The 57,179-nt window shown below is 68.5% G+C and carries 52 protein-coding genes (1 of these 52 running past the window's edge); 25 read left to right on the top strand and 27 right to left on the bottom strand.

Annotation, left to right across the window (positions count from 1 at the left end; all coding sequences use genetic code 11):
- The 3 genes from DW298_RS14265 to DW298_RS14255 all read right to left on the bottom strand — a co-directional run.
- On the bottom strand, positions 1-1,420 hold the 5' portion of the coding sequence (locus DW298_RS14265; protein ID WP_240745141.1) for an RICIN domain-containing protein. The gene continues 734 nt to the left of window position 1, outside the view; only the first 1,420 of its 2,154 coding nucleotides appear in the window; it begins with the start codon at positions 1,418-1,420; its stop codon lies off the left edge, out of view.
- Positions 1,421-1,601: 181 nt separating this feature from the next.
- Positions 1,602-2,834 (bottom strand): family 1 glycosylhydrolase, encoded by a 1,233-nt coding sequence (locus DW298_RS14260; protein WP_240745140.1) that lies wholly within the window; start codon positions 2,832-2,834, stop codon positions 1,602-1,604.
- A 127-nt stretch (positions 2,835-2,961) separates the two neighbouring features.
- A complete protein-coding gene (locus DW298_RS14255) occupies positions 2,962-4,218 on the bottom strand; it encodes an ABC transporter substrate-binding protein (RefSeq protein WP_136043126.1) in 1,257 nt (418 codons plus the stop codon).
- Positions 4,219-4,463: 245 nt separating this feature from the next.
- Between DW298_RS14255 and DW298_RS14250 the strand changes: the two genes are divergently transcribed.
- The 3 genes from DW298_RS14250 (at position 4,464) to DW298_RS14240 (ending at position 7,895) form a co-directional block, all read left to right on the top strand.
- The gene (locus DW298_RS14250; RefSeq protein ID WP_136043125.1) at positions 4,464-5,414 is read left to right on the top strand and encodes a sugar ABC transporter permease; all 951 of its coding nucleotides are present in this window, start codon (positions 4,464-4,466) and stop codon (positions 5,412-5,414) included.
- Entirely contained in the window at positions 5,411-6,265 is an 855-nt protein-coding gene (locus DW298_RS14245) for a carbohydrate ABC transporter permease (RefSeq protein WP_136043124.1), read from the top strand. Before DW298_RS14250 ends, DW298_RS14245 begins: the two co-directional genes overlap by 4 nt.
- A 67-nt stretch (positions 6,266-6,332) precedes the next feature.
- Positions 6,333-7,895, top strand: coding sequence for an alpha-N-arabinofuranosidase (locus DW298_RS14240; protein WP_136043123.1), 1,563 nt, complete (start codon positions 6,333-6,335; stop codon positions 7,893-7,895).
- A 4-nt stretch (positions 7,896-7,899) separates the two neighbouring features.
- Here DW298_RS14240 and DW298_RS14235 read toward each other — a convergent pair whose 3' ends face one another.
- From DW298_RS14235 to DW298_RS14215, 5 genes are all read right to left on the bottom strand, one after another.
- A complete protein-coding gene (locus DW298_RS14235; protein WP_136043122.1) occupies positions 7,900-8,988 on the bottom strand; it encodes an alkene reductase in 1,089 nt (362 codons plus the stop codon).
- A 258-nt stretch (positions 8,989-9,246) separates the two neighbouring features.
- Positions 9,247-9,744: a MarR family transcriptional regulator gene (locus tag DW298_RS14230; RefSeq protein ID WP_136043121.1), complete on the bottom strand. Its 498-nt coding sequence runs from the start codon at positions 9,742-9,744 to the stop codon at positions 9,247-9,249.
- Between the two features lie 53 nt (positions 9,745-9,797).
- On the bottom strand, positions 9,798-10,253 hold the full coding sequence (locus DW298_RS14225) for a MarR family transcriptional regulator (RefSeq protein ID WP_136043120.1): 456 nt from the start codon (positions 10,251-10,253) through the stop codon (positions 9,798-9,800).
- Position 10,254: 1 nt separating this feature from the next.
- Complete coding sequence (locus DW298_RS14220) at positions 10,255-11,970, bottom strand: MDR family MFS transporter (RefSeq protein ID WP_136043119.1); 1,716 nt, start codon at positions 11,968-11,970, stop codon at positions 10,255-10,257.
- Between the two features lie 151 nt (positions 11,971-12,121).
- The gene (locus DW298_RS14215; protein ID WP_240745139.1) at positions 12,122-13,117 is read right to left on the bottom strand and encodes a DMT family transporter; all 996 of its coding nucleotides are present in this window, start codon (positions 13,115-13,117) and stop codon (positions 12,122-12,124) included.
- A 34-nt stretch (positions 13,118-13,151) separates the two neighbouring features.
- Here DW298_RS14215 and DW298_RS14210 point away from each other — a divergent pair, with 34 nt between their 5' ends.
- Positions 13,152-13,766, top strand: a complete 615-nt coding sequence (locus DW298_RS14210) for a TetR/AcrR family transcriptional regulator (RefSeq protein WP_136043118.1) — start codon at positions 13,152-13,154, stop codon at positions 13,764-13,766.
- A 68-nt stretch (positions 13,767-13,834) separates the two neighbouring features.
- On the top strand, positions 13,835-14,725 hold the full coding sequence (locus DW298_RS14205) for an alpha/beta fold hydrolase (RefSeq protein WP_136043117.1): 891 nt from the start codon (positions 13,835-13,837) through the stop codon (positions 14,723-14,725).
- A gap of 1 nt (position 14,726) precedes the next feature.
- Here DW298_RS14205 and DW298_RS14200 read toward each other — a convergent pair whose 3' ends face one another.
- Complete coding sequence (locus DW298_RS14200; RefSeq protein WP_136043116.1) at positions 14,727-15,488, bottom strand: glycosyltransferase family 2 protein; 762 nt, start codon at positions 15,486-15,488, stop codon at positions 14,727-14,729.
- 88 nt (positions 15,489-15,576) lie between these two features.
- Here DW298_RS14200 and DW298_RS14195 point away from each other — a divergent pair, with 88 nt between their 5' ends.
- The 5 genes from DW298_RS14195 (at position 15,577) to DW298_RS14175 (ending at position 20,024) form a co-directional block, all read left to right on the top strand.
- Positions 15,577-16,203, top strand: coding sequence for an HAD family phosphatase (locus DW298_RS14195; protein WP_136043115.1), 627 nt, complete (start codon positions 15,577-15,579; stop codon positions 16,201-16,203).
- Positions 16,200-16,907, top strand: coding sequence for a GDSL-type esterase/lipase family protein (locus tag DW298_RS14190; protein WP_136043114.1), 708 nt, complete (start codon positions 16,200-16,202; stop codon positions 16,905-16,907). Before DW298_RS14195 ends, DW298_RS14190 begins: the two co-directional genes overlap by 4 nt.
- A gap of 75 nt (positions 16,908-16,982) precedes the next feature.
- Complete coding sequence (locus tag DW298_RS14185) at positions 16,983-18,155, top strand: histidine kinase (protein WP_136043113.1); 1,173 nt, start codon at positions 16,983-16,985, stop codon at positions 18,153-18,155.
- Positions 18,152-18,808, top strand: a complete 657-nt coding sequence (locus DW298_RS14180; RefSeq protein ID WP_136043112.1) for a response regulator transcription factor — start codon at positions 18,152-18,154, stop codon at positions 18,806-18,808. Before DW298_RS14185 ends, DW298_RS14180 begins: the two co-directional genes overlap by 4 nt.
- A gap of 109 nt (positions 18,809-18,917) precedes the next feature.
- Entirely contained in the window at positions 18,918-20,024 is a 1,107-nt protein-coding gene (locus DW298_RS14175; RefSeq protein WP_136043111.1) for a hypothetical protein, read from the top strand.
- Between the two features lie 63 nt (positions 20,025-20,087).
- On the opposite strand, the gene DW298_RS14170 is transcribed toward DW298_RS14175, so the two are convergent.
- Positions 20,088-20,471, bottom strand: coding sequence for a hypothetical protein (locus tag DW298_RS14170; RefSeq protein ID WP_136043110.1), 384 nt, complete (start codon positions 20,469-20,471; stop codon positions 20,088-20,090).
- Positions 20,472-20,531: 60 nt separating this feature from the next.
- Positions 20,532-21,179 (bottom strand): TetR/AcrR family transcriptional regulator, encoded by a 648-nt coding sequence (locus tag DW298_RS14165; protein ID WP_136043109.1) that lies wholly within the window; start codon positions 21,177-21,179, stop codon positions 20,532-20,534.
- An 86-nt stretch (positions 21,180-21,265) separates the two neighbouring features.
- Between DW298_RS14165 and DW298_RS14160 the strand changes: the two genes are divergently transcribed.
- Together DW298_RS14160 and DW298_RS14155 are read left to right on the top strand one after the other, a co-directional pair.
- Complete coding sequence (locus DW298_RS14160; protein WP_136043108.1) at positions 21,266-21,646, top strand: DUF1761 family protein; 381 nt, start codon at positions 21,266-21,268, stop codon at positions 21,644-21,646.
- Between the two features lie 22 nt (positions 21,647-21,668).
- Positions 21,669-21,947 (top strand): DUF1905 domain-containing protein, encoded by a 279-nt coding sequence (locus DW298_RS14155; protein ID WP_136043107.1) that lies wholly within the window; start codon positions 21,669-21,671, stop codon positions 21,945-21,947.
- Between the two features lie 20 nt (positions 21,948-21,967).
- Here DW298_RS14155 and DW298_RS14150 read toward each other — a convergent pair whose 3' ends face one another.
- The 6 genes from DW298_RS14150 to DW298_RS14125 form a co-directional block, all read right to left on the bottom strand.
- Positions 21,968-22,156 carry a hypothetical protein gene (locus DW298_RS14150; protein ID WP_136043106.1) on the bottom strand — a complete coding sequence of 63 codons (189 nt, stop codon included), beginning with the start codon at positions 22,154-22,156 and terminating at the stop codon, positions 21,968-21,970.
- 136 nt (positions 22,157-22,292) lie between these two features.
- Positions 22,293-22,664, bottom strand: coding sequence for a hypothetical protein (locus tag DW298_RS14145; RefSeq protein ID WP_136043105.1), 372 nt, complete (start codon positions 22,662-22,664; stop codon positions 22,293-22,295).
- A 64-nt stretch (positions 22,665-22,728) separates the two neighbouring features.
- Positions 22,729-25,308: an alpha-L-rhamnosidase gene (locus DW298_RS14140; RefSeq protein ID WP_136043198.1), complete on the bottom strand. Its 2,580-nt coding sequence runs from the start codon at positions 25,306-25,308 to the stop codon at positions 22,729-22,731.
- 26 nt (positions 25,309-25,334) lie between these two features.
- A complete protein-coding gene (locus DW298_RS14135) occupies positions 25,335-26,195 on the bottom strand; it encodes a carbohydrate ABC transporter permease (protein ID WP_136043104.1) in 861 nt (286 codons plus the stop codon).
- Positions 26,192-27,085: a sugar ABC transporter permease gene (locus DW298_RS14130; RefSeq protein ID WP_136043103.1), complete on the bottom strand. Its 894-nt coding sequence runs from the start codon at positions 27,083-27,085 to the stop codon at positions 26,192-26,194. Before DW298_RS14130 ends, DW298_RS14135 begins: the two co-directional genes overlap by 4 nt.
- A gap of 58 nt (positions 27,086-27,143) precedes the next feature.
- Positions 27,144-28,442, bottom strand: coding sequence for an extracellular solute-binding protein (locus tag DW298_RS14125; RefSeq protein WP_136043102.1), 1,299 nt, complete (start codon positions 28,440-28,442; stop codon positions 27,144-27,146).
- A gap of 117 nt (positions 28,443-28,559) precedes the next feature.
- Between DW298_RS14125 and DW298_RS14120 the strand changes: the two genes are divergently transcribed.
- On the top strand, positions 28,560-29,591 hold the full coding sequence (locus DW298_RS14120) for a LacI family DNA-binding transcriptional regulator (protein ID WP_136043101.1): 1,032 nt from the start codon (positions 28,560-28,562) through the stop codon (positions 29,589-29,591).
- A 66-nt stretch (positions 29,592-29,657) separates the two neighbouring features.
- Here DW298_RS14120 and DW298_RS14115 read toward each other — a convergent pair whose 3' ends face one another.
- The 6 genes from DW298_RS14115 to DW298_RS14090 form a co-directional block, all read right to left on the bottom strand.
- Positions 29,658-33,848, bottom strand: coding sequence for a PQQ-dependent sugar dehydrogenase (locus DW298_RS14115; protein WP_240745138.1), 4,191 nt, complete (start codon positions 33,846-33,848; stop codon positions 29,658-29,660).
- A 185-nt stretch (positions 33,849-34,033) separates the two neighbouring features.
- Positions 34,034-34,786 carry an ABC transporter ATP-binding protein gene (locus tag DW298_RS14110; protein WP_136043100.1) on the bottom strand — a complete coding sequence of 251 codons (753 nt, stop codon included), beginning with the start codon at positions 34,784-34,786 and terminating at the stop codon, positions 34,034-34,036.
- The gene (locus DW298_RS14105; RefSeq protein ID WP_136043099.1) at positions 34,776-35,537 is read right to left on the bottom strand and encodes an ABC transporter ATP-binding protein; all 762 of its coding nucleotides are present in this window, start codon (positions 35,535-35,537) and stop codon (positions 34,776-34,778) included. Before DW298_RS14105 ends, DW298_RS14110 begins: the two co-directional genes overlap by 11 nt.
- Complete coding sequence (locus DW298_RS14100; RefSeq protein WP_240745137.1) at positions 35,534-36,649, bottom strand: branched-chain amino acid ABC transporter permease; 1,116 nt, start codon at positions 36,647-36,649, stop codon at positions 35,534-35,536. The genes DW298_RS14105 and DW298_RS14100 overlap by 4 nt, the downstream gene beginning before the upstream one ends.
- On the bottom strand, positions 36,633-37,517 hold the full coding sequence (locus tag DW298_RS14095; RefSeq protein ID WP_029262173.1) for a branched-chain amino acid ABC transporter permease: 885 nt from the start codon (positions 37,515-37,517) through the stop codon (positions 36,633-36,635). The genes DW298_RS14100 and DW298_RS14095 overlap by 17 nt, the downstream gene beginning before the upstream one ends.
- A gap of 10 nt (positions 37,518-37,527) precedes the next feature.
- Complete coding sequence (locus DW298_RS14090; protein WP_205820379.1) at positions 37,528-38,763, bottom strand: amino acid ABC transporter substrate-binding protein; 1,236 nt, start codon at positions 38,761-38,763, stop codon at positions 37,528-37,530.
- 127 nt (positions 38,764-38,890) lie between these two features.
- On the opposite strand from DW298_RS14090, the gene DW298_RS14085 reads away from it, so the two are divergent.
- Together DW298_RS14085 and DW298_RS19385 are read left to right on the top strand one after the other, a co-directional pair.
- Positions 38,891-39,904 (top strand): LacI family DNA-binding transcriptional regulator, encoded by a 1,014-nt coding sequence (locus DW298_RS14085; protein ID WP_136043098.1) that lies wholly within the window; start codon positions 38,891-38,893, stop codon positions 39,902-39,904.
- Between the two features lie 8 nt (positions 39,905-39,912).
- The gene (locus tag DW298_RS19385; protein WP_168429572.1) at positions 39,913-40,086 is read left to right on the top strand and encodes an antitoxin VbhA family protein; all 174 of its coding nucleotides are present in this window, start codon (positions 39,913-39,915) and stop codon (positions 40,084-40,086) included.
- Between the two features lie 75 nt (positions 40,087-40,161).
- Here DW298_RS19385 and DW298_RS14080 read toward each other — a convergent pair whose 3' ends face one another.
- From DW298_RS14080 to DW298_RS14070, 3 genes are all read right to left on the bottom strand, one after another.
- A complete protein-coding gene (locus DW298_RS14080) occupies positions 40,162-41,661 on the bottom strand; it encodes an arylsulfatase (RefSeq protein ID WP_136043097.1) in 1,500 nt (499 codons plus the stop codon).
- Between the two features lie 86 nt (positions 41,662-41,747).
- The gene (locus tag DW298_RS14075; RefSeq protein ID WP_136043194.1) at positions 41,748-42,641 is read right to left on the bottom strand and encodes a formylglycine-generating enzyme family protein; all 894 of its coding nucleotides are present in this window, start codon (positions 42,639-42,641) and stop codon (positions 41,748-41,750) included.
- A gap of 84 nt (positions 42,642-42,725) precedes the next feature.
- The gene (locus DW298_RS14070; protein WP_136043096.1) at positions 42,726-43,898 is read right to left on the bottom strand and encodes an ROK family transcriptional regulator; all 1,173 of its coding nucleotides are present in this window, start codon (positions 43,896-43,898) and stop codon (positions 42,726-42,728) included.
- Between the two features lie 108 nt (positions 43,899-44,006).
- On the opposite strand from DW298_RS14070, the gene xylA reads away from it, so the two are divergent.
- From xylA to DW298_RS14055, 3 genes are read left to right on the top strand one after another with little or no spacing between them, the layout of a single operon-like run.
- On the top strand, positions 44,007-45,212 hold the full coding sequence (xylA, locus tag DW298_RS14065) for a xylose isomerase (protein WP_136043095.1): 1,206 nt from the start codon (positions 44,007-44,009) through the stop codon (positions 45,210-45,212).
- A gap of 8 nt (positions 45,213-45,220) precedes the next feature.
- Entirely contained in the window at positions 45,221-46,504 is a 1,284-nt protein-coding gene (gene xylB / locus DW298_RS14060; RefSeq protein ID WP_136043094.1) for a xylulokinase, read from the top strand.
- A 12-nt stretch (positions 46,505-46,516) separates the two neighbouring features.
- On the top strand, positions 46,517-46,822 hold the full coding sequence (locus DW298_RS14055; protein ID WP_136043093.1) for an NIPSNAP family protein: 306 nt from the start codon (positions 46,517-46,519) through the stop codon (positions 46,820-46,822).
- A gap of 12 nt (positions 46,823-46,834) precedes the next feature.
- On the opposite strand, the gene DW298_RS14050 is transcribed toward DW298_RS14055, so the two are convergent.
- Positions 46,835-47,329, bottom strand: a complete 495-nt coding sequence (locus DW298_RS14050) for a MarR family winged helix-turn-helix transcriptional regulator (protein WP_136043092.1) — start codon at positions 47,327-47,329, stop codon at positions 46,835-46,837.
- Positions 47,330-47,420: 91 nt separating this feature from the next.
- On the opposite strand from DW298_RS14050, the gene DW298_RS14045 reads away from it, so the two are divergent.
- The 7 genes from DW298_RS14045 to DW298_RS14015 all read left to right on the top strand — a co-directional run bounded on the left by DW298_RS14045 (position 47,421) and on the right by DW298_RS14015 (position 57,121).
- A complete protein-coding gene (locus DW298_RS14045; RefSeq protein WP_342589081.1) occupies positions 47,421-48,527 on the top strand; it encodes an LLM class flavin-dependent oxidoreductase in 1,107 nt (368 codons plus the stop codon).
- Positions 48,528-48,538: 11 nt separating this feature from the next.
- On the top strand, positions 48,539-49,207 hold the full coding sequence (locus tag DW298_RS14040; RefSeq protein WP_342589080.1) for an NAD(P)-binding domain-containing protein: 669 nt from the start codon (positions 48,539-48,541) through the stop codon (positions 49,205-49,207).
- Positions 49,208-49,281: 74 nt separating this feature from the next.
- Positions 49,282-49,839 carry a hypothetical protein gene (locus DW298_RS14035; RefSeq protein WP_136043091.1) on the top strand — a complete coding sequence of 186 codons (558 nt, stop codon included), beginning with the start codon at positions 49,282-49,284 and terminating at the stop codon, positions 49,837-49,839.
- A 69-nt stretch (positions 49,840-49,908) separates the two neighbouring features.
- Positions 49,909-52,857, top strand: coding sequence for a YhgE/Pip domain-containing protein (locus DW298_RS14030; protein ID WP_136043090.1), 2,949 nt, complete (start codon positions 49,909-49,911; stop codon positions 52,855-52,857).
- Positions 52,854-55,034, top strand: a complete 2,181-nt coding sequence (locus DW298_RS14025) for a YhgE/Pip domain-containing protein (protein WP_136043089.1) — start codon at positions 52,854-52,856, stop codon at positions 55,032-55,034. Before DW298_RS14030 ends, DW298_RS14025 begins: the two co-directional genes overlap by 4 nt.
- 29 nt (positions 55,035-55,063) lie before the next feature.
- Positions 55,064-55,681, top strand: coding sequence for a TetR/AcrR family transcriptional regulator (locus DW298_RS14020; RefSeq protein ID WP_136043088.1), 618 nt, complete (start codon positions 55,064-55,066; stop codon positions 55,679-55,681).
- 39 nt (positions 55,682-55,720) lie between these two features.
- A complete protein-coding gene (locus tag DW298_RS14015) occupies positions 55,721-57,121 on the top strand; it encodes a threonine/serine exporter family protein (protein ID WP_136043087.1) in 1,401 nt (466 codons plus the stop codon).
- The last annotated feature ends 58 nt before the right edge of the window (positions 57,122-57,179 follow it).

The following is a 57,179-nucleotide window of genomic DNA, read 5'->3' as shown; positions in this document are numbered from 1 at the left end:
CCTTGCTCCCGTTCGAGGCGTCGCCGTGCGTCACGAGGGTGGTGTTCGTCCGTGCAGCGTTCTCCGCCTCGTACGAGGTCGCCGTGAGCGGGATCGTCCCGACCCGGATGTCGTTGTAGAGATAGGTCTGACTGGGGTTCGACAGGTTCGGCCGGTAGTTGTCGACGTTCACCGCCTGGTACAGCGTGCGTCCGTCGGGGCTGTAGTCGATCCCCTGCGCGAAGCCGGTGATGGAGCTCGGACCGTTGAACGTCACCGCGAAGGGCAGTCGCTCCCACGGGCCGGCGCCGAGGTTGTAGTTGACGAAGAAGTTCTGGCCGCCGTCGAGGTTGCCGGCGGCGTCAAGCCCCCATTTCGAGGCGACGACGATCATTCCCTTCGGTCCCCCGGTGGGCACCCACTTCACCGTCGGCGAGGATCCGATCCCACGGCCGTCGGCGAGTTCGACCGGCGTGCCCAGACTCGTCGTCGAACCCCAGTTGAGGCCATCGGGCGACTTCTTGAAGAACACCGGCGAGGCGTTCGAGAACGCGTATCCCTGAGCGTTGACCACTTCGTAGGTCGCGATGTACGAGCCGTCGGGCAACTTGTCCACCGTGATCATGCCGGGACGATGCGTGGAGTCGGTGGGCGCCGACACGTTCGAGAGGGCGCCCCATGTCAGACCGCCGTCGAGCGAGCGCCGGTAGGAGACGGCCTGAAGGACGCCGTTCGCCTTCTGCCGCTCATCCGAGAAGTAGGCGACGAGCCCTCCCCCTCCGTCGATCGCCAGAGTCGGCTCCCAGACGGTCGTGGTCGTGGAAGTCGGCGAGGGGTCGTAGATCGCCGGTCCGCCCGTGTCGATCGTGCTCACGTAGCTCCAGGATGACCCTCGGTCGGTGCTCTTGTAGACGACGAGCTTGGTCACCGACGACGCGGCGTTGCGGTCGGCCGGCCTGATCTGACCGGTGAGCAGGATGGTGCCCGCCGCGAGGTTCCCGGTCGTCTGCGGCACCTCGAAGAGGAAAGGCTGCGCCAGGCGGTCGAGCTGTGTCGTGCTCTCCTGACCGGCGGTCCCGGGGAACTGCAGTCCCGGGTTGACCGCCGAGATCTTCTGCCAGCTCGCGCCGTCGTTCGTGCTCCGGAAGATCGGCCATTCCTGGTGGCACGCCAGGGCGGGGTTCGCGAGGCACGCCTGTGTATCCGTCGTGGGGTTGGAGCTAGGGTTCACGTCCTTGATCAGGCGTCCGTCGTCGAACGTGTTCAGCAGCGTCCCGTTGGAGGTGCCGTTGTGCTTGAGGGCGATGATCTTCGCGTAGGCCGTGCCCGTCGCGTCTCCGCCCTCGTCGTTGAACGACGAACCGTTCGGTGGCGCGTACACCAGGGATCCGTTGCCCGTCGTCACCGCCTGCGCACTCGTGGCGACGAACCCCGTCGCCACGAGTGCCAGCGTCGCAGCGAGGGCGGACAGTCCTGCCAGCCTCCCGCGAGATCTCTGTACCGATAACCGCTTCATTGCGTCCTCCAGGTCTGAGGTCCTGACGCGGGGATCCCCATCAGGATTTACATCGTTGTAAATGGAGAATTGCACAACGTTGTAAATCCGTCAAGAGTCGCGACGATCAGGCCCGCGAATGCCGCAGGAAGGCGTCGGCCACCGGCGTGCGATGCCGCTGGAGCACGCCGTCCTCGTCTTCCTCGAGCGCCCACAGGCCCATGCGGAGGCGGTAGTCCATGGGCTTCCCGTCGCCCGGGCGATACGACCACTCGACCATGTCCGTGATGCACCACCACGTGTACCCGATGACGTCGACGCCGGCCGCGCGGAGTTCCTCGATCGCTGCGATCGACGCATCCATCCAGGCGATCCGCTCATCGACGGTGCCGGTGTAGCTCGTCTCCGTCAGGAAGACGGGCCGGCCGTACCGCGCGGCGAACGACTCGATAACGTCGGCCAGCCCTGCGGTGCCGGCATCCAGGCGCGGCCGAAGATCGCGGGGGCCACCCGTATGCACGACGCCCGCTTCGAACACCTCCGTGGAGTGCTGCGGGTAGTAGTTGACCCCGACGACGTCCGGCATCGCCGTGTTCTCGAGAGCCCAGGCGAAGTCCTCGTCGGTGAACCCGTTCTCCCGCAGGTACGGGGCGAGCGGGTGGTCGTCGCCGACGCGGCCCATCACGAGGTCCTGCACGATGTACGCGCGCTGCCGCAGGTTCTCATGGGTCTCGCTGTGCGCGGCGGTGTCCCCGGCGAACCGGAACGATGCCTCCACGTGCACGAAGTCGGCATCCGGATCGACGGCGGCGATGGCCCGCTGCGTCGTGACGATCCCGCGCGAGATCCCGCGCAAGACCTCGACGAACCCGCGGTCACCGGAACGGTACGGCGGCCACTGCGCGAACTCGCCGCAGTACATGATGTTGAGCAGCGGCTCGTTGAGCGGGGTGTAGTGGCGGATCCGACCCCGATACCGCTCGGCGACGGCGGCCGCGTACTCGGCGACGCGCTCCGGATACTCCGGGTTGACGAACTGATCCTCCAGCCAGAGCGGCGTCCCGTAGTGGACGAGGTCGGCGATGAGTTCGATCCCCAGCTCGTCGAAGCGATCGATCACCGCATCGAGCCACTCCCAGTCCCACACGCCGGGCTCCGGATTGACGCGGTACCAGGGGATCCCCCACCGCACCATCTCGCTGCCGACTTCGGCGCAGTAGCCGAGATCCTCCGACCAGAAGCGGTAGTGCTGCATGAGTTCGTACTCATCCAGCGCGCGCTCCCCCGGTCGCGTCTGCGGGATGAAGGTGTCTTCCACTCCCATGGCGAATCGCAGGCGTCCGTCCTCGAACCAGTTCACGTCGTCATTCTCCTTCTCGGATCGCGGGGATCCGTTCGATGTCTCTGCCGCGCGTCGGGCTCGGGCGCCGGACACACGGCGGCCCGCACCGATCACGAGCGTCGGTGCGGGCAGTCGTGCAGCAGGGTCAGCCGGCCAGGGCCGCCTCCATCTCCTCTTGCGCCGCGCGGAGCAGATCAGCAGGATCGCCTCCGGCGAGCGCCTTCTGCGTGGCGGTGTCGAGTGCGGTGAGCACATCCGTCGACGGGATGACACCGGGCAGGAGTGCGGCGCCATACTCGGACTGCTCGGTGAGGGCCGACACGACGGGGTTCTCCGCGACATCCTCCGCCGACACCTCCGACGTGAGCGGGGGCCAGCCGGAAGCGAGCGACCACGTGACCATGTTCTCCTTCTGGTAGAACCAGGTGAAGAACTTCTCGGCCGCGGCCTTCTCCTCCGCCGACGCCTGCGCGGTGATGCTCATGTCGACAGCGAGGGCCGAGGCGACGATGCCGTCGGGGCCGGCCGGGAGCGGTGCGATGCCGTAGTCGATGCCCGACTCCTCGGAGACGGTGGCGAGCCACGGGCCGCCGAGCGTCATCGCGACCTTCCCCGCACTGAAGAGTCCGTCGGCATCCGCCCCGGTGAGGCCGGTCGGTGAGAACTTTCCGGCGGCGACCGCATCGGACCAGTACGTGAGCGTCTCCACATTCTCGGGCGAATCGACCACGACGTCGCCGTCGGCAGTCACCACATCGCCACCACCGCTCTTGAACAGAGACGGCCAGACGCCGTTGCCAACGGTCGCGTTGTCCTGGAGTGCGAGCCCGTACTGCTCGGGCTCACCGTCCCCGTTCGCGTCGATGGTGAGCGCAGTGGCTGCCGCGACCCACTCGTCCCAGGTCGTCGGCACAGAGACACCGGCTGCCTCGAACATCGCGACGTTGTAGAACATCGTCAGCGGAGTGAAGCTCAGCGGAGCCCCGAAGCGCTCGCCGTCGACGATACCGGTATCGACGGCGCCGGGGTTGAGGACATCCGCGGCGCTGTCGCTCTCGTACCAGTCGTCGAGCGGCTGGAGAGCGCCCTTCGACGCGAAGACCGGGATGTTCTCCGGCGGGATCGCCATGAGCTGCGGCCCCTTCTTCGCGGTCAGTGCCGGGAGCGCCGAGTCGAGGAGCGTCGCCCAGGGCTTGACCGCCGGGGTGATCTTCACCTCGTCCTGAGACTCGTTGAACTCGGCGACGAGATCGTTCAGCACCTCGCCATCCGCCTCGGTGTAGCCGTGCCAGAAATCGAGCTCGATGACCCCGCCCTCTTCGGACGGGGTGCCGGCCGACGAGCAGCCGGCCAGGGCGAGCAGAAGGACGCTCGCGAACGCTGCGGGTAGTGCTTTCTTCATCAGGGGAACCTCCACTGTTCGACCACTCTGTCGGCGCGGAGGACGGGTGTCCTCATCATCGCTTTACAACGTTGTAAGTAAACGTTATAGAGGTTATGGTTCTCGATGTTCCGAGAAATGTCAAGCCGCTCGGTCCGCCATCCGCACAGCGCTCGCCCGCGGCGGCCCGAGAACCGGAATCGCGAGTTGACGAGCCGCCCCGAGGTCCTTACTGTGTGGGTTACAACGTTGTAGAGAGAGTGACGATGACTGCCACGACTTCCCCACCCGCCCGACGCCGGCGCCCTCCGGCGCAGCTCGGCGGACGCGGCCCGATCGGCGGCGCCGCGAAGCGCCGCCTCACGATCCTCGCCTTCCTCGTGCCCGCGCTGACGATCCTCGCCCTGTTCGTCTTCTGGCCGATGGTGTCCGCACTCCGGCTCTCCTTCACCGATGCGAGCGGGTTCGGCCTCGAGGAGTACGTGGGGTTCGCCAACTACATCGAGGTCTTCACCGACTCCGAGATGCTCCAGTCGATGGGCAACACGGTGCTCTACACCGTGCTCTTCACTCCCCTGGCCGTCGTGCTCGCCCTCCTGCTCGCCCTCGCGCTCAACAGCCCGAACCTGCCCCTCCGAGGCATGTTTCGCACGTGGCTGTTCCTGCCGTTCATCGTCTCCCTCGCCGTCGCCGCGTTCGCCTGGCAGTACCTCCTCGACCCGCAGGTCGGTCTGCTGAACTACTGGCTGCAGGCCTTCGGCATCCGCATCGGCAACGTGCTCCAGGATCCGGTGCTCGCGATGCCGACGGTGGTCCTGGTCGCGGTGTGGAAGAACTTCGCCTTCTACATGATCGTCTTCCTCGCCGGGCTCCAGGAGATCCCGAAGAGCCTGTACGAGGCGGCGAACATGGACGGCGCCGGCCCCCTCGCGCGCTTCCGCAACGTCACCCTCCCGCTGCTGGGCAACACCACGGGATTCGTGCTCATCATCGCGACGATCGCCGCACTCCAGGCCTTCGACCAGATCTACGTCCTCACCGGCGGCGGGCCGTACCGCAGCACGCAGACGATCGTCATGCAGATCTACCAGTCCGGATTCCGTGATCTCGAGCTCGGCTTCGCCTCTGCGGTGTCGTACGTGCTGCTTATCGCGACGCTCCTGCTGAGCCTCGTCCAGTTCGCCCTCTCGGGCCGTCGAGCGAAGGACGCCGCATGACCGACATCGCCCTCTCCCGGCGCCGACCCACGCGACTCCGGGTCGGACGCGGACTCTACTTCCTGGCGATGCTGTTCGTCACGCTCCTGATCCTGCTGCCGATCCTCATCATCGTCTTCACCGCCTTCAAGCCGGTGGCCGAGGTCAACGCCTTCCCGCCCTCGCTCGTGCCGGGGGCATGGACCCTCGACAACTTCGAGCGGATCTTCACGGACCTGCCCTTCGCCCGCCTGATCGTCAACAGCTTCATCTTCGCGGGCGGCGTCACCATCTGTGCACTCGTCTTCGATTCCCTGGCCGCCTACGTGCTCGCCCGCATCGACTTCCGCGGGAGCCGCGTGCTCCTCGTCGTGATCGTGGCGAGCCTGATGATCCCGTTCCAGGCGACGCTCATCCCGATCTACCAGCTGGTGTCTGACTTCGGCTGGGTGAACACCTTCTGGGGCCTCATCATCCCCCGCGCGGCAGATGCCTTCGGGATCTTCTTCCTCCGCCAGTTCTTCCTGTCCCTGCCGCGCGACCTCGACAACGCCGCCCGCATCGACGGGGCTTCGGAGTTCCGGATCTTCCGCAGCGTCGTGCTCCCCAATGCGGTCCCCGCGCTTCTCACGCTGGGCATCTACACGTTCGTCAACAACTGGAACGATCTGCTGTGGCCGCTCGTCTTCACCACGGAGCAGGAGATGGGCACAATCACCTCCGGGCTCACGCTGCTCACGGGGCCCAGCGGCATCATCCCCTACGGCGTGATGATGGCCGGCTCCCTGATCGCTGTGGTGCCGCTCGCGATCATGTTCCTCTTCGTCCAACGACGCTTCATCGAGAGCGTCGCGAGCACCGGGCTCAAGTAGACCGACCATCCGCACGCCGGCCGCGACCCGCTCGCCAGGACCGTGAAGATCCGACCGAAAGGCAGAAATGACCGCCGCACGATTGACCTTCGACACCCAGCATCCGGTCGGGGCTGTGAACCGCCGCGTCTTCGGCTCCTTCGTGGAGCACCTCGGTCGATCCGTCTACGACGGCATCTACGAACCCGGACACCCGACCGCCGATGCGGAGGGTTTTCGCTCCGACGTGAAGGCGCTGGTGGCCGAACTCGGTGTGAGCGCGATCCGCTACCCCGGTGGCAACTTCGTCTCCGGATTCCGGTGGGAGGACAGCGTGGGCCCGCGGTCGCAGCGCCCCGCCCGGCTCGACCTCGCCTGGCATTCGGCGGAATCGAACGAAGTGGGCCTGCACGAGTTCGCGTCGTGGCTGGAGTCCGTCGGCAGTGAGCTCATGCTCGCGGTCAACCTGGGCACGCGCGGAACTCTGGAGGCACTCGACCTCTTGGAATACACCAACCTGAGCTCGGGATCGGCGCGGGCGGACGAACGGGCGGCGAACGGCCGGGCCGAGCCGTTCGACGTGCGGATGTGGTGCCTCGGGAACGAGATGGACGGGCCATGGCAGCTCGGTCACCGTTCGGCGGACGACTACGGCAAGCTCGCGGCACAGACGGCACGCGCCATGCGGATGTTCGATCCCTCGCTCGAGCTGGTCGTCTGCGGCTCCTCGAGCCGATCGATGCCGACCTTCGGGGACTGGGAGCGCGTCGTCCTCTCGCACACGTACGACGACATCGACTACATCTCCTGCCATGCCTACTACGAGGAGAAGGACGGCGACCTCGGGAGTTTCCTCGCATCGTCGGTCGATATGGACGAGTTCATCTCTTCGGTGATCGCGACCGTCGATCACGTCAAGGCAGCGAAGCGCAGCGACCACGTCGTGAACCTCTCGTTCGACGAGTGGAACGTCTGGTACAACACCCGGTTCGAGACCGTGGACAAGATCACCGGTGCGCAGAACTGGCCGACGGCGCCGCGACTCCTCGAAGACGCGTACTCGGTGGCGGACGCCGTGGTGGTGGGCAGCCTCCTCATCTCACTGCTGCGCCGGGCGGACAGGGTGACCAGCGCCTCACTCGCTCAACTGGTCAACGTGATCGCTCCGATCATGACGGAGCCGGGCGGCATCGCCTGGAAGCAGACGACGTTCTTCCCCTTCGCCGTCACCTCGGAGCTCGCATCCGGGCATTCCGTCCCGACCCATGTCGAGTGCGACCGCTATGAGACCGACACGTACGGGAATGTTCCGGTCATCGACGCCGTGACGACTTTCGACTCCGCCACGGCCAGCGTCAGCGTGTTCATGGTGAACCGATCGCAGACCGACCCGGTGACGCTCTCCTTCGACGTCTCGGAGTTCGGCGCTGTGCTGAAGGCGCAGGCCCGCACGCTCAGCGACGACGACGTCTACGCGGTGAACACCCTCGAGGATCCCGAGCGCGTGACCCTTCGACCGAACGAGACGCTGGTCATCTCCGACGGCGCCGCGGTCATCGAGCTGCCGCCCGTCTCGTGGACGGCCATCAGTCTCCGGGTCGCACCGGCGGCGCCTGCGGAGCCGCGCACGTCGGAGGGCGAGGCCCCGTGAGCCCTCAGACCCCGGCGCGCACGCCCTCCAGCGACGGGTAGTCGGTGTACCCCTCTGCCGTGCGACCGTAGAACAGCTGCGGGCGCGGGTCGTTGAGCTCGGCCCCCTCCCGCCACCGCTCGACCAGGTCGGGGTTGGCGATCACGGGGCGTCCTGCCGCAACGGCATCCGCCCACCCGTCGGCGACCAGCGCTTCGGCATCCTCCCGCGTGGTGACGACACCGAAGCCCGTGTTGATGATCAGCGGTGCGCCCGCCGTGCGCCGGATGTGCTGCACGAGCTCGCTCGTCGGTGCGGCGCTGAGCACATCGATGAAGGCGAGGCCGAGCGGGGCGAGACCCCGGGCGATGGCGGCGTAGGTCGCGTGGACGTCTGCGTCGTCCTCTTCGAGCACACCCTGGATGTTGTGCTGCGGCGACAGCCTGATGCCGGTGCGGTCGGCTCCCACCGCGGCGGCGACGGCGGCCGTGACCTCGATCGCGAAGCGGGCGCGGTTGTCGGGCGACCCGCCGTACCGGTCGTCGCGGATGTTCGACACCGGCGAGAGGAACTCGTGCACCAGGTAGCCGTTGGCTCCGTGCACCTCGACACCGTCGAAGCCGGCGGCGATCGCGTTGCGTGCGGCCTGCGCGAACTGCTCGACGACCTCGGGGATCTCGTCGAGGGTGAGGGCGTGAGCAACCGGCAGGTCGGCCTTGCCCACGGGCGTGTGGGTCTGACCGGGTGCGGCGAGCGCGCTCGGGGCGACCACACGAGGCTGCCCCGAGATCTCCGGGTGCCCTACTCGCCCACCGTGCATCAGCTGCATGACGATCGTGCCGCCCGCCTCGTGGACCGCGTCGGCGACGGGCCGCCACCCGTCGATCTGCGCGGGCGTGACGATGCCCGGCTGCCCCGCGTACGACTTGCCTTCGGCCGCCGGCCACGTGCCCTCGGAGATGATGAGGCCCTGACCCGCACGCTGCCGGTAGTACTCCACCATCACCTCGGTAGGCACCCCGTCGTCGTCCGCGCGGGTGCGGGTGAGCGGCGCCATGACGACGCGATTGGACAGCTGCAGGGCGCCGAAGACGGCCGGTTCGAAAAGAGTCACAGTGGGAGGTAAGGCGCGGACCGGTCGGGGTATTCCCCCGCCCCGCCGCCCGACCGCGATGCTCGGCCGCGCCCTTGCTGAGCACAACTTCGGATTCCGCGGCCGCCGCGCCGCTCAATCCGCCGGGCCGACGGCGTGTCCGCCCCGATCTCCGAAGTTGTGCTCAGGGAAGAAGTTGTGCTCAGGGAAGAAGTTGTGCTCAGGGAAGAAGTTGTGCTCAGGGAAGATGTGCGGCGGGAGGGTTGAGACTCCCGGGACTCAGTTGCCGCCGAGTGCGGACAGAAGTTCGGCGAAGTGGTCGAGGTCGGCGGCCGTCCACTTGCGCAACCGCTCGCCGATGCGCCCCTCGTAGCGGGAGCGGGCGACGGCGATCCGCTCCTGCGCCAGGTCGGTCGCGACGAGCACACGCGCGCGGCGGTCCTCCGGATCGTGCACACTCTCGACGAGTCCGAGCTGCTCGAGCTGGCGCACCTGACGACTCACCGCCGACTTGTCGGTCTGCAGGTGCTCGATGATCGCGCCGGCCGATGTCGCCTTGCCCGTCGCGATGGACGTGAGCACCTGGTATCCGAGCGGCTGGAGATCGGGATGCACGGTCGCTGCGGCCTCACGCCAGCTGATGCGGATGCGGGCGAAGAGTCGACCGAGTTCCTGCTCGACTCTGGTGACGGCCTGATCGAGGTCCGCTCCGCCCAGAAGATCCTCGTCAGAGGGTGATGCGGGGGTGTCGGCGGGGGCGTCGGGAGAGGCGCTCATGCTCGCCAGTGTACGGCGAAGCCCCGCTGTCGTTGGCGACAACGGGGCTTCACTCAGACCTCTGCGAGCAGCCGGAACGCCTTGGACGCCGCCTGGATCTCCTCGGGGGTCAGCTCGTCGACCACTGCCTGCAAGCGGGTGCCGTACTCACGGCGGACCTCGGCGAGCGCGGCACAAGCCGACGGCGTCGCGCTCAGCACCCGCAGCCGCCCGTCCCGCTCGTCCGGCCGGGACTCGAGAAGCTCCGCCTCTTCCAGCATCCGCACCTGGCGACTGATGACCGACTTGTCCATCTCGAACCGCTCGGCCAGCTCGTGCGCGTTCGCGGTGCCCGCCCGGGCGATGAACGTCAGCAGCTTGTACCCGGCCACCTGCAGCTCGGGGTGCACCCGAGCTGCAGACTCCTTCCAGAGCGACCTGGTCCTCGCGAAGATGAGGTTCAGGTGCGCCTGGAGGTCGCCGAGCGCGCTGTCGACATCCGTTGACGCGACCGCTTCGGGGGCGAGCATCTCAGCGCTCCTGGTCCCGATCTTCGCGTTCGAGAACGCGCACCGAACCGGTCGCGGGAGAGGCGGACTCCGCACCCCCGAGCCGGATGGCCCCGGTGGAGAGCGACGCGCCGACCTCGGCCTCGGAGACCTCGATCATCGACTCCTCCGCCTGCTCGAGCATCTGCTCGGCGGCATTCTTCGTCGACAGCGGCTTGTTCTTGATGAACGCGATCGCGATGATGGCGATCACCGCGAGCGGGATGGCGATGATGAACGAATCGGCGATGCCGTGCCCGTACGCGCCCTCGACGATCGTGCGGATCGTGTCGGGCAGCTGACCGACCTTCGGCACATCACCCGAGGCGAGGTGCTTGAGCGCCTCGACCTCGGCGGGCGTCGTCGGTGTGAAGCCGTCGAGCGAGTCGGTGATGTACGACGCGACGCTGGTCGACAGCATCGCGCCCATCACGGTGACGCCGATGGTGCCGGCGATCGTGCGGAAGAAGTTCACGTTCGACGACGCGGCGCCCAGCTGCTGCGGAGCGGTGTCGTTCTGCACGATGAGCGTGAGGTTCTGCATGACCATGCCGAGACCCGCACCGAGGATGAACATGTAGACGGCGACCAGCGGGAACGGGGTGTCGTAGCGCAGGGTGGCCATCAGGCTGACGCCGATGGTGGCGAGGATCGAGCCGGTCAGCATCCAGCCCTTCCACTTGCCGAAGCGGCTCACGAGCTGGCCGATGATGATCGACGCGCCCATCTGGCCGATGATCATCGGGATGGTCATGAGGCCGGACTCGGTGGGCGTGGCGCCACGGGCTAGCTGGAAGTACTGCGCGAGGAACACCGAGGTGGCGAACATCGAGACGCCGATGGCGATCGAGGCGATGACCGACAGCGTGAAGGTGCGGTTGCGGAACAGCGACATCGGCACGATCGGTTCCTTGACGAAGAACTCGACCGTGATGAAGGCGGCGATCGCGACTCCGGCGATCACGGCGAGCATGATGCTCGTCGAGGAGTCCCAGTCGAACTGGCTGCCGCCCATCGAGACCCAGATGAGCAGGGTCGAGACGCCGACCGCGAGCAGCACGATGCCGAAGTAGTCGATCGAGACCTTGCTGTCACGCTGGGGCTTGGGAAGGTGCAGGGTGAACTGCAGCAGCACGAGGGCGAGGATCGCGAACGGCACGCCGACGAAGAAGTTGGAGCGCCAGCCCCACACATCGGTGAGGAGGCCGCCGAGCAGCGGGCCGCCGATGGTGCCGAGGGCCATGATGCCGCCGACGACGCCCATGTACTTGCCGCGCTCACGCGGGGAGATGATGAGGGCCACGGCGATCATGACGAGCGACATCAGGCCGCCGACGCCGATGCCCTGGATGACGCGGACCGCGATGAGCATGTTCGTGTCGGTCGAGAAGCCGGCGATCACGGTGCCGACCGTGAAGAGGATGAGGGAGATCTGGACGAGCACCTTGCGGTCGACCAGGTCGGCGAGCTTGCCCCAGATCGGGGTGGAGACGGCGGTGGCCAGAAGGCTCGCGGTGATGACCCAGGTGTACTGGGACTGGGTGCCGCCGAGGTCGGCGATGATGACCGGCATCGAGGTCGACACGACGGTGCCCGAGAGCACGGCGACGAACATGCCGACGACGAGACCGGAGATCGCGGTGAAGACCTCGCGGGCCGAGCGGGTGGCTTCGGGTGCTGAGGATGGGGTGTTTGTCACTTGGTTTGACGCTCCTGCGTAGAAAGTTGATCGAGGTCAACCATACTCCGATAGTTGCGAAAGCGCAACTATCGGACGGGGGTGGCCCGGCGCCCCGTGCACAACTCCTCAAGAATCACGCGATTTCGCGCCGCAGGCCCCCGGATCGGGTCTACCCCCGACGATTCTGAGGAGTTGCGCACGCGGGCTCCGCGGCGGGCATGGCAGATCCGGATCGAAGCCCCGATCGAACACGGCTCGCCGTCGAGCGTGAGGCGCGCGTCTCACTCACGAGCACCGCAGCCACACCGCCCGCGCACAGCGCGAAGCCGAGCAGAGTCAGGACCGTGAGCGGCTCCCCCAGCAGGAGCGCGCCGGCCAGCGCTGTCGTCGGGGCGATCAGGAAGAGCAAGGCATTCAGCGCGGTGATGCCCACCCGGCGCAGCAGCCACCAATAGAGCCCGTAGGCCGCGAGCGTCGGAAACACCGCCGCGAACCCGACAGCCACCCAGAATGACGCGGATGCCGGCGGCACGAGCGCCCCGAAGACTGCGGCGACCGGCACGAGGGCCAGAGCTGTCACGGTCACGTGGATGGTGAGCGTCACGAGCGTGCCGGTCCGCGGTTCCGAACGGCGCTGGAGGAACGTTCCGACGATCAGGCTGGCCATCGCCAGGGCGGGCCAGACGTAGGCGACGGGGTGCGCGGTCGAGTCGTCGAGCTGCGAGCGCACCACCAGCAGCACTCCCCCGGCACCGATCAGGAGCCCGGCCCATTGCGCCCCGCGCACGCGCAGTCCGAGCAACGGGCCGACGAGGACGGCGATGACGAGCGGCTGCACGGCGTCGATCAGCGCCGTGGTGCCGGTGGCGACACCCGAGGCGATGGCCGCGTACACGGCCGTGCAGTATCCGAACTGGGCGAAGAGTCCGATGACGGCCTGACGCCCCACGTCGCCGCGCGTGACGCCACGCCCAGCCCCGGTGAATCCGACCACTGCGAGCAGGATCACGGCCAGCGGGACGAATCGCCACACCAGCAGAGCGAGGGGCGAGACATCGATCGGCACCATCGCCGGGACGAGGAAGCCGGAGCTCCAGGTGACGACGAAGGCCACGGATGCCGCGACCGTCACCCCGACACGAACTATACCGACCTGTATACCCATTTCTGTGACTATACAGGTTGGTATACTCGTTGTCATGGCCACCCCCGTTCCCGAGCTCGCTCCCCTCACGCCCGGCGCCGCCCGCGTGCTCGACGCCGCGTCACTGCTCTTCTACGAGCGCGGCATCCACGCGGTGGGCGTCGACACGATCGCCGAGGCGGCAGGCGTCACCAAGAAGACGCTGTATGACCGGTTCGGGTCGAAGGAGGCGCTGGTCGTCTCCTACCTGCAGCACCGCGACGCACGGTGGCGGGAACACGTAGCCGGACACCTCTCCCGCGTGCCGGAGCCCGGCATCGCGCGCGTGCTCGCCGTGTTCGACGCGGCCATCGCCTGGTCGGACGAGAACAGCCCCAAGGGCTGCAGCGCGATCAACGCGCGCGCCGAGATCGGCGACGGCCACGACGGCCACCCGGTCTTCCCCGAGGTGGCACGGCAGAAGTCCTGGCTGCTCGACCTCTTCGCCGAGCTCTGCCGGGAGGCCGGCGCTTCGGACGCCGATCTGATGTCGAAAGCCCTGATGCTGCTCTACGAGGGTGCCATCGTCACGGTCGGCATGGAGACCTTCGCCGCGCCGTTCGAGGTGGCACGCCAGCTGGCCCGCACGACGCTGGAGCAGGATCCGGGGCTGAACGCACCGTCCCGCTGACCCCCTAAGCCGGACGGTGCCCGCGCGTGATGCTCCCGCGGATGCGGCTCGGGGAGTAGCTTTTCAGCGTGTCGACGGATTCGCGGAGTGAGCGGGCGCATATCGCCCCGGCCGAGCTCGACGCGGCGATCGGCGACGTCGACTGGACGGTGCCGCCGCCCGGGTCGAGGGCTTCAAGATTCTCCGCACCGAGCGGCGAGCTGGCCGTGGTGTCGCTGGGCGATCCCACACATCCGCGTGTGGTCCTGGTCCCCGGCGCGACGGGTTCGAAAGAGGACTTCGCCCTGATGCTGCCGCTCCTGGCGGATGCCGGGTTCTTCGTGCAGTCGTTCGACCTCGCCGGGCAGTACGAATCGCATGCCGCCGGTGCGCACACGACGTACACGTACGAGCTGTTCATCGGCGACCTCATCGCCTTCCTCGAAGCCGGCACCCCCGCTCATCTGCTGGGCTATTCCTTCGCCGGCACGATCGCACAGCTGGTCGCCGTCCGACGCCCCGAGCTCGTGCTCTCCCTGACACTCCTGACCACTCCGCCCGGCGTCGGCAACGTCTTCGCGACCATGAAGTGGCTGGGCCCGATCGCCCCGATAGCAAGCCCTCGTCGCGGTGCCGGACTCATGATCTGGGGGATCGTGACGAACAAGAACCGGGTTCTGCCCCGGAGGCTCGAGTTCGTCCGTTCCCGGTTCGCGCTCACGAGCAGACGCAGCGTCGATGAGATCGTCGGGCTCATGATGACCGCCCCGGACGTGCGGGGCCGCGTGCGGGCGCTGCCGATCCCCAAGCTGGTCGTCGCCGGCTCGCACGACCTGTGGCCGCTGGCCGCCCACGAACGGTACGCCCACGACATCGATGCCGACTTCCGCGCCTACCCCACTGGCCACAGCCCCAGCGAGACCACTCCGCATCAGCTCACCGCGGACCTGCTCGAGCTCTACGCGCGCGCCGTCGGGTGACTCAGCCGCGGAGGGCTCCGGTCTCGGCCTCACGCCGCGCCCGTCGCCGCACGTGCAGCGGCTCGTGCGGCAGGTGCAGCCGGACCGTGGGGAGCACGTAGCTCAGCCGACGCCGGAGGGATGCCCAGTCCCGGAACGGACGCGCCGACACCTCGACGACGAGACTCCGGTCCCGCAGCACGGTCATCTCGGGGCGCACATGGAACGACAGGTCGAAGTCGTCGTGAATGTTCTGCTCCTCGCGGTGCACCTCGCCGCTCAGCATCCGCCAGGTCTCGGCACGCATCGCCATGTTCGAGCCGAAGAGCGGCGCATGCCCGAGCAGAGGGGTGAGCACGGTGTACATGCCTCCGATGTAGAGGTGCTCCCCCATCCAGTGCACGAGCGGCGTCGAGCCGTAGAAGCTCGGGTCGCCGGTGAGGAAGTCGAGGCCGTCGTGGCTGCGGAACGTCCGCTCGATCCGCTCGATCCAGTCGGGCCTCGGTCGCGAGTCGGCGTCCAACCGCGCGATGATGTCGCCGGTCGCCGCGTCATAGCCGGCCGCCGAGGCGCGAGGGATGCCCTGGACCGACTCGGTCACCACTCGTGCGCCGTACCGCTCGGCGACCTCAACGGTGTCATCGGTGCTGCCGTTGTCGACGACGACGACCTCGTCGGCTCTGCGTGTCTGCCGATCGAGGGCGCGAAGGCACTGTTCGAGAAGGACGGCGTCGTTCCGCACCGGGATCACCACCGAGACGGAACGGGGGAAGACGGTCGTCATCGTTCTCCTGTCCTGTCCAGTGCGAGGGCGTCGGTGACAGTCTCCACCCGGCGGTCGATTCAGGCGGCGATTGAGAGAGGATGGACGGATGATCCGAGTAGTGGTGTTCGACCTCGACGGAGTGATCCGTCACTTCGATCCTGCCTACGTGGCCGAGATCGAGCGCCGCCACGATCTCGAGTCGGGAACGATCGCGGGCACCGCGTTCTCCGCTCCTCTGATCGACGAGGTCACCACAGGGAGGATCACCCGCACGGAGTGGGTGCACCGGATCGGCGAGCGGATCGGCAACACGACGGCGGCCACGGAGTGGGGCGTTCACCCTGCCGTGGTCGACGGGGACGTGCTGGCCCTGTCCGATGAGGTCCGTGCCGCGGGGCTCCGCACGGCGGTGCTCACCAACGGCACCGACACCATCCCGAACGAGCTCGCCGCCCACGGCATCACCGACCGCTTCGACGCCGTCTTCAACTCCGCCGAGATCGGCTTCGCGAAACCCGATGCACGCGCGTTCCAGCATGTGCTCGATGCGCTCGAGGTGGAAGCGTCCGAGGTGCTCTTCACCGACGATTCCCCGTCGAAGCTCGCCGGAGCGGAGAGCCTGTCGATCCACACTCACCTCTTCGCGGGAGCGGACGACCTGCGCGCGCGGCTGATCGCGGTGGGGGTCGGGATCGAAAGCCCCGCGCGTGAGGCTCTCGAGGAAGCGAAGTGACCCGGGCGCGCGGACCTCGGGCGCGCGTCGCACGCGGTTTCGCCGCATCGCTCGCCGTGCTGGCGGGCGTGGGCGCGATCGCATACCGCCGCATCATGTTCCCGCCGGTCCCCCGCCGGCGGGAACAGCAGGTGACCATCGCCGCCGTGGGCGACAGCAACACCTACGGGGCAGGCGCGCTGCTGCGGGGCCGCCATCGCCACTCGTATCCTGCGCAGCTCGAGCGGATCCTCGGCGACAGATACCAGGTGCTCAACTACGGCGTGAATCGGTGCACGCTGCAGCGGGAAGGCGACTGGCCGTACGACGCGACTCCCCAGGGCACGGGGTCGCTGGAGGCCGGAGCGGACATCGTGCTCATCATGCTCGGCTCGAACGATGCCCGCGGCGACAACTGGAATGCGGAGCGCTACCGGTCCCAGCTCGCCGCGTTCGTCGAGCGCTATCGCACGCGCGGCGCGACCGTCTTCCTGCTGACTCCACCCGTCGCGTTCCCCAATCGCCGCGGGGTCCACGAGCGGATCATCGCCGACGAGGTGGCCCCGATCGTGCGCGCCGTCGCGAGCACTCTGGGGGTCGATCTGATCGACGTGTTCGACGTCACCAGTCAGTCCGTCACGCGGCATCCGGACGGCATCCACCTCGATGTCCGCGCCAGCGCCCTCGTCGCTGAAGCGGTCGCCGGCGCGATACGGATGCCGTAGCGACCGGGCCACCACCCCCACACTCACCCGGACGGGTGATCCGCCGCCCCGAACCCGCATGAGAGCATGAGGGCGATGCGGTCCGAGGCCTCTGTCGCGAGTCCCCGTCGGCACGCCTGGCTGCGTGTCGACGTCATCGTGGCGCTCATCGCCCTCGTGATCCTGCTGCCGTCGAGCATCGCGATCCTCACAGAGCCGGCCACCCGCCCCGAGCCGTGGATCCTCGCGCTCATGATCGCCCTGTACGTGGTGCTGCACCTCGCGACGCTGCTCGCCGTCCGGCACCCGACCGCCGCCATCGTGATCGCGAACGCCGTCATGTGCGCTCTCGTGCTGGTCCCCGGCATCCGCGCGGCTTCCGGGGCGTTCCTCCCCTCGGCCGCGGCCTACCTCCTGGTCATCGGCCAGGTCGCCGCGCAGACCCGCTCGACCGTGCGGATCGCGGCGCTGGCGGGCGGTATCTTCGGGGCGGCCCTCATCGCCTTCACGGAACTACGGCTCGACGATCCGGAGCTTCGCCTCGGCGCATTCCTCGGACTCAGCGGCGCGATCGCCGCGGCCTGGGCGCTGGGGCTGGTCCTGAGGGTGCGGCGCGACCAGGCCGAGGAGCGGATGGCGGCGCGCGTCTCGCAGGCGATCGCGGACGAACGCGGACGGATCAACCGGGACCTGCACGATCTCGTCGCCCACTCGATGACGGTGATGATCGCCCAGGCGGAGGTCGCCCGCACGTTGCGCGCCGATGACCCCGACCGGAGCGACGCCGCTCTCGGCATCGTCGTGGACACCGGCCGCGAGGCTCTGCGCGGAATGCGCGCGGTCGTCTCCGACGATGCCCCGCGCGAGCCGTTGCCCACGATCGACTCCCTGGAGGAGCTGGTCGAGGGAGTACGCACCCCCTCGACCATTGTGCGGCTGACAGAGTCGGGCACCAGGACTCCGCTTCGCGCCGATGCCACGCTGGCGCTGCATCACGCCGTGCGCGAGGCGCTCACCAACGCCATCCGTCACAATGCGCCTCCGGTCGCGATCGGGGTGCGGATCGACTGGCGGACGGATGCGGTGCAGGCAACGATCGAAGACGACGGAGGGTCCGGCCCCGTCGTGACCGATCTCGGCAGCGGCGTGGGCCTGGTCGGGATCACCGAGCGGGTGCGGCTCGCCGGCGGCACGCTCACCGCACACGGACGGGATCCGCGCGGATGGATCGTCACGGTGGATCTCCCGACCGAGAGGACCATCGGATGACCCTGCGCATCCTGATCGTCGACGACCAGGAGCTGTTCCGCACCGCCATCGCGCTGATGCTGTCGCGCGACTCGCGCCTGTCGGACGTTGCCACCGCATCCTCGGGCGAAGCGGCGATCGCGCACGTGCGGGCGCATGCCGTCGACGTGGTCCTGATGGACATCCGGATGCCGGGGATGGACGGCATCGCCGCCACCCGCGAGGTGCTGCGGCTCCGCCCCGCCACCCGGGTGCTGATCCTGACCACGTTCGACCTGGACGAATACGTGTACGCCGCGATCCGCGAGGGGGCGAGCGGCTTCCTGACGAAGGACGCCAGCCCTGCGGAACTCGCGGATGCCGCGGTCGCGGTGGCCGCCGGCGAGTCGGTGATGTCGTCGCGGGCCACCGAGGCGCTGATCGGATTCGTCCGCGATGGCGCTCCCGGAGCGGACCCGGCATCGGCGCTCGCCGCCCTCAGCCCTCGGGAGCAGGAGGTGGCCCGCGCTCTCGCCACCGGCGCCTCGAACGACGACATCGCTCGGAAGCTGTTCCTCTCGGCGAACACGGTGAAGACGCACGTGAAGGCCGTCCTCGCGAAGCTCGGCGTTCCCGATCGGGTGCACGTCGTCATCTGGGCGTACGAGAACGGCCTGCTGCGACCGGGGCGCTGACCGCTCTCCCGCGCGGGAGATCGCTCATCCGGCAGGTTCACTCCTGCGGGTGAGGGGGATGACCCCTGCGGTCGAAGTCGGCGGCGAAACACGTTCCTAGCGTGGAGATATGTCCACTCACACCCGTTTCCTCGTCCTCCTCGCCGCCGCTGTCGGTGCCTTGGCCGTGACCGTCACCAGCCTGGTGAGGATGCTCACCCCCGGCACCGACGCACTGCCCTCGAGCCTGATCGGCAATCTCGGTCACGGCGTCGAACTCGCGCTCTCCCTCACGGGGGCGCTCGCCGCGCTCCTCGTATCCGTCTCCGCACTGTCGACCCGTGACCTCGCGAACCGCTCGGTGCCGCGGTGGCTCCTGCACACGCTCGGTCTCGTGGCCGGGGTGCTCCTCGCCATCACGATGCCCGGAGGGGTGATCGCCGCGGCGGGCTACACCTTCGCGATGATGGTCGTCGTCGGAGTCCTGGCCCTCATCGTGCTCACGGTGCTGCGCCGTCCGCTGCTCGGGCTCCTGCTCGGCACGTTGGTCGTCGGCGCCCTCGCCTACGCCGCCATCGGGCTCGGGGCCGGCCCGCTCGTCCCCCGGATCCTGGGCAGCTACGGCACCATCCTCCCGCAGGCCGGTCTCGCGCTCGCGCATGTCGGCGCGGCAGCCGGGCTGCTGATCTGGATGATCGCCGACCCGTCGTCCCGTCGGAACCGATTCGCGCGCGATGTGCTCCGGCACCGCCGCGCGATCACGATCGTGGCGGCCGCGTGCGCTCTTCCCTACGCGGTCGCCCGCGCGAGCTGGCTGACCCCGTGGCCGCTGTTCGGCGGAAGCGCCGAGATGTTCGCCGCAGACCCCTCCGTCCGCGTGCTCGGTCTGGCGCTCGGCGCGGCCATGCTCACCGGAGGCGTGCTCACGCTGGGCCTGATCCTGCCCTGGGGCGAGCGGTTCCCCCGCTTCCTCGCGGGACTCGGCGGGCGGTCGGTCCCGCCCGGGCTGGCCATCGTCCCGGCGAGCCTCGTCAGCGTCCTGTTCACGGCGGCCGGCATCCAGTTCGCGCTGGAGGGAGTGGGCAACGTGGAGAACCCGCTGTATGTGCTTCTGATGTTCCCGTTCTGGCTCTGGGGTCCGCTTCTGGGTCTCGCCACCTGGGCCTATGCGATGCGTCGGGCGACGCCGACCGCGGCGAAGCGATCGGACTCCTCCGCCGCGCAGGTCACGGCCTAGCCGGTCGGCGCCTCGGATCCGTCGCGACGGTCCGAGGCGCCGTAGCCGGCGAGGAAGAGGCGGTTACTGGTTGAGCAGATTCGTCTCGGCGATCAAGTCGAGTCGGGACAGCAGCAGGTCACCGGCCGATCCGGCGACGGCGAAGGCGTTGACGGTGATCACGACGGCCACGACAACGAGGAGCACGATCTTCGGGATGTCGTACCGCCGCTTCACGGCGAGTCCGATGACCGCGAACCCGCTCAGGACGGCGATCACCTGCCCCACGACCGTGGCGAAGGCCATCCGGATCGCGCTCTCCTCGGTGAGCGGGCCGTAGCTATTGAAGGCGGCCGAGACCGCGAACGGGACGATGACGACTCCGAACACGAGGATGATGATCAGCCGGAATCGTGGACGTCGGGGCGAAGCGACGACCGACTGCTGCTCTGCGATCGGGACGGTCATGGGGTTGACCGTAGCAGAGCGGCGCATTTCGCCGGGGCTTCAGCTGGCCCCTCGTCCTCATCACGGCTGTACGGCACGCTCATCCCCGCCGCCGTCCGAACCATAGCCGGCGAGGAAGAGGTCGACGGCGCCGTCCACGCGACCGGTCTTCGTTTCATCCCCGAGCATGCGGGCGTTGAGCGGCGCACCGACCACCAGCCAGGTGAACTGCTCAGCGGCGGTTCGCGGATCGTCGAGGCGGAGCCGCCCCTCGGCCGCGAGCGCGCTCAGCGTATCGGCGAGGTTCTGGATGTTCGTGTTCCAGCTCTCCTCCAGGTAGGTGGCCGCCACCTCCACCTGCTCGGGCGCCTCGGCCGTGACGAGCCGGCGCATCGCCACCACCGGGGGACTCAGGATGCCCGCCCGCATGGTCTCGGCCAGTTCGACGAGACCCGCGCGGGTGTCTTCGCTCGCGCGCAGCCGATCGAGGGCGGGGCGCATCGCATCGCGACCGGCCAGCGTCCAGTGGTGCACGACGGCGGCGTACAGCGCGCTCTTCGAGGCGTGCTCTCGGTACAGCGATGCCTTCGAGATGCGGGCACGCTTGGCGACCTCGTCCATCGACGCACCGCGGTAGCCGTGCTGCAGGAAGACATCACGCGCGACGGCGATGAGATCGGCGCCGGTGAGGCCGGATGGACGCCCGCGGGTCGGGAGGTCGGTGCTCATGATCCGAGTTTAGTACTTGACAGTCCTAAAACCGCGATCTACGCTGAACACCAGAAGTACTACCCAGTACTAAAGAAGGGGTCGCCATGATCGTCTGGGGCATCGCCATCGCCACCGTCGTCTCGTTCATCGCCAGCGCGCTGCTCTACGCACTGCCGCCGGTCTCGGCCCTGGTCACTCGCACGAGCACCCCGCGGCCCGGCCTATCGGTCGCCGCGCAGATGGGTTCAGTCGTGATGCGCAGCCTTCTCGCGTCCGGCCTCGTCGCCGGGCTGATGGCCGCGGCCGGCTGGCACGGCGCCGCCGCCGGCGCACTGCTCGGCCTCGCGCTCTCGGTGCTGCCGCTGATCCTGCTCCTGGGCGGCGTCGTGCACGAGAACACCGCACCTTCCGTGGCAGCCGTGCACCTGCTCGACTGGGTGATCAAGCTCACCATCATCGGGGCCATCGTCGGCCTCTTCGTCTGAATTCGCGGAACAGGAGAAAGCCATGAGCACGCCACTCGACATCACCTTCACCGCGGTCCTCGGAAAGGTGCGCGAAGGCGACACCTGGACGTGCGTCCAACTCCCCGACTCGGCGACCATCTTCGGGACCCGCGGACTCGTCAAGGTCGCGGGGACCGTCGACGGCGAACCGTTCCGCGGGGCATTCATGGCCCTCGGCGACGGCACGCACAAGCTGCCCGTCACTGCTGCGATCCGCAAGAGGATCAGTCGGACGGACGGCGACGAGGTCACCGTCCACCTGACCGAGCGCCTCAGCTGAGGCGTCGGCCAGGAACGCGGCTAGGCGTCTTCCGGGTCCTCCGCGAGGACGTCGCCCTCGTCCGTGTCGCCGCCGTCGCTCGGCACCACCGTCGGCGGGTTCCCCTTGCCGTCTTCGGTGCCGAGGTTGTCGTTCCCCTCGGTCCCGGGCCCGGGTTCGGTGCTGATGTCGTTCCGGTCGGTGCTGATGTCGTCGTTGCCGCCGCTCATGTGCGTTCCTTCCCGTCGGCGGACGCCGCAGGCTCCGCGTGTGCAGGAGGGCGTCCGTGTCGTTCCGACTGTACGTCGGTGCGTGTGCGGTCGCACGCCCCTTGACACCGCCGCGAACGGCGAGCAGCCTCGCGGATCAGCCGCAGAACGCGGAGGCGGAGTCCTTGAGCTGCTCGATCGCCTCGACGGTCTCGGGCGCCTGCAGGTCGGTCATCCCGCCGATCTTCTCCGCACCCGAGCGGATGAGGTCGCCCAGCTGACCGTCGGTGTTCTCCGCCAGTCCGTTGAGGGAGGCGACCAGGTCGTCGCGCGCGGCATCCGCCTGCTCGGCCGAGAGCTCTCCCTGGTCGAGCAGCGTCTGGTACTGCCCGTAGGCGTCGTCGATCGTGGTGCAGGCCGCCTGCACGTCGACGCCGAGCGCATCGCCCGCCATCTGGGTCACCTGCGAGCAGCCCGCGAGGATGAGGCCGGCGGCGAGCACGAGCGGGAGGACGAGGATTCGGCGCATGCCCCGAGGGTATCCGGGCATGCTGAAGTGGGGCTGGTGATCGCACCGGCCCCGCTTCAGCGGATCATGCGGCGACGGCCTCCGACGACGAGACGAACGCCTCGAACCGCCCACCCGACTCGATGCGCTGCTCGTCGAGGCCGGCGATGCGGATCGTGCCCTCGACGCCGGTCGGAACGGAGAGCTCGTACCGGATCCCCTCGGCCGATCGCCGCCAGGATCCCTCGATCAGACCGTACGGCGACTCGAACGCAACGCGTGCGTGGTCCAGTCCGCCGCCGGGCTCGGGCGCCCACTCGATCCTCCGATACCCGGGGGCCGCCGGCGAGAGTCCGCCGATGACCCGGTGCATCCAGTCCGCCACGCTCCCGAGAGCGAAGTGGTTGAAGCTGGTCATCTCGCCGGGGTTGATCGATCCGTCGGGCAGCATGGAATCCCAGCGCTCCCAGATGGTCGTCCCGCCCATGCGCACCGTGTAGAGCCACGACGGGCATTCGGTCTCGAGGATCAGGTCGTAGGCCGTGTCGACGTGTCCGGTCTGAGACAGCGCGTCGCTGATGACCGGAGTCCCCGCGAACCCCGTGGCGATGCGGTTCCCGGCCTCGCGGACGAGCGCGGCGAGACGCCGGCCCGCGGCCGCCTCCTCGGTCGCACTCAGGAGTCCGAAGCGGATGGCGAGCGCGTACGCGGTCTGCGCGTCGGAGGTGAGTGTGCCGTCCGGTCGCACGTATTCCGCGCGGAAGGCATCGCGCGCCTCCTCGGCGATCCGGGCGTACCGGTCGGCATCGGCCGCGAGGCCGAGGAGCCTGGCAGTGTCGGCCAGCCGTCGCGTCGAGAAGGCGAAGTACGCAGAGGCGACCAGATACCTGTCGGTACGCGCATCGGCCGGATCGTGCGGCGGTGCCGCCGGGTCGAGCCAGTCACCCAGCTGGTGACCGTCACGCCAGAGACGCGCGGATCCGGACTGCGTGATCATGCGCTCGACCCACTTGCGGCCGCTGTCGTACTGGCGGCGCAGCACCTCGCGGTCACCGAACCGCTCGTGGAGCGTCCAGGGCGTCAGCACCGAGACGTCTCCCCACACGGCCCCGGTCCGGATCGGGTTCCAGGTGGGACCGCCGGGGATGACCGGCACGAACCACGGGATGGTGCCGTCGGGGAGCTGTTCGAGAGCCACGTCGGTGAGCCAGTTCTCGAGGAAGCCGGCCGAGTCGTAGAGGAAGGATGCCGTGGGCGCGAAGACCTGCACATCGCCGGTCCAGCCGAGGCGCTCGTCGCGCTGCGGGCAGTCGGTGGGGATGCTGAGGAAGTTGCCGCGCATGCCCCAGCGGACGTTCTCGTGCAGGCGGTTCAGGTCGGGGTTCGACGTCTCCAGCCATCCGGTGCGGCGCATGTCGCTGTGGATGACGCGCGCGACCACGTCCCCCTCCCCGATCTCCTCGAGGCCGGTGACCGTCGCGTAGCGGAAGCCGTGGAAGGTGAATTTGGGCTCCCAGAACCGCGGCTCCCCGCCGTCGAGCGTGATGAGGTCGTGGGCGTCGGCCAGGCGCAGCGGTCGGATGCCGAGCTCTCCGTGCTCCAGCACCTCGGCGTGGCGCAGGGCGATCACATGCCCCGCCGGCCCGTGCACCCGCACGCGAAGCCGCCCGACGAGGTTCTGACCGAAGTCGAGGAGGTGGGTCGTCTCGTCGACCCGGGTGACGGTGACGGGGGCGAGTTCCTCGGTGCAGCGCACCGGCGGCAGCGTCGGGGCGACCAGCGTCGCCGGATCGCGATGGCCGACGCGCACGGGGCTCCACCCGTCGCCGGCGCCTCCGGGGCGCGACCATCCGAGCTGCTCCTCGCGGGCATCGTGCTTCTCGCCGTCGTACAGGCCGGACACCAGGATCGGGCTCGGGGCGGTCGACCAGCTCTCATCCGTCGCGATGACCGTCTTCGTCCCGTCGTCGTGCGTGACCTCGAGCTGAGCGATGAGGGCCTGGTCGGTGCCGTACAGGTCGCGGTAGCCGCCGTTGAAGCCGAGCCGTCCGCGATACCAGCCGTCGCCCAGCCAGGCGCCGACGGTGTTCTCACCCTCGACGAGCTGGTCGGTGACATCGAAGGTCCAGTACACGAGACGCTCGTCGTACTTCGTCCACCCCGGCGAGAACTCGTGGTCGCCGATGCGCGCACCGTTGATCTCCGCCTCGTAGAGCCCGTGCGCCGTGACGTACAGGCGTGCGCTCGCGACCGGACGATCGAGACGGAAGGTCCGCCGCACGAGTGCGGGACGGCGTTCGGTGTCGGGAGTCTCGGGCCACGACGCGCCGACCGGTGCGGCGACCCAGTCCGCGGCATCCAGCAGTCCCGCCTCGGCGGTCGTCTGCTCGCTCCAGGACGACCAGCGCTCATCCTCGCCGCGGACGCGCACGCGCACCCGCACCTGCTCGCGGGAGGAGAGCGGTTCGAACGGCCAGTCGACGAGCACCTGATCGGCGTTCGTGCCGGATGCGACGACCGTGCCACCCGCGCGCTCGCACTCGAGCTGCCACCCGTGCTGGGTCCAGCCCTCCGGGGCCTCGGTCTTCCAGGAGAGCCGCGGCGTGCGGGCCCCCAGCCCGAGCGTGTCGTCGATGTGCTCGAACCGGGGAGCGGAGACCTTCACGAACGTCCTTTCAGTGGTGGGCGCGCTCATCCCTTGACCGCTCCGGCCGTGAGGCCCTTCTGGATGCGCTGGTTGAGCACCAGGTAGATGATCAGGAGCGCGAACACGTTGATGCTGATGGCGGCGAACAGCGGACCGTATTGGGTCGTGCCGAACTGGCCGTTGAAGTTGAGCAGTCCGACCTGCAGGGTGCGCAGGTTGCCGGAGTTGGCGAAGGTCAGCGCGATGAGCAGGTCGTTCCAGAAGAAGAAGAACTGCACGAGGCCGACCGTGAACAGTCCGTTCTTCATCATCGGCAGCGCGATGGAGAAGAACTGCCGGTAGATGCTGGCGCCGTCGAGCGTCGCCGCCTCGAACACCTCACGCGGGATCGCACGGAAGTATGTCGCCATCAGGAAGACGGTCAGCGGCAGACCCGTGGCCGTGTAGGTGATGATCAGCGGCCAGAGCGAGCCGGTGAGCCCGAGCTGGAAGTAGGTGCTGAACAGCGGGAGCAGGATCATCTGCGTCGGCACCATGATGCCGGCGAGGAAGATGATGAGCACCCCGCTGCGTCCCTTCCAGACGAGCACCTCGAGTGCGAACGCCGCCGCGGTGCCCAGGAGCAGCATGAGGAAGAGCGACGGCAGCACCGTGATGGCGCTGTTGAAGAGGGACTGGCCGAGACCGGCCGTGTCCCAGGCGACGATGTAGTTGTCGAAGTTCCACTGCTCCGGAAGCGCCCAGGTGGGTGCCTCCAGGAACTCCCGCTGGCTCTTGAACGAGCCCAGCAGCAGCCAGATCAGCGGGTAGCCGACGATGACCAGGAGCACGGCGACGAGCAGCCAGATGGGTGCGCGACGGAGCATCCTGGTCGCGCGGCGGGATACGGGTGTCGACGCGCTCATGCCACGCCTCCCTTCTTCGCCGAGCCGGCATTGGCACGGAAGATGAACACGGTCACGACGAGGCAGATGATGGTGAGCAGCATCGCGATGGTCGAGCCGTAGCCGTAGTTGCCGTAGGTGAACGCGTTGTCGAACATCGAGATCGTGAGGGGACTGGTCGAGGTGCCAGGGCCGCCGTTGGTCAGCGCGAGCACACTGTCGAAGACCTTCAGGGTTCCGTTGATCGAGAAGATCAACGACGAGATCAGCACCGGGGCGGAGAGCGGCAGCACCACGTGGCGGACGAGCTTCCATCCGCTGGCGCCGTCAAGGCGGGCTGATTCCAGCACATCCTCGGGGATGTCGATCAGCCCGGCGTAGAGCAGCACACCGTAGAAGCCCATGGAGCGCCAGATGTCCATGATCGCGATGACGATGAACGCACTCGCGCCGTCACCGAACCAGTCCACCGGCACACCGCCCAGGCCCGACAGGATCGAGTTGACCACGCCCTCGGTCGGCGCGATCGAGAACAGCTGCTGGAAGAGCAGCGCGACGGCGACCGTCGGCATCACGACGGGGAAGAAGACCAGGGTCCGGACGAGGCCGGATGCGCGCTTGAGCGCGAAGACGTAGAGCAGCGAGAGCAGGTACCCGAGCAGGACCTGTCCGATGGTCACGACGGCGGCGTACTTCAGGGTGAACAGCAGCGCGGCGTGCACCTCGGAGTCGCCGATCAGCCGGACGAAGTTGTCGAGGCCGACGAACTCGAAGCCGACGATGGCGTTGCCCTCGAACAGCGTGTAGCCCAGCGACCAGAACACGGGGATGAGCATCACCACCGAGTAGATGAGCAAGGCGGGGCCGAGAAGGATGGCGATCGCCTTGCGGTCGCCCAACACGTTCTGCATACGTTCTCCTGAAGGATGAGGGGCGGCGTACGAGGACGCCGCCCCTCTCGTTTTCTCGCTAGTCGAGGTCCGCCTGGATCATCGACATGAACTCCTCGGCGGAGACACTGCCGGTGATCAGCGGTGCGGCGTTGCGCTGGCTCGTGGTCGTGGCCTCGGCAGAGAACAGCGCCTCGAACCAGAGGACGGTGGTCTCGGTGCCGGCGACCTGCTCCTGGATGAGCTGCGTGAGCGGCGGCACGTCGGTGACCTCGGTGTTGAGCGCGAAGCCGGATACCCGGTTCTCCTGCTCGAGAGCCACGGAGCCGTAGTTCTCGGTGATGCAGGACAGCCATGCCTCGGTGTCGTCGTTCACGGCCTTGGCGTTCATCGTGATGGGCAGACCCACGTTGGCGGCGAGCTGCGAACGGTCGCCCGCACCGCCTTCGACGCCGGGGAACGGCATGAAGCCGATGTTCTCCGCGCCGATCTGGTTGACCTCGGGGTCGTTCGCCTGGCTCAGGAACCACGAGCCCATGTAGAACATCGCGGCCGAGCCGTTGAGGAACTGGTTCTCGCTGGTCGCCATGTCGATGGAGCCCACGCCCTGGCCGAAGTAGCCCTCGGCGCCGAGGTCGGCGATCGCCTGCGCGGCGGCCACGTACTCGGGATCGGTGAGCTTCGCCTCGCCGTCGGCGACCTTCTGAAGCGCGTCCGGTCCGAGGTCGCGGAAGAGGTAGCCGGAGATCAGGCGGGTGATCGGCCAGCCCTGCTCGCCGCTCGCGGAGAACGGCTGGATGCCGGCCGCCTCGAGCTTCGCGGCGGCGGCGACCAGCTCGTCGAACGTCTGCGGCTCGTCGATGCCCTGATCGGCGAAGATCGCTTTGTTGTACCAGATGCCCTCGACGTTGTATTCGAAGGGCAGCACGCGGAAGCCGCCGTAGAGGTTCTCGATGGTCGAGATCGCCGCCGGCTCGATGTTGTCGATCACGTCGAGGTCGGTGAGGATCTCCTCGAAGTCGGCGACGTTGCCCGAATCGGCGAGGGTCTTGGTCAGTGCAGGGGCGTTGCCGGCACTGAAGAGCACCGGCAGGTCGCCCTGGCCGGCCTTGAGCTGCAGCTGCTGGTCGAGGTTCGACTGCGGGACCGTCTCGACGTCGAGCGGAAGGGTGTCGGCCTCGGCGGAGCAGGCATCACCGGCGAGCGTCTCCAGGATGGCGGGGACTTCGGTGTTCTCGACGTTCACGAACAGGGACAGCGAGTCCGTGCCCGCCGTCGATCCCCCGCCGCCACCGCAGGCGGTGAGTGCGAGGGCAGATGCTCCGGCGATGGCGGTGATCGCACCGCGTCTCCAGAGCCGTGCTGTGGTCAGCTTCATGATTCCTCCTTGAAACGGGCGAGCCGCGTTGATCACACACTTGAAGCGCTTCAGATAGTACGCTTGAAGCGCTCCAAGAAGCAAATGGCTTTTTCGCGACGAACGGACGACGACCACATGACCACCTCCTCCGATGCGGGCCGGCCCCGCCCGGTGATGGCCGACGTCGCCCGGCATGCGGGCGTGGCGCTCGGCACCGTGTCGAACGTCCTGAACAATCCGCAGATCGTCGCGAAGGAGACACGCGAGCGGGTGCTGAGCGCCATCGACGAACTCGGCTTCGTGCGCAACAACGCCGCCCGCTCCCTCGTCACCGGGCGCGCGGACACCGTCGGATTCGTGGTCGTGGATGTCGGCAACTCGTTCTTCGTCGACATGGCTCGCGGCGTCGAGGAGGAACTCGATACGCACAACATCCGCCTCCTCCTCGCCAACAGCGACGTGAACCTCGCGAAGCAGGACTCCTACATCAGCGTGTTCGAGGAGGCGAAGGTGGCGGGCATCCTCCTCGCCCCGCTCGACGCACCTCTCGATGCCGCTCGTGCCGCGCGCCACCGGGGCATGCCCGTCGTGCACGTGAACTGGCCGGGAGACGACGACGCCTGCGGTGTGGTCGTCGACGAGGAGCTCGGCGGCTACCTCGCCACCCGTCACCTGCTCGACCAGGGTCTACGCCGTCTGGCGTTCGCCGGCGGCCCGTTCTCACTCTCCGCGATCGCACAGCGCCACATCGGGGCGCAGCGGGCGGTCGCCGAGGTCGCCGATGCCCGGCTCGAGACGATCGAGACCCGCAGCATCACGGTCCGCGGCGGCTACGCGCTCGGCGAGATGCTCAGCTCCCGCCCCATCGGCGAGCGTCCCGAAGGGCTCTTCGCCGCCGCCGACGCCCTGGCCGCGGGGGCGATCCAGACCATGCAGCTGGCCGGCATGCACGTGCCGTCCGACATCGCCGTGGTCGGCTACGACAACAACCACTTCGCGCAGGACAGCTCGATCCCGATCACCAGCGTGGGTCAGCCGGGACTCGAGATGGGGCGCACCGCCGCCCAGGTGCTCTATGAGGAGATCGCGGATCCCGTGGGTCACACGCACCGTACGATCACGATGACACCCACACTCTTCGCGCGCGCGAGCTCGGCCGTCGTCTGACGCGGAAGCACAGAGCGGCCCCCGGAACGGATTCCGTCCCGGGGGCCGCTCTGACTTCGCCCGCTGCTACCCGCCGGCGCCGACCAGCGTGAACGGCACGGTCGTGGCGTTGCCCGCCACGTCGTACACGACCAGCGTGTTCGCGCCGGCCTTGGCACCGAAGGCCCCCGGCTTCACGAAGTTGAGGTCGGACCAGACGTTGTCCGTCAGATCCTTCGCCACTCCGTTGACCGTCAGCCGGTCCACCTTGCCGCCGTCGTTGAGCTTGTACGACACCAGGCTGTAGGAGCCGTTCGCGCCCACGGTGTACTGGCCGCCCTCCTTGACCGTCACGGCGGGGGCCGTGACATCGAGGGTGAACTTCACGGTGGTGGCGTTGCCCGCCACGTCGTACACGACCAGCGTGTTCGCCCCGGCGACGGCACCGAACACTCCCGGCTTCACGTGATTCAGGTCGGACCAGACGTTGTCGGTCAGATCCTTCTCGACGCCGTTGAGGGTCAGCCGATCGATCTTCCCCTCGTCGTGGAGCTTGAACGACACCTTGCTGTAGACGCCGTCACGACCCACCGTGAACTCCGCGCCGCTCTTGACGGTCGCCACGGGAGCCGTGGTGTCCGTCGCTGCCGCCGTGACCGAGAGGTCGCGGAGACGCCCGAAGTTGTCGAACGAGCCGAAGCCCACCCGACCCTCGGGGAACGTCTTGTCGTTCGCGGTCATCAGCGGGGTGTCGAGCCCGTCGACGTAGACGGCGATGTCGCCGCTGTCGACGCAGCGGACCACGCGCACGTCGTGCCACTCCTCGTCGGTGACCGCCGGAGGAGCACCGACCGCGCCGTCCCACTGGTCGTCGATCCGCTCGCGGTCGGCCTTGTTCACTTTGAAGATGCCGTTGTGCGGGTAGATCGAGTTGTCCTGCGAGAGGTGTGCGTAGTAGTACTCCGTGTCCGACTTCCAGCCGAAGACGATGATGACGTCGCGGTTGTTCACGGAGGCCTTCTCGTCGAGACGCACCTCGCCGGTGAGGTCGAACGATCCCAGCTCCGGCCCCTCGGTCAGCACGGCGTACTCGAACGGCCGGCGGATCCCGTCGTTCGGGTTGGTGCCGGCCTCGGTGAGCACGACCTCGTCACCGGGGAAGTCCCACTTGGCGGGGGTCCGCGGGGCCCAGTCGCCCTCCGCCATCACATCCGTGATGACCTCGCCGTCCGGCGTGCAGGTGGGCGGCGTCGGCGGTTCGACCGGCGGCACAGCGTACAGCGCGTACTGCGCGGCGACCTGCTCGGCGGTCGGAACCGTGTCGAGCAGCATGATGTCGTCCATCCGTCCGTTGAACGGGTTGGCCTCACGCGTGTTCTGCGGGAAGCTGCCGCCGATCTTGATGCCGGCCGGTGCGGTGTCGGACGTGGATCCGCCACCCCACGGGTTGGAAGCGGTGTACTTCCCCGCGAGCTCTTCACCGTTCATGAACAGCTTCATCTCGCCCGCCGCGAAGTCGAAGGTCGCGGCGAGGTGAACCCACTGCCCCTTCTTGAGGATCTCGTCCCACGGCAGGTCGGCCGCGAACGTCCAGGAGCCTGCACCGTCGACGCGACGCCCGAGAGCGACGAGCTTGAGCTCGCCGTCGACCGTGATGACCTCGAGCAGCGCCCGCACCGCGTGACCGTCGGAAGTACCGGTGAGCACGCCCGCGAGTCCGATCGCGTTGTACACGTCGTCAGGATTCGCGGTGCCCGAGTTCAGGGCCGGGTGATCGCCGGTCGGCTTGAACCATCCCATGACGGAGGCCTTGTCCGTGCCGGCGAACGCGTCGAGCGAATCGACGCCGTTCGCGTCGTAGATGCCCGCCTTCCAGTCGTCGTTCGACGCGGTCCGCGGACTCATCTGCTGCGTCTGCAGCGCCTCGCCCGCACCCGGGTACGCCCGGTCGGCGACCCGCATCTCGACCCCGCCGTTGATGAGCGAGATGTCGGTGCCGGAGCGTCCCTGATCGACCTCGACCGTCGGCTTCGCCGCATCCGGGTGGTCGAAGTCGTGGTGCGTGACCAGGTTCGGGGCGAGTGCGGGAAGGACGAACGGGTTGGTCGGCTCATCGACCGAACGCGCCCCCGTGACCTTCCAGATCTTGCCGTTCGCCTTGGAGACGAGGTAGAGCTCGCCGTCGGCGTCTGAGCCGAACCGCAGGTCGACGCGCTTGTCGCCGACCAGCTCCTGGAACGTGGTCTCCTCGCCGTCGGCGAAGACCCGCAGCTCCTCGATCGTCGCGAGGTCGTCGATGTCGCCGTCGTTGCGCACCATCTCCTCGGCATCCGTGGACAGCACCCAACCGCGCACCAGGTCCGTGAAGAGGTAGCGTCCCTGGAGCTCGGGGATGTCGCCGCGGTAGACGAATCCACCGTTCACGGCCACTCCCGCATCACCGGTCTGGCCGGGGTCGCGGTTGTGGTCGTAGGCGGCCACCGGGTAGGTGAATCCGTTCTCGGCATCGTCCTTCGGCAGCGGGAAGATCTGCCGGTTCTCGGCCAGGAACGAGCCCTCGCGCACCGACCAGCCGAAGTTGTCTCCCGGCTCGACGGCGTAGACCGACTCGACCTGCCACTCGCCGATGTGCGCGAGATACATGGTGTGGTCGCCCTCGGTGTCCCAACTGATGCGGTGCGGGTCGCGCATGCCGACGGCGTAGATCTCCGGCAGCGCATCGGCGTCATCGACGAACGGGTTGTCGGACGGAACGCCGTACTCGCCGTTCTCGCTGTCGTCGCCCGTGGGGTTCACGCGCAGGATCTTGCCCTGCGGAGTGGACAGGTCCTGCGGGTTGCCGTTGCCGACGCCGTTGCCGCCGTCTCCGACCAGGATGTAGAGGTTGCCGTAGTCGGCGTCGCCCTCCTGGACCGTCGGGTTGAACGCGATCTGCTGCACGGTGTGCACGCGGCCCGCGAACGGGATGCGCATGACCTCACGGTGGCTGCCGGCGAAGGTCGCCGCCGACGGGTCATCGGCCTTCCACTCGGTGATCACGCTGTGGAACGCAGTGGTGCCGAAGGCCGGGAAGTCCGGGGCGTCTTCGGTCAGCGCCGTGCCGCCCTCGGTGTGCACGGTGTAGAACAGCCCGTTCTCGGCGAAGTCGGGATGGAACTCCGCGGACCCGAGACCCGTCCCGAGCCCTGCGCTGTTGTGGAAGTTGTCGATGAACTCGTTCCGCACGTTGAGGTACGGGACGTACTCGCCCGACTCCTTGTCGACCAGATAGAGGATGTCGTTGTTGTCGGGCACCATCAGCCGGCCGGAGTCATCGGGCACCTCGTCGAGGTGCGTGATCCGGTTGTGGCGCACGAGGCGCTGGTCCTGCGTGGCCGGGGTGGTCTGCGACTTCGGCAGCTGCGCGAGCTCGGTCACCTCGATGCCGAGGTCGGCCAGCGCGGGGTCGGGCAGCGGGTTCAGCAGCGGCTCGTTCGCCGTGCCGCCCGGTGCGCAGTCGCCGGGGTTGCCCGTCGCGATCGCGAGGTTCTCGCCCGTGTTGTCGACGGCGACGTCGTCGAGCAGCAGGCGTCCCGTGCTGGTGGCGCCGTTCTTCCAGAAGAACCGGTCGAGCGCGCCGTTCACCGCCTGGCGGAAGCCGAACTGCTGCTCGGTGCCCTCGGGGAGGCGGGTCTGCTCCTCGTAGGCGCCGCCCTGGCTGTACACGGTGACCTTGTCGGCCGCGTTGTCGGCGACGATCCACACGCACTGCCAGGCATCCTTCGACCACACGCCCGCCGGCTTGAACGCGCCGCCGTCGCGCACGCGGAGCACGTCGTCGTTCTGGTTGTTCACGTAGGCGCGGCTGTTCACGTAGTCGTTCGGCGCATCCACATCGGTGATCCCGAAGGAGGTGTCGACGCTGCCGGTGCGCAGGAAGCGGAAGAACAGCGTGCCGGTGGCGCCCTCGGCGATGGCCGGGATCGCGCGATACGACTGCTGTGTGCCGCCGACGGACTCGACGACCTGGTTGTTGCCGTTGAGCGGATCGGCGATCACACGGGGAGCCGCCGATGACGTCCATCCGTCCTGACCGTTCAACGCGACGCGCTCGTAGGCCTCGAAGTCGACCAGCTCGGTGAACGGCTCCGCCGCGGCAGCGGGGCTCGCGGTCAGCAGTGCTCCGACGACGGCCGCCGCGGCGACCACCGCACCCGTTCGTCGTATGCCGAAGGATCGAGGAGGCGGTGCGGCCGATCGGGTGCTCGAGCTCGCGGGTCGCATGATTCGTTCGTGCATCAGAAACCTCTCAACGTCGTCGTCGTGTGGTGTCGTGCCAATGGTCGTGCCCCTCTCCGGGGCGGCACTGCAGCGGAGAAGGCTCAGCGGTACTGCGGCTCAGGGCGTAAACGCTTTCGCAAGCGCTTTCGCCGGATGGACGAGAAAGGCGGGAGGAGGCATCGATCGCCTCCTCCCGCCGGGTTTCATCCCGCGTCGGGGACGGCGGGCTTACCGCCGAGATACAGCGCGGCGAGGGTCGGATCCGCAAGGAGCTCGGATGCCGGGCCCGAGATGTGCACCCGACCGAGGTCTAGCACGCATCCGATGTCGGCGGTCTCGAGCGCTCGCCGGGCGTTCTGCTCGACCAGCAGCACCGCGGTGCCGGCGTCTCGCATGCGCACGATCTGCTCGAAGACCTTCTCGGTCGTCTTGGGGTCGAGGCCCATCGACGGTTCGTCGAGGAGCACGACCTTCGGGCTCACCATCAGCGACCGAGCGAACTCGACCTGCTTCTGCTGACCGCCCGAGAGCAGGCCGGCGAGCTGCTTCCACCGCTCCCCCACGATCGGGAAGAGGTTCTGCACGAACTCGACCCGCTCCTGGATGACCTTCTGATCCTTGAGGGTGAAGGCGCCGAGCATCACGTTCTCGCCGACCGTCATCTCGCGGAACACGCTGTGCCCCTGCAGCACGTGCGCGAGCCCGTGCCGCAGCATCGACTGCGGTCCCTCGCCGGTGATGTCTCGGCCGTCGACGCTGATGCTGCCGGAGCGGGGCTTGAGCATGCCGCTGGCCACCTTGAGCACGGTCGACTTGCCGGCGCCGTTGGGCCCGACGAGGCAGACCACCGAACTGGGCGGCACCTCGACCGTGAGGCCGCGGAGCACGAGCGCCGCCCGGCCGTAGCCGGCTTCGATGTCGCGCAGCTCGAGCAGGTTCTTCGCTTCAGACTCCAAGGTAGGCCTCCAGGACTCGCGGGTCTTGCTGGATGATCTCAGGCGTTCCCTCGGCGATCTGGCGTCCGCGGTCGAACACCACGACGTGGTCGCACAGGCTCATGACCATTTCCATGTTGTGCTCGACGATGATGAACGTCTTACCCTCTTCGTTGAGCTCGCGCACCAGGGTGGCGATGCGTCCGATGAGGGCGGGGTTCACCCCACCGGCGGGCTCGTCGAGCATGATCGTGTCGGGCTCGCCCATGAGCACGCCCGCCAGCTCCAGCAGCTTCTGCTGCCCGTAGCTGAGGTTGCGGGCCTCGGCGTGCTCGAGGTGGTCGATGCCGACGCGCCGCAGCCAGCCGCGCGCCCGCTCCAACTCGTCCGGATCGTGCGCGGAGCGCAACTGCTGGCGGATACTCGTGCTGCGCACCGCCACGAGCAGGTTCTCCATCACGGTCATGCGCGGGAAGACCCGGCACAGCTGGAAGCTGCGGCCGATGCCGGCGCGGGCGATGCGGTCGGGCGACTTGCGGGTGATCGCCTGCCCCCGGTACCGCACCTCACCCGAGTCGGGCTTGATCATTCCGGTGACGCAGTTGAAGAAGGTGGTCTTGCCCGAGCCGTTGGGCCCGATCAGGCCGTTGACCTTGCCCTCCTGGAACGTGACCGTCGCACCGTCGACGGCGGTGACGCCACCGAAGGACTTGGTCATCTCGACCGTGCTCAGGCTCTCGAGCGTCGTGGGCTGTGCCGTGGGGGCGTTCATGACGACGTCTCCTTCTTCGAGGCATCCGCTGTTCGGGCCTTGTTCTGCTCCAGGAGCTCGCCGGCGGTGACCTCGCGGATCGACGCGGCGTTCGAGGAGCGCGTGAACAGTCCCTTCACGGCGGGGATGATGCCGTCGGGCATGAAGAGCACGACGATGCCGAGCAGGATGCCGGTGGCGATGAGGTGGAACTGCGTGTCGCCGAACTCGAGCTTGAAGTACTCGAGCGCGATGCCGACGACAACGGCTCCGAGCAGCGGGCCGAAAAGGTTCCGCACTCCCCCGAGCAGGGCCATCAGCACCATGTAGGAGCCGATGAGGATCGAGAACTGGAAGATGGGATCCAGGTCGCCGAACCACAGCGCGTAGAGTCCGCCGCCCAACGACACGAACAGCGCCGACAGCACGTAGGCGATCAGCTTGTACCGCGTGGTGGGCACGCCGAGGGCCTGCGCCTTGTCTTCGTCTTCGCGGACCGACTTGAGCGCGGTGCCGAACTTGGACCGGTCGATGATCCACCAGACCACCAGAGCTACGGCCAGGAGGCCCGCGAACAGGTAGTAGAAGATGCGGTGGTGCTCGGGCCGCAGCACGTCGAACGGACGAGGGACGTTGAGCCCCTCGGAGCCGCCGGTGACCTCGCGCCAGCTCTGGAACACCAGCAGCATGATCAGCACGAAGGCGATCGACACGATCACGAACGAGGCGCCGCGCACCCGGAGGGCGGCGATGCCGATCGGGATCGCGATGATCGAGACGAGCACGGCCGCGAGGATCCAGGCGACGAAGCCGGGCAGCGCCAGGTACTTGATGAGGAGGCCGGTGCCGTAGGCGCCGAGTCCGAAGTAGGCGGCGTGCCCGAGCGAGATGTATCCCGTGAACCCGCCCATGAAGTTCCACCCCGTCGACAGCACGGCGTAGTTGAGGATGACGACGCCCGCCGACAGGATGTACGGGTTCGGGGCGATGGTCGGGAACGAGAGGACGAGGGCTGCGCCCACCACGAGGAGGACGATCCGCACCCACTTCGACGACGAGCGCCGCACGGGGGCGGGGGGAGCGATCACGACCGTCTCGGTGGCGATCGGCTCTCTGCTAGAAACGCTGGGCAAGACGACCTCCGAAGAATCCTTGCGGACGGAACATGAGCGTGGCGAACAGGGCGACGTAGAACACCGTCTGCGCCCAGGTCGGCCCCAGCGGGAGCTGGAGCAGGCTCTGTGCGACGCCGAGGACGAGAGCCGCGATGGCGGCGCCCGGGATGCTGCCGAGCCCGCCGACGACGATGATCGCCATGAGCGGTCCGATCCAGTGCCAGTGCAGCGACGGGTAGATCGTGGCGTCGAGCGAGAGCGCGGTGCCGCCGATCGCCGCCGTGGCGAGTCCGAGACCGAACCCGTAGCCGGCGACGCGGTCGGTGTTGATGCCGACCAGTCGCGCGGCCTCGGGGTGCTGGATCGTCGCCCGCAGCGCCTGCCCGAACTTCGTGTACTTCAGCAGCACGAACAGGAGCGCGAGGGCCACGGCCGCCAGCCCGAAGGCGATGAGCTTGACCACCGGCACCTGGGCGCCGAAGAAGTCGAGGCTCGCACTCGCATACGGAAGGGGGATGCGGCGCTGGGTGCCGGTGAAGAAGAACCCGAGCGCCCCCTCGATGATCAGCGCCACGGCGAACGTGAGCAGCACCGACATCATGGTCAGGGTCAGCGGCTTGAGCCTCGAGACGAGCAGTCGCTGCATCACGACACCCGTCAGGAAGAACAGGGGCACCGTGACGACGAGCGACACGAGGGGGTCGATGCCGGTCTCCCGGTTGAACCACCACGCGAGGTACGCGGCCAGGATCAGGAAGGCGGAGTGCGCGATCATGACGACGCGCATGATTCCGAAGTACAGCGTGAGCCCGGCCGCCAGGAGGGCGTAGAGCCCTCCCAGCAGGATGCCGAGGATCAGGCTTTGCAGCAGCAGTGCTCCACTCACGATGTGCGGATCACCACGTCGGCTTCGGGAAGAGGAAGTCGGCTTCCTTGACGTCGTCCGGGAGGACGATCAGGATCTCGCCGTCGATCCACTGCTGGATGAGGTGCGCGCCGGTGGGCTTGCCCGTCTCGTCCCAGCTGAGCGGCCCGACGACGGTCTCGACCTCGTTCTCGCGCAGCCAGTCGATGAGCTCCTGCTGGCACTCGCCCTGCTCGGCGCAGCCCGCGGCCTCGACCGCCGCGGCGACGACCTGGCCGGTCGTGTACGCGTTGGCCTCGTCTTCCGAGGGCGGGTTGCCGTGCATCTCGGTGTACTTCTCGACGAACTCGATGTTGCTGGGGAACTGCGACTTCGGCGAGTAACCGGTGGGGGCGAGGATGCCCTCGGTCGCACCGCCGATCGCAGCGGCGAACTCCGGGTTGGTCGGTGCGGTCGAGAACGCCGCGAGCTCGGGCTGATAGTTCAGCTGCTGCAGCGCGATGATCAGGTTGACGGCGTCCTGATACTGCGTGCCGCCGATCACCATGTCGGCATCCGACTGCGCGATCTTGGCCGCGATGGTGGAGAAGTCGGTGGTGTTCGGCGGGTAGACCTCGTCCACCACGACCTCGACGCCGCCCTCTTCGAGCTTGTCGCGGAGGCCGTAGGCGGTGCCCTGCGCGAAGGGGTCGTCCATCGCGGCGACGGCGACCGTCTCGGGGCGCTCTTCTTCGGGAAGCGCGAGCAGGTATTCCGCGAGGTTGTTGTAGTGGTCGTTCGCGATCGCGGGGGCCGCGTAGAAGAGGTTGTCGAAGCCCTGCTCGAAGACCTCTTCCGCCGCACCGGCCGGCTCGACGAAGAGCATGCCGTACTCCTGCGCGACGCGAGCCGAGGGCACGACGAGGCGGGTCGAGAACGGGCCGAACACGAGGTCGACGCCGTCCTGCGCGATCAGCGACTCGTAGTCGGAGACGACGCGGTCGGCGTTCGACTGGTCGTCGAGGATCTTCAACTCGACCTGGCGTCCGAGGAGGCCGCCGTTCTCGTTGACGATGTCGCGCCAGGCCTCATAGCCCCGCTCGACGCCCTTGCCGGGTTCGGAGAAGTCGCCGGTGAGCGGCAGCGAGATGCCGATCACGATCGGATCGTCGGATCCACCCCCTTCCGCCTCATCGCCGGGGGCCGAGCAGGCCGAAACCGTGAGCGCGGCGATCGACAGCGTTCCGATCGCTGCCGCGATCCGTCGACCGTGTCTGGGTGCAGTCATCCGAGTCTCCTACGTCATCGTAGCGAAAGCGCTTTCGTAAGCGCTTCCGCCACTATAGTGGGACCGAAGAACGAAGAGCAACCTACCTCGCAATCAGCGTTGATCTTGCTCCACAGGGGGAGGTTTCGTGAAGCGTGAAGGCGCGCCACGACTCATCGATGTGGCCGAAACCGCAGGGGTCTCCCTGGCGAGCGCGTCGCGGGCCATGAGCGGCGGCTCCGGCATCTCTCCGGAAGTGGCAGCGCACGTGCGCGTCATCGCCAAGCAGCTCGGCTACGAACCCAACATGCACGCGCGCGGGCTCGCCGGCGGGCTCGTCCCGACGATCGGACTCGTGGTCCACGAGATCGGCGACCCCTACTTCTCCGACATCGCGAGCGGCGTGATCCGCAGCGCGACCCTCGAGCACCGATCCGTGCAGATCGCCCAGGCCGACCGCACTCCCGACAGCGAGCTCGCGCAGGTCAAGTCGCTGCTGCGCCAGCGCGTCGGCTCGATCATCATCGCCGGCTCCGGATACGCCGACCCCGGGCGCGAGCAGGGCATGACCGAAGCGCTGCTCGACTTCACGCTCTCCGGAGGCCGCGCGGCGGTCATCGGCCGCCACCACCTTCCCGTCGATGCCGTCCTCCCCGACAACCATCGGGCGGGCATCTCGGTCGGACGTCACCTGGCCGAGCTGGGGCACCGCCGGATCGGCGTCGTCGCCGGCCCGCTCGAACTCAACACCGTCGCCGACCGCATCGCGGGTCTCCGAGAGGGAACGAGCGACCCGGACCTGGAGCTCGTCGTCGTCTCGCACGAATTCACCCGCGAGGGCGGCATCGCGGGGGCGCGCGAGCTGCTCGACCGCGACGTCACCGCCATCGTCGGCCTCAACGACGCCATGGCCATCGGCATCCTCAGCGAACTGCGACAGCACGGCATCCGTGTGCCGGAGGAGATGTCGGTCGTCGGCTTCGACGACATCTCCGTCGCCCCGGACGTGGCGCCCGCTCTCACCACCGCGCGCATCCCGATGTTCGAGATGGGCCAGCACGCCGTCTCGCTCATCCTCCGCCCCGCGAGCGATGAGGCGCGGACGATCGAGACCGCACACGAGCTCATCATCCGGCAGTCGTCCGGGCCGCCGCGCGGCTGAGCAGGGCCATGACGACCGCTCGAACCCGATCGCGACGGGTTGAAGACACGATCCGAAGCGCCGAGATCGAGGGCCTGGGGGTCACGCCCGAAACGCGCGCTGACGCCGACTCGTACGTGGCAGGCATCATCGACTCGGATGAGCTCGTGGATCGGGTGCGGGCCCGGTACGGACTCTCCTGAGTTTCATCGAGCCGCCAATAGCGGCGGGACAAATACCCCGTTTCGACGGATCTTCTGTCTAAAACGGTGCGGTGCTCAGGAGCTGCCGACGGTCGAGACCAGCTTCTTCATCACCTGATTGATCGTGAAGGACGCCGACTCCTGCCGAGCCGGGAACTCGGCGAGCGTGCCGAGCATCTTGGCGACGTAAGCCTGAGCGGGCACGAACAGGAACACGTGGTCGAGCACCCAGTCCCAATAGGTGTTCGACGTGATGTCGGCGCGCTCGTACGGATCGGTGCGCAGGTTGAACAGCTTCGGGAAGCGCAGCTCGATGTACGGCTCCTGCCACACCAGCAGGGTTCCCACCGCGCGCTGCTCGAGGAACACGAGCTTCCAGTTCTCGAAGCGCAGCGCCGTGAGGTCGCCGTCGTCCGAGACGTAGAAGAAGTGTCGACGCGGACTGTGCTCGACGGCGCCCGTGATGTAGTCGAGCTGGTTGTGCCCGTCGAGGTGCACTCTGTACTCGGTGCCGTGCAGCTCGGTGCCCGACTTGAGGCGATCGGAAATGTCACCGTCTCCGACCGCCGCGAGCAGTGTGACGAACCAGTCGTTGTGGCTCACCATGCCGTTCAGCGTCGTCCCCGCGGGAATGTGTCCGGGCCAGCGGACCATCGCGGGCACCCGATACGCCCCCTCCCAGTTCGAGTTCTTCTCGTTCCGGAACGGGGTCATACCGGCATCCGGCCAGCTGTTCATGTGCGGGCCGTTGTCGGTGGAGTACATGACGATCGTGTTCTCGGCCAGCCCGAGCTCGTCGAGCAGGTCGAGGAGGCTCCCCACCACATCATCGTGGTCGAGCATCGTGTCGTGGTAGTTCGACTGCCAGCGCCCCGCGCGCCCCTTGCTCTCTTCCTTGGTGTGGGTGCGGAAGTGCATGTGGGTGGAGTTGAACCAGACGAAGAACGGGGTGTCGTCGGCGGCCTGCGTGCGGATGAAGTCGGCGGCGGCGTCGCGGAACTCCTCGTCGACCGTCTCCATGCGCTTCTTCGTCAGCGGACCGGTGTCTTCGATGCGCTGAGTGCCGTCGCCGTTCGCCCACGTGTGGAGCACGCCGCGCGGACGGAACTTCTCGCTGAACCCGGGGTACTCCTCGTCGGTCGGGTAGTCCGGGTGCTCCGGCTCCTCCTCCGCGTTGAGGTGGTAGAGGTTGCCGAAGAACTCGTCGAAGCCGTGGGCGGTCGGCAGGTGCTCGTCGCGGTCGCCGAGGTGGTTCTTTCCGAACTGGCCGGTCGCGTAGCCGTGGTGCTTGAGTGCATCCGCGATCGTGGGGTCCTCCGGCTGTAGCCCCAGCGGGGCCCCCGGCATCCCCACCTTCGTCAAGCCCGTGCGATACGGGTTCTGCCCGGTGATGAACGCCGCACGTCCCGCGGTGCAGCTCTGCTCGCCGTAGTAGTCGGTGAACTTCACGCCCTCGTCGGCGATCCGGTCGATGTTCGGCGTCCGGTAGCCCATGAGACCGTCGGAATACGTGCTGAGGTTGCTGATGCCGATGTCATCGCCCCAGATGATGAGGATGTTGGGCTTCTCAGCCATGGGTGACTCCTTGCTTCAACCGGTGAGACGGGCGGGTGCCCTCGGTCGTAGCCAAGCACTCCCCCGGGCCTGGGCCCAGGGGCGGGTCACTCGGAGCGGGTGAGGCGGAATCCGATGTGCGACATCCCGGTGTCCTCGGCCTGCGGCGAGCGCGCGGCGGGCCGGAATCGCAGGCAGTAGTCCGGGGAGCAGAGGTGCGACCCGCCCTTGAGGACGCGCCGGGGAATGTCGGGGAAGCCGTCCTGCGCGCTGGCCGCGGCGAGCAGGTTCGTCCGCTTGCCCGCATCGACCGGGGTGTCCGAGAGCCGCAGGTGACGCGGGGTGTAGAAGTCGGTCGTCCACTCCCAGACGTTGGCGATCATGTCGTAGAGGCCGTAGCCGTTGGGCGGGTAGGAGCCGACGGGGGCCGTGCCGCCCACCCCCTGGTTGTCGTAGGGGAAGCGACCGAGCCAGGAGTTCGCCTGCGCGACCCCGTCGGGGTAGGCCTCATCACCCCAGGCGAATGCCGCACCCTCGAGTCCCCCGCGCGCCGCGTACTCGTGTTCGGCCTCGGTGGGCAGCCGCATCCCCACCCAGTCGGCGTAGGCGACGGCATCCTCGAACGCGATGTGGACGACCGGATGCTGCAGCCGATCGTCGATCGACGAGTCGGGGCCGAACGGACGGCGCCAGAACGCCCCCGGCTGCCAGCGCCACCAGTTGCGCCAGTCACCCAGGTTCGTGGGACCTGCGGTCGGGGTGAACACCATCGCTCCCGGGACGAGATCGGCGGGATCGGCACCCGCGAAGGCCGCAGGATCGAGCGGGCGCTCGGCCACCGTGACGTACCCGGTCGCGTCGACGAACTCGGCGTACTGCTCGTTGGTGACCTGGTAGCGATCGATAAAGAACGCCGCGACCTCGCGCTGGTGCGCCGGCCGCTCATCGGGATAGAAGTCGTCGGACCCCATCAGGAACGTGCCGCCGGGGATGTGGACCATGTCGCGCGAGTTCGTCACGAGACTCAGCGTAGTGTCCGGCCGCATCGGGGGGACCGGGAGTATTCCGGCCGGTGGACCCTGCGCTCAGCGGGACGCGTCGAACGTCCGGGTGCTCCCCCACAGCGGACGGAACGCCAGCTCGGCCGCACCGACGAGCAGCCGATCGGAGCCGAGTTCGGCGGCGCGGATCGCGACAGCGGCGGCGCTCTCGGGCATCGCAAGTCGCGAGACCTCGTCGACCAGCCGGTCGTGTGCCCCCTCGTCGACCAGCGCCAGGAAGCCCCCGAGGATCACGAGAGCCGGATTGAGCACGTTGACCGCGTTCGCCAGCGCGCTTCCGAGGATCTTCGCCTGCCGGACGAGTTCCGCCTGCACCTCGGGCGCCTCGGCAGCGGCGAGGGCTGCGGCGAGCTCGTCGTCGTCGGCGTCGTCGAGCCCGAGGAGGTCGAGCAGATGCCGGCGATTCACCTCGTCTTCCAGCACCCCGTCGTCGGTGCGACGGTCGGCGCCGTCGATGCCGGGCCGGTTGTGCCCGAACTCTCCCGCGTAGCCGCTCGCGCCGGTGGCGGCCAGACCGTGGATCACAAGTCCGCCGCCGATGCCGGAGGCGCCGCCGTTGAGGTACACGAGCTCGTCGATGCCGCGGCCGGCGCCGAAGAGGTGCTCGGCGAGCGCGCCGAGGGTCGCGTCGTTGTCGACGGCGGTGCGGATGCTCGTCGCCTCCTGGATCATCGCGGCCAGCGGCTCGTCGATCCAGCCGAGGTGCGGGGCGTTGCGCACCACGCCGTCGGCCGAGCGCACGAGCCCCGGCACCGCGACGCCGATGCCGATCACGGCGCAGTCGGCGAGGGCATCCGTCCGCCAGTTGTCGACACGCTCGGCGACGAGGGCGGCGACATCGGCCGTGGTCGGTGTGGCGGTGTTGACGATGCGCTCGCGCACGCGGATGCTGCGGTCGAGGGCGACGGCGGCGATCTCGACCGCGTCGACCTCGGGGTGCACGCTGATCGCGACGACGTCGGCGGAGGGTGCGACCACGGGAGACGGCCGACCCGCCCGCGCCGAGGATTCCGGCGGCCGCTCATCGACGAGGCCGGCGCCCACGAGCTCGGCAACCAGCGCGGCGATGGTCGAGCGGTTGAGACCCGTCGCCTCGGTCAGGGCCGAGCGAGAACGGGGGCCCTCGTGATGGACGATCGAGAGGATCCACGCCAGGTTCGCTTCGCGGGAGCGCGGGGCAGCGGATTCAGGGGGCACGTTCCCACTTTAGGGGTGCGGATGCCTGCTGTCATCGGTTATGTTGTGAAGCACAACTTATTGCGTCCGTGCATCCCGTGCGCCCGCAGCATTCGCAGAGGAGCGATCATGCCCAACCCCACCCGCGACGACAAGTTCTCCTTCGGGCTCTGGACCGTCGGCTACAACGGCACCGACCCGTTCGGCGGCCCGACCCGTCCGGCGCTCGACGTCGTGCACGCGGTCGAGAAGCTCGCCGAGCTCGGCGCCTACGGCCTCACCTTCCACGACGACGACCTCTTCGCGTTCGGATCGACGGATGCCGAGCGCCAGACCCAGATCGACCGCCTCAAGGGCGCACTCGCCGACACGGGCCTGATCGTGCCGATGGTCACCACCAACCTCTTCAGCGCGCCCGTCTTCAAGGACGGCGGCTTCACCTCGAACGACCGCCAGGTGCGCCGCTTCGCCCTGCGCAAGGTGTTCCGCCAGCTCGACCTCGGAGCCGAGCTCGGCGCCAAGACCTTCGTGATGTGGGGCGGGCGCGAGGGCGCGGAATACGACTCCGCCAAGGACGTGCGCGCGGCCCTCGAGCGCTACCGCGAGGCCGTGAACCTGCTCGGCGACTACGTGACCGACAAGGGCTACGACATCCGCTTCGCGATCGAGCCGAAGCCCAACGAGCCCCGCGGCGACATCCTGCTGCCCACGCTCGGCCACGCGATCGCGTTCATCGACTCGCTCGAACGCCCGGAGCTCGTGGGCGTGAACCCCGAGGTCGGGCACGAGCAGATGGCCGGCCTCAACTTCACGGCCGGCATCGCCCAGGCGCTGTTCCACGGCAAGCTCTTCCACATCGACCTGAACGGTCAGCGCGGCATCAAGTACGACCAGGACCTGGTGTTCGGCCACGGCGACCTGCACAACGCGTTCTCGCTCGTCGACCTGCTGGAGAACGGCGGCCCTTCGACAGGCTCAGGGACCACCCCGATTCCCGCCTACGACGGCCCCCGCCACTTCGACTACAAGCCCTCGCGCACCGAGGACGAGGCCGGCGTCTGGGCTTCCGCCGCGGCCAACATGCGCACGTACCTGCTGCTGAAGGAGCGCGCCGCGGCCTTCCGCGCCGACCCCGAGGTGCAGGAGGCCCTGGCCGCCGCGAAGGTCGCCGAGCTCTCCACCCCGACGCTGAACGAGGGCGAGTCGTACGACGACTTCCTCGCCGACCGCTCCGCCTACGAGGACTTCGACGCGGACGCGTACCTCGGCGGCAAGGGCTTCGGCTTCGTGCGCCTGCAGCAGCTCGCCACCGAGCACCTGCTCGGCGCGCGCTGAGTCCGGCGATGGCACTCGTCCTCGGGGTCGACTCCTCGACCCAGTCCTGCAAGGCCGTCGTCGTCGACTCCGAGACGGGTGCCGTCGTGCGCTCCGGACGCGCTCCGCATCCGGATGGCACCTCAGTCGATCCCGCGGCGTGGTGGGTCGCGCTTCAGGCAGCGATCGCGGAAGCCGGAGGCCTCGACGACGTCGCAGCCTGGGCGATCGGCGGGCAGCAGCACGGTCTGGTCGCCCTCGACGTGCAGGGCCGCGTCATCCGCGACGCCCTGCTGTGGAACGACACCCGTTCCGCGCAGGCGGCGGAAGACCTGATCGGCGGGTTCGGGGCCGCAGCCCTCGCCGACCGCACCGGACTCGTGCCGGTCGCCTCGTTCACCATCACGAAGCTGCGCTGGCTGCGCGATCACGAACCCGAGAATGCGGCTCGTGTCGCGGCCGTCGCCCTGCCGCACGACTGGCTGACCTGGCGGCTGCGCGGGTTCGGCCCCGAGCGTCCCGACTTCGACGAGCTGGTGACCGACCGGTCGGATGCCTCGGGCACCGGCTACTGGAATCCGACCACCGGCGAGTACGACCGCGAGCTGCTCATCGCCGCCCTCGGCCATGACGCGGCGCTGCCCCGAGTGCTCGGGCCCCGCGAATCCGTGACGGATGCTGCGGGACGACGCGTCGCCCCTGGTGCGGGCGACAACGCCGCCGTCGCACTGGGCCTCGGTGCGCGGACGGGCGACGTGGTCGTCTCGATCGGCACCTCGGGCACGATCTTCGCCGTGACCGACCGCCCGGTCGCCGAGCCGACCGGCATCGTCGCGGGATTCGCGGATGCCGACGGCGGCTACCTGCCGCTGGTCTGCACGCTCAACGCCGCCCGCGTGCTCGATGTGATCGCCCGTCTGCTCGGGGTGGACCACGATGGACTGAGCGCGCTGGCGCTGACCGCGGAGCCCGGCGCGGGCGGACTCGAGCTCATCCCGTACTTCGAGGGCGAACGCTCCCCCAACCTGCCCGACGCCAGCGCGAGCCTGAACGCCATGACGCTCGCCTCGACCACCCGCGAGAACCTCGCCAGGGCCGCGGTCGAGGGCATGCTCGGTGGGCTCCGCTTCGGGCTCGACGCGCTGCGAGAGCTCGGCATCCCGCTCGAACGTGTGCTGCTCGTGGGCGGGGGCGCACAGTCGCAGGCCGTGCGCGAGATCGCCCCGCTGGTCTTCGGGCTCCCGGTCGAGGTTCCGGAGCCCGCCGAGTATGTCGCCGTCGGCATGGCGCGTCAGGCGGCCTCGGTGCTCTGACAGGATCGGGGCATGATCACCGTTCACCTGCGCTATGAGATCGACCCCGACAAGCTCGACGACTTCACCGAGTACGGTCGCACCTGGATCCGTCTCGTGGCCAAACACGGCGGCACGCACCACGGCTACTTCCTGCCGAGCGAGGGCGACAGCGACGAGGCGTTCGCGCTGTTCACCTTCCCCTCCCTCGCCGAGTACGAGGTCTACCGGACCGCGTCGAAGACCGATCCGGAGTGCGTCGAGGCGTTCGACTTCGCCCGCCGGACGCAGTGCATCCGCCGCTACGAGCGTCGGTTCCTGAGCCCCGTCTTCGAGTAGATCCCGACTCGGCTACTCCAGAGAAGCGTCGTCGCCGATGGGGTCGAGCCCGAGGTGCCGCTGCAGCGCGGCGGTGATGTCGTCGACCTGGGCGAGCTGTTCGGGCGTGAGCGCGTCGACGAACAGGGAGCGGACGGCGTGCAGGTGCGGCACGTTCGCCGCCCGGAAGGCATCCGCTCCGGTCTCGGTGAGAAGAACGTCGACGCCGTGCGCGCCGTCGGCGCACGGGACGCGTCGGACCAGCCCGCGCTTCTCCATCCGCCCGAGGTGGTGTGACAGCCGACTGCGCTCCCAGTCGATGAGGGCCGCGAGCTCGGACGAGCGCGCCCTGCGTCCGTCGGCCTCGCTCAGCGCGAGCAGCACCTGGTAGTCGCCGGAGGAGAGCGACGACTCGCTCTGCAATTGCGCGGCCAAACGGGAGCGGAGGATCTCGCTCGTCTCGACGAAGCCCCGCCAGATGCGCAGCTGCTCGGGCGTCGGCGTGCGGCGACGTCGTTCTTCGGTCATGGCGCCTTCCGGGAATTGATACGTCAATCTTACGGTTGCATGCAGTTGACACGTCAATCCGGAGGGACCGGTGCCGTGGAGAAGGGTCGTGATGGACATGACGGAACTCGAGTTCGGGCTGAACTCCTTCGGCGAGGTGGCGACGGACGGCGGTCGCATCCTGTCGGACGGCGAGACGCTGCGGCTGCTCGTCGAAGAGGCGCAGCTCGCCGAGTCGGTGGGCCTCGACGTGTTCAGCGTCGGCGAGCACTACCGCGAGGGGCACATGGACTCCGCGACCCCCGTTCTGCTGGCTGCCGCGGCACAGGCCACGTCGACGATCGGGCTCGGCTCGTCGGTCACGGTGCTCTCGACGCAGGACCCGGTGCGGCTGTACCAGGAGTTCGCGACCGTCGACGGACTCTCGAACGGTCGTGCTCAGCTCATCCTCGGACGGGCGTCGGCGATCGAGTCGTTCCCGCTCTTCGGATACGACATCGCCGAGTACGAGCGGATCTTCGAGGAGAAGCTCGACCTGTTCCTCCGCCTGATGCGCGAGGAGCGCGTCACCTGGAGCGGCTCCTACCGCAGCCCTCTCGAGAACGTGCGACTGCAGCCGCGTATGCCGGAGGGCGGCATCCCGGCGTGGATCGGGATCGGCGGCAGCCCCGACTCCGTCATCCGCGCCGCCGAGAACGGACTGCCGTTGATGATGGCGATCATCGGCGGACGCCCCGAACGTTTCGCCGGCCACGCGCGCCTGTACCTGCGTGCACTGGAGCAGTTCGGGCGGGCGGAGCTGCCGATCGGGCAGCACTCGCTCGGCCTCATCGCCGACACCGACGACGAGGCGAAGAACGTGCACTGGAAGCACTGGGAGCCGGTCGTGACGCAGATGAGCAAGGAGCGCGGCTTCTACGCACCCACCCTCGAGCGCTACGAGGAGGAGGTCGACACCGGCGCGCTGTACGTCGGCTCCCCCGAGACCGTCGCGCACAAGCTCGCGGCCGCCGTGCGGAGCAACCACCTGTCCCGGTTCGACCTGAAGTACGACATCATGCACCTGCCGAAGGACGTGCGCGAGCGCAGCATCCGCCTCTTCGGAGAGAAGGTCGCCCCGCGCGTGCGCGAGCTGCTCGCCGACGACCCGGGCGAAGGCGCATTCGGCGACCCCGGTGTGGCCCGGATCACGAAAGACGGCAAGGCCGTCCACGCGTGAGGGAAAACGACATGAACGACATGAACGACACCATCACGACCATCGGCATCCTCGGCGCGGGCAAGGTGGGCACCACGATCGCCCGCCTCGCCCTCGCCGCGGGATACCGCGTGCTCATCGCCGGTTCGGGCGCTCCGGAGCGGATCGCGCTCACCATCGATGTCTTCGCGCCGGGCGCGACCGCGGTGACGGCCGAAGGAGCGGCAGCCGAGGCGGATGCCGTCATCCTGGCTCTTCCGCTCGGCAAGTACCGGACGCTCCCCGTCGAACAGCTGCGCGGGACGTTGGTGCTCGACGCCATGAACTACTGGTGGGAGACCGACGGGATCCGCGACGATCTGAGCGATCCGCGCACCTCGACCAGCGAGCTCGTGCAGGAGTTCCTGCCGGAGTCGCGGGTGGTGAAGGCCCTGAACCACATGGGCTATCACGACCTCGAAGACGAGTCCCGACCGGCCGGAGCAGCCGGGCGCAAGGCGATCGCCGTCGCGGGTGACGAACCTGGCGACCTCGCCCGCGTCGCGGAGGTGATCGACCGGCTCGGCTTCGACGCCGTGATCATCGACACCCTGGCGGCCGGAGCGGTGCTCCAACCCGGGAACCCGGCGTTCGGAGCCGACGTCACCGCCGAAGAGCTGCGCGGACTGATCGGAATCGCCTCGCGGAGCGCGACGCGCTGACGGCCCGGTCGGGAGGGACGGAGGCGACGGCCCGGCTAGGCTCCCAGAAGTCGGCGACCCCCACGGAGGCACCGATGCCCACTCCCCTCAGGCTGCGCGCGAGCGCACTCGTCCTCGCCGGGGTCCTGGCCTGCGCCGGCTGCTCCGCGGCGAGCGTCCCCAGCCCACCGGCGGCCGTCGGCGACGACTTCCCCGGCACCTGCCTGCCCGCAGAGGTCTCCTGGCCCTCCGACTTCCTCGAATCCCTGCCCGGGGAGTCCGAGGCGATCGGCGGCACCATCGTGGGCCTGCGCCTCGAGTGGGTCGACGACGACTTCGCGTGGCGACTGCGCAGCGCCGACACCCGTGAAGACGGATTCGGCGAGCGCGTCGACGACCCGAGCTTCGGCCGGGAGTCGCTGGTGGACGTCCGCACCCTGGAGGTTCTCTCGACCGGCGAGACGGAGCTCACCGAGGCGGAGCAGCAGCTGAACGGCAGCAGCGCCTACAGCGTGGCCCAGCTCTCGGGCGAGGAGTACCCGAGTCCGCTCATCGTCGAGATGGCGCGGGTGATGGACGACGGCTCGCCCGTGTGGCAGCTCACGATGTGCGACACCGCCACCAACGAGCTGACGGTCACGACCCTGAACTGACGCGCACACCCGTCCGGCGCATTCAGCTAACTTGCACGCTCGTGTGCACGTATTGTGTAAACTCGTCCTGTGAAACAGAGCTGGCGGGTCTACAAGCGCGACGTCAAGAGACTCTCCCGCGTACCCAAAGCCTGGATCATCATCATCGGGGTGCTCATCACCCCGGCCCTGTACGCGTGGTTCAACATCAACGCCTTCTGGGACCCCTACGCCAACACCGCGAACATCCGCGTCGCGGTGGTCGATCTCGACGAGGGCGCCACCTCCGACCTCACCGGTCACGTCGACATCGGCGAGCAGGTGACCGCGCAACTCGAGGACAACGACCAGCTCGGCTGGACGTTCATGGGCGAGGACGAAGCTCAGGAGGCCGTGAAGAAGGGCGACGTCTACGCCGCCATCGTCATCCCGGCACAGTTCAGCGAAGACCTGCTCAGCATCACCAGTGGCGACTTCACCCAGCCGGCGCTGGAGTACTACGTCAATGAGAAGGCCGGGGCGATCGCGCCCAAGATCACCGACGTCGGCGCATCCGAACTCGACAAGCAGGTCACCACCGCTTTCAAGGAGCAGGTTGCTCTCGCCGCGACGAACGCCCTCAAAGACGTCGGCGACTCCACCGAGCTGCGACTGCTGAACGCCAGGGACAACACCCTCAACGCGTTCGACCAGGCGGCGCAGACCATCTCATCGGCGCGGGAGAACCTCGCCGAGACGCAGGACGGCCTCACCTCGTCTCGCGGCACGCTCGCCTCCGCCCGGAGCACACTCGGCGACGTCGACAAGACGCTCGGCGACGTGCAGAAGTCGCTCGGCCAGACGCAGTCGATCATCGCCGAGACGCAGAAGGAGGTGATCGCCTTCACCGACAGCGCCACCACCGCGTTCCTCCAGGGCACCACGCTGCTCGCCGATGCGTCGTCGAAGGCGAACGTCTCGATCACCCGTCTCACCCAGAGCCTCGAGCAGGCGGGCGTGCGCATCGACGCCGGGATCGACGACGTCTCGAACGTGCTCGAGGCGAACGAAGCGGCCGCCGCGCGTCTGCAGACGCTCGTGGACGGCACCGACCTCAGCGACGAGACGAAGCAGCAGCTCACCGAGGTCATCGCCTCGCTGCAGCAGCGCAACGCCACCGACCAGCAGCTGCTCGCAGACCTGAAGGACCTCAAGGCCAGCGCGTCCGACACCGTGGGCTCCGTTCAAGCGACGGCCGACGCGGTCGACAAGGCGATGCAGGACACCAGGGATGCGTCGTCGGCGATGCGCGACATCCTCACCCGCACCGTCCCCTCGCTGAACAGCGCCATGTCGCAGCTGTCGTCGAGCGTCGGATCGCTCTCGGCGGCACTGGATGCGCAGAAGGGCGTGCTCGCCGAGGCCGATCAGCTGCTGGCCGGGTTGGACTCTCAGCTCGTGGCCACCTCGTCGGCACTAGAGAGCTTCGACGGCGACCTCGCCGGCATCGAGCAGGGCCTGCAGACCTCGCGCACCGACGTCGTCGCCCTCAACGCCGCATCCGAATGGGGTCTGCTGGGCACGCTGACCGACCTGGAGCCCGAGCAGATCGCCCAGTTCATCTCCTCCCCCGTCGAGGTCGACGAGCACCTGGTGTTCCCCGTCGACACCTACGGGTCGGCGATGGCCGCGCTCTTCACGAACCTGTCGCTGTGGATCGGCGCCTTCGTGCTCATGGTGATCTTCCGCGTCGAGGTCGACACCGAGGGCGTCGAGGGGGTCACCGTGCGCGAGGCCTACTTCGGCCGCTTCTTCCTCTTCGCGACGCTCGCCGTCGGCCAGGCGCTGATCGTGTGCACCGGAAGCCTCATCATCGGCGTGCAGACCGTCAGCGCCGCCGCCTTCGTCGGCACCGGAGTGCTCATCGCCCTCGCGTACGTGAGCATCATCTACGCCCTCTGCGTCGCGTTCGGCCACGTCGGCCGCGGCCTGTGCATCCTGCTCGTGATCATGCAGATCCCCGGAGCATCCGGGCTGTACCCGATCGAGCTGATGCCCGGATTCTTCCGGGCGATCTATCCGCTCCTCCCGTTCTCGTACGGCATCGACGCGATGCGCGAGACGATCGGAGGGTTCTACGACGGCCACTACTGGCGGTACCTGGGCGCCCTCGCCGTGTTCGTCGCCCTGGCGTTCCTCATCGGGCTCGTGCTCCGCCGCCGGCTCGCGAACTTCACCCTGCTCTTCAACCGGCAGGTGCTCGCGACCGATCTCCTGATCGGCGAGAAGGTGCAGGTCGTCGGCAGCGGGTACCGGCTCACCGACGTGATCCGCGCGCTCTCGAACCGCCGCGAGTACCGCGAAGACCTCGCTCGACGCGCCGAGCCGTTCACCCGCCGCTACCCGACCCTGCTGAGGGCGACGGTGCTCACGGGGGTCGCCGGGCTCGTCGTGCTCGGGGTCATCACCTGGGCACTCCCCGGATCGAAGGCCCTGCTGCTCGGCCTGTGGACGCTCTGGATCCTGCTCGTCATCGGATTCCTCGTGGCCATCGAGTACATCAAGCACAGCTTCGAGAACGGCGCGGAGGTCGCCGCTCTCGACGACGCCGAGCTGCGTGAGCTCGCCCTCGTCGGGCCCGCCGGCCGTGACGCGGTCATGCCCGCCTCGGCGGACGCGTCGCTCGACACGGTCGGGTACGCACCGGTCGCCACGACCGTGGCCGAGACGGCCGAGACGCCGGACGCTCCGGATGCTCCGGCCGCCGGCGCCGAGGCCGATGCCCTGCTCACCGAGTGGTTCGAGCCGGAGCCGGACACGCAGCCGTACCCGGAGACGGAGACGGAGGCGGAGGCGGAGGCCCGTATCGGACCGGACGCCGAGCCGGATGCCGCCGAGCAGACCACCGACGAGCAGGATGCCGGGCAGACCGCCGACGAGCAGGATGCCGAGCCGGACACCGCGCCGACCACCGCCCAGCAGACCGGAGAAGCACTCGCGGACGAAGACGAGCGCACGGACGACGAACACCGGACCGCAGAAGGAGAGGACCGCGCATGAGGGACATCCTGCACCTGACGGCCCGCGACGTGCGGCACGCGACCCAGAACGTGATGGCGTGCATCGTCCTGTTCGGACTCGTCGTCATCCCGTCGCTGTTCACCTGGTTCAACGTCATCGCCAGCTGGGATCCGTTCGCGAACACGAAAGACCTGAAGATCGCGGTCGCGAGCACCGACGCCGGGTACGAGAGCGACCTCGTGCCGATCCGCGTGAACGTCGGCGAACAGGTCCTCGCCCAGCTTCGCGGGAACGACCAGCTCGACTGGGTCATCACCGATGAGCACGACGCGATCGACGGGACGAAGTCCGGCGAGTACTACGCCGCCATCGTGCTGCCCGAGACGTTCAGCGCCGACATGCTCACGTTCTACGCCGACGGCGGCGACCGCACGCACATCGCGCTCTACACGAACGAGAAGAAGAACGCCCTGGCGCCGAAGATCACCGGGCAGGGTGCGGAAGGGGTCTCGTCCGCGATCAGCAGCACCTTCGCCGAGACGCTCGGCGACGTGGCTCTCGGCCTCGTCTCGTCGATGTCGGACTATCTCACCGATGAGGACACGCAGGCCGCACTCACCCGCATCGAGGCGCGCCTCGGGAGCGTGGGAGATCAGCTGCGGTCCGGGGCGCGCACGGCCGACAGCTTCACGGCTCTGCTGGAGGCGAGTCGGCCGCTGCTCGACAGCGCCTCGGGCCTGGTCGGCTCGGCCGGTGACGCGTTCACCGACACCTCCGGCGCGCTCGGCAGCGGGGTGGACGCGGCGGGCACGCTGAAGTCGACCCTGCAGACGGCATCGCAGTCCCTGGCGGATGCGCTCGCGGCGACGTCGAGCAGCTACGACGCGGTCGGCCAGCGCATCGACGAGCTGTACGCCGGCGCCGACTCGCTCAGCGGCAGTCAGGTGCAGGCGATCACCACGCTCGCCGAGCGCGTGCAGCAGCAGATCGATCAGTACTCCGCGGTCAAGAACACCCTGGAGACCGAGGTCGGACCGAACCTTCCCGAATCCGCGCAGCCCGACTTCGACGCCGTGATCAGCCGGCTCGACGAGGCCATCGCGCGGCAGCAGGCACTGCAGGAGCGCCTCCAGACCGCGGCGACCGAGATCGCGGCCGGCAATGATGCGGCCCAGAGCTCGCACCAGGAGATCACCGCCGCGATCGCCGCGGCGAAGAAGGCGATCACGGACGCACGAAGCACGTACGACAACGGACTGAAAGCGCAGCTGAACTCCCTCTCGTCGACCCTCACGCAGATCGGCTCCGACGTGTCAGCGATCCGCTCCGACCTCTCCGGCATCACGTCCGGCCTCTCCGGAGCATCCGATTCCGTGCAGTCGACCCTGTCGCGCGCGCAGGAGGCCACCACGCAGCTGTCGGCATCGCTGAACACGCTGGCCGACCGGTTCGACGCCGTTCAGCAGGCGATGACGAAGGCCGCGGACACCGGCGATTTCAGCGAGCTGATGGGCGCCGACCCCGGCGTGCTCGCCACCTCCCTCGCCGAGCCCGTGCGCGTGGACCGCACCGCGGTGTTCCCGGTGGCCGGTTTCGGCGCGGCCATGGCTCCGCTGTACATGATCCTGGCCCTCTGGGTGGGTGCGCTGCTGATGACCGTGACGATCCGCGTCGACGTGAACGCCGAAACGCTCCCCGACCGGGCCGAACTCACTCCGACGCAGAAGTACCTCGGCCGCTACGGCATCTTCGGCCTCGTCGGGCTCGCACAGAGCACGCTGCTGACCCTCGGGCTGATCCTCTTCGTGCAGGTCGAACCCGCGCATCCGCTCCTGCTGATCCTGGCGGGGTGGGCGATCTCGACCGTGTTCACGCTCATCGTCTACACGGCCGTGGTCGCGTTCGGCAACGCGGGCAAGGCGCTCTCGGTGCTGCTCCTGGTGATCCAGATCTCGGGGTCGGGCGGCGCGTACCCGCTGCAGCTGCTCCCCGACTGGTTCCAGAGCATCAGCCCGTTCCTGCCCGCGACCTACGCCGTCAACATGGTGAGATCGGCGATCGCCGGCGTCTACCAGGGCGACTTCTGGTGGTCGCTGGGCGCGCTCGCACTGTTCATCATCCCCGCGCTGCTCCTCGGTCTCGTGCTCCGGCGCCCTCTGATGACGTACAACCGCAAGCTCGTCGACGCGCTCGCGTCGACCAAGTTGATGTCGTGATTCCTGTGTCTCCGCGAAAGGACCCCGAAGTGACCGCACCGAATCCCCGACGTCGTCGCGATGCGCTCGCCAACCGCGAGGCCCTGCTGCGCGCGGCGCAGTCGGTGCTCGCGACCAACCCGACGGCATCGCTCGACGTGATCGCCCAGGCCGCCGGCCTCACGCGGCGGTCCGTCTACGGCCACTTCGCCGACCGCGACAGCCTGCTGCGCGAGGTGATCGCCGTCGGCGCGCAGCGGTTCAACGCGATCGCCGAGGCCACCGACGAATCCGACCCCCGGGTCACGCTCGCGCGCATGGCGACGCGACTGTGGCGGGAGGCCTCGGCCGTGCGCGCGTCGGCCAACATCGCCCTCGATGATGCGCATCTGACCGACACCGTGCTCGCCCTGGCACCGCTGCGCCGAAGAATCCGCGACCTGACGAGGGCCGGAGTGGAATCCGGGGCGTTCCGCGCAGACATGCCGGCCGAGCTGCTCGCCTTCCTCATCGAGGAGACGGCGCGGGCCACCCTGCGCGAGCTGCGGCTCACCACGACCGATGCCGACTCGACCGTCGTCCGCGTGGTGCTGAGCATCGTGGGGCTCTCGTGGAAGGAGCAGGCCGAGCTCATCGGCGCACACCCCGAGATCTTCGCGCAGGACTGAGGCCGCGGCGGGCGGCCCGCGTCCGGGAGAATGGACGACATGTCCGCGACACCCCGCCGGCCGCTGCTCTCCTCCGTGCGCCGCCTGCTGCACACCGACCCCTCCACGGTCGCGCACACGGAGGTCCTGCCCGTCATCGACGAGCGCACGGTGCCCCGGGTGCTCGACCTCGCGACGCGCATCGGCGAGTCGATGTTCGCGGTCGGCGCTTCCGCCCATGAGGTGACCCTCGCGATCACCCGCGTGTGCGACGCGTACGGGATGAAGGGCGTGCAGGTCGACGTCACCTACAACTCGATCGCCGTGTCTTTCCACCTGAGCGGCGAGGTGTGGCCCGAGACCCTGGTGCGCGTCGTGCGGGTCACCGCCCCCGATCACGCCAAGCTGCAGCGGGTGCAGGCGCTCGTCGCCGACATCGACGTCGGGCTCGACCTCGAATCCGCGCGTACGGCGTTCCGGGCGATCCGGCGGGTCCCGTTCCGGTACCAGCAGCCGGTCGTCATCGTCGCGCGCGCCCTGCTCGCGGTCGGTGTCAGCATCATGCTCGGCGCCTCCCCGATCATCGTCGGCCTCACGTTCGTCGCCGCCCTGTGCGCGGCACTCACCCAGGCGGGTCTCGCGCGGCTGCGGGTGCCGCTGTTTTTCAGCCAGATCGCCGGAGCTTTCGTGACCACGGTCGTGGCGGTGGTGGTGTCGGCGCTGGGCTCAGCGGGGATCGAGCCGTTCGTCGGCATCCGGCCCTCCATCATCGTGGCCTCGGGCATCGTGCTGATGCTGGCCGGGCTCACCGTGGTCGGCGCCGCGCAGGACGCGATCGACGGCTTCGCGCTCACCGCCGGCGGGCGCATCCTCGACCTCACCATGCAGACCCTCGGCGTGGTGATCGGCATCCTCGTCGGCCTGGAGCTCGGGAGCGTCCTGGGGTTCACCATGGACCTGCCCGACGACCCGGCGCCGTTCGGTCCGGTCCTGAACCAGTTCGTCGGCGCGATCATCATCGCGGTCGCCGTGGCGGTGTTCAACGGCGCCGGCATCCGCATCATCCTGGTGAGCGCTCTGCTCAGTGCGGTGACCCTTGCGGGCTACTCGGCGTCGGTGGCGCTGAACCTGCACCCGGCCGCGGCGAGCGCGGTCGGAGCTCTGCTCGCGAGCTTCCTCGGGATGCTGATCGCGCGCAACCTGCACGTTCCGTCGGTCGCGGTCACGACTGCGGCGATCGTCCCCCTCGTTCCCGGTGTCGCGGTGTTCCAAGGACTGTTGGAGATGGTGCACGCCACCGGAACCTCCACGGGGATGCTGGTCGCCGGCGGATCGCTCATCGACGCCGCGGTGATCGGCATCGGGCTGGCATCGGGTGCGTCGCTCGGTCTCTACCTCGGCACTCCCGTACGGGCGACTCTCGCGAGCGTGGCCAAGACCCGCGCTCGCGTGCGGCGCTGAGCACACCCCTCCCTCGCATCTCTCACCCCCTCTCACTCCCCCCCTCTCACCTCCCCCT

Origin of the sequence: Microbacterium sp. A20 (assembly GCF_004794515.1) — a bacterium.
Lineage (GTDB): Bacteria > Actinomycetota > Actinomycetes > Actinomycetales > Microbacteriaceae > Microbacterium.
The sequence above is the reverse complement of the archived record's forward strand: the minus strand, read 5'-3'. Positions and strand labels throughout refer to the sequence as shown.

Excerpts from the sequence above, each read along its gene's own strand:
- DW298_RS14255 (WP_136043126.1), bottom strand. The coding sequence starts at position 4,218 with ATGAAGAAAGCACTACCCGCAGCGTTCGCGAGCGTCCTTCTGCTCGCC.
- DW298_RS14250 (WP_136043125.1), top strand. The coding sequence starts at position 4,464 with ATGACTGCCACGACTTCCCCACCCGCCCGACGCCGGCGCCCTCCGGCG.
- DW298_RS14245 (WP_136043124.1), top strand. The coding sequence starts at position 5,411 with ATGACCGACATCGCCCTCTCCCGGCGCCGACCCACGCGACTCCGGGTC.
- DW298_RS14240 (WP_136043123.1), top strand. The coding sequence starts at position 6,333 with ATGACCGCCGCACGATTGACCTTCGACACCCAGCATCCGGTCGGGGCT.
- DW298_RS14230 (WP_136043121.1), bottom strand. The coding sequence starts at position 9,744 with ATGAGCGCCTCTCCCGACGCCCCCGCCGACACCCCCGCATCACCCTCT.
- DW298_RS14225 (WP_136043120.1), bottom strand. The coding sequence starts at position 10,253 with ATGCTCGCCCCCGAAGCGGTCGCGTCAACGGATGTCGACAGCGCGCTC.
- DW298_RS14215 (WP_240745139.1), bottom strand. The coding sequence starts at position 13,117 with ATGGGTATACAGGTCGGTATAGTTCGTGTCGGGGTGACGGTCGCGGCA.
- DW298_RS14210 (WP_136043118.1), top strand. The coding sequence starts at position 13,152 with ATGGCCACCCCCGTTCCCGAGCTCGCTCCCCTCACGCCCGGCGCCGCC.
- DW298_RS14200 (WP_136043116.1), bottom strand. The coding sequence starts at position 15,488 with ATGACGACCGTCTTCCCCCGTTCCGTCTCGGTGGTGATCCCGGTGCGG.
- DW298_RS14195 (WP_136043115.1), top strand. The coding sequence starts at position 15,577 with ATGATCCGAGTAGTGGTGTTCGACCTCGACGGAGTGATCCGTCACTTC.
- DW298_RS14185 (WP_136043113.1), top strand. The coding sequence starts at position 16,983 with ATGCGGTCCGAGGCCTCTGTCGCGAGTCCCCGTCGGCACGCCTGGCTG.
- DW298_RS14180 (WP_136043112.1), top strand. The coding sequence starts at position 18,152 with ATGACCCTGCGCATCCTGATCGTCGACGACCAGGAGCTGTTCCGCACC.
- DW298_RS14175 (WP_136043111.1), top strand. The coding sequence starts at position 18,918 with ATGTCCACTCACACCCGTTTCCTCGTCCTCCTCGCCGCCGCTGTCGGT.
- DW298_RS14170 (WP_136043110.1), bottom strand. The coding sequence starts at position 20,471 with ATGACCGTCCCGATCGCAGAGCAGCAGTCGGTCGTCGCTTCGCCCCGA.
- DW298_RS14165 (WP_136043109.1), bottom strand. The coding sequence starts at position 21,179 with ATGAGCACCGACCTCCCGACCCGCGGGCGTCCATCCGGCCTCACCGGC.
- DW298_RS14160 (WP_136043108.1), top strand. The coding sequence starts at position 21,266 with ATGATCGTCTGGGGCATCGCCATCGCCACCGTCGTCTCGTTCATCGCC.
- DW298_RS14155 (WP_136043107.1), top strand. The coding sequence starts at position 21,669 with ATGAGCACGCCACTCGACATCACCTTCACCGCGGTCCTCGGAAAGGTG.
- DW298_RS14150 (WP_136043106.1), bottom strand. The coding sequence starts at position 22,156 with ATGAGCGGCGGCAACGACGACATCAGCACCGACCGGAACGACATCAGC.
- DW298_RS14145 (WP_136043105.1), bottom strand. The coding sequence starts at position 22,664 with ATGCGCCGAATCCTCGTCCTCCCGCTCGTGCTCGCCGCCGGCCTCATC.
- DW298_RS14135 (WP_136043104.1), bottom strand. The coding sequence starts at position 26,195 with ATGAGCGCGTCGACACCCGTATCCCGCCGCGCGACCAGGATGCTCCGT.
- DW298_RS14130 (WP_136043103.1), bottom strand. The coding sequence starts at position 27,085 with ATGCAGAACGTGTTGGGCGACCGCAAGGCGATCGCCATCCTTCTCGGC.
- DW298_RS14125 (WP_136043102.1), bottom strand. The coding sequence starts at position 28,442 with ATGAAGCTGACCACAGCACGGCTCTGGAGACGCGGTGCGATCACCGCC.
- DW298_RS14120 (WP_136043101.1), top strand. The coding sequence starts at position 28,560 with ATGACCACCTCCTCCGATGCGGGCCGGCCCCGCCCGGTGATGGCCGAC.
- DW298_RS14115 (WP_240745138.1), bottom strand. The coding sequence starts at position 33,848 with ATGCACGAACGAATCATGCGACCCGCGAGCTCGAGCACCCGATCGGCC.
- DW298_RS14105 (WP_136043099.1), bottom strand. The coding sequence starts at position 35,537 with ATGAACGCCCCCACGGCACAGCCCACGACGCTCGAGAGCCTGAGCACG.
- DW298_RS14090 (WP_205820379.1), bottom strand. The coding sequence starts at position 38,763 with ATGACTGCACCCAGACACGGTCGACGGATCGCGGCAGCGATCGGAACG.
- DW298_RS19385 (WP_168429572.1), top strand. The coding sequence starts at position 39,913 with ATGACGACCGCTCGAACCCGATCGCGACGGGTTGAAGACACGATCCGA.
- DW298_RS14080 (WP_136043097.1), bottom strand. The coding sequence starts at position 41,661 with ATGGCTGAGAAGCCCAACATCCTCATCATCTGGGGCGATGACATCGGC.
- DW298_RS14075 (WP_136043194.1), bottom strand. The coding sequence starts at position 42,641 with ATGGTCCACATCCCCGGCGGCACGTTCCTGATGGGGTCCGACGACTTC.
- xylA (WP_136043095.1), top strand. The coding sequence starts at position 44,007 with ATGCCCAACCCCACCCGCGACGACAAGTTCTCCTTCGGGCTCTGGACC.
- xylB (WP_136043094.1), top strand. The coding sequence starts at position 45,221 with ATGGCACTCGTCCTCGGGGTCGACTCCTCGACCCAGTCCTGCAAGGCC.
- DW298_RS14055 (WP_136043093.1), top strand. The coding sequence starts at position 46,517 with ATGATCACCGTTCACCTGCGCTATGAGATCGACCCCGACAAGCTCGAC.
- DW298_RS14050 (WP_136043092.1), bottom strand. The coding sequence starts at position 47,329 with ATGACCGAAGAACGACGTCGCCGCACGCCGACGCCCGAGCAGCTGCGC.
- DW298_RS14045 (WP_342589081.1), top strand. The coding sequence starts at position 47,421 with ATGGACATGACGGAACTCGAGTTCGGGCTGAACTCCTTCGGCGAGGTG.
- DW298_RS14040 (WP_342589080.1), top strand. The coding sequence starts at position 48,539 with ATGAACGACATGAACGACACCATCACGACCATCGGCATCCTCGGCGCG.
- DW298_RS14035 (WP_136043091.1), top strand. The coding sequence starts at position 49,282 with ATGCCCACTCCCCTCAGGCTGCGCGCGAGCGCACTCGTCCTCGCCGGG.
- DW298_RS14025 (WP_136043089.1), top strand. The coding sequence starts at position 52,854 with ATGAGGGACATCCTGCACCTGACGGCCCGCGACGTGCGGCACGCGACC.
- DW298_RS14015 (WP_136043087.1), top strand. The coding sequence starts at position 55,721 with ATGTCCGCGACACCCCGCCGGCCGCTGCTCTCCTCCGTGCGCCGCCTG.